Here is a 56,434-nt window from a genome sequence, read left to right as displayed (position 1 = left end):
GCCCAGAAGACGGCCACCAGGATCCCGGCCACCTCGCCACCGGACACTGCGCACCCGCTCCCGTATACGTGCCTGAACATCGAAAAAGTCGTGCGGTGAGCCTATCGCGCCGCGGGCGGGCCTCCGCACCGGATTACCGTGCGCGCGGGGGCCGAGTCGCCCGGGGCGATTGTACGGACCGAACACGCTTCAGTACGCTCCGTGTTCCATGCGTGACGATCGGCTCTGCGACGGCAACCTCCCCCTCGAACTGGACGCGTTCGTGGGCCGCTCGGCCGAACTCGCCGCACTCTGCCTGGCTCTGGACGGCTCACGGCTGGTGACCGTGACCGGCGCCGGTGGTATCGGCAAGTCCCGGCTGGCGGCGCGGGCGGCGCTGCGGGACGGGGCGTGGCGGGTGGAGCTGGCGTCGGTGCGCGATCCGGAGTTCGTCGACTTCGCGGTCGTGGAGGCGCTGGGGCTGACCGACCACACCACACGGCTGCCCCGCGAGATCCTGCTCGCGCACCTGACGGAGCCGGGGCGTGAACTCCTGCTGGTTCTGGACGGGTTCGAGCATCTGGTGGACGCCTGCGCCGAGCTGGTGAGCGATCTGCTGCACCGGGTGCCGGGGCTCAGGGTGCTCGCCGTGGGTCGTCGGCCGCTGTCGGTTGCGGGCGAGCGGGTGTTCGCGCTGGAGCCGCTCGCCGAGGCCGAGGCCGTGGAGCTCTTCGTGGACCGGGCGGCGCGGCAGGGGGTGTCCGTCGCCGCCGATCCCGACGTGACGGAACTGTGCCGGCGCCTCGACGGCATCCCGCTCGCCGTCGAGCTGGCCGCGGGGCGGCTGCGGGCCCTGTCCCCCGGTCAGTTGCTGGAGCGGCTCGACGACCGGTTCCGGCTGCTGACCGGCGGCGGCCGGGACACCTTGCCCCGCCATCGGACGCTGCGTACGGCGATCGGCTGGAGCCATGAGCTGTGCTCGCCCCAGGAGCGGCTGCTGTGGTCGCGTCTCTCGGTGTTCGCCGGGCCGTTCGACCTGGCGGCCGTGGAGTATGTGTGCAGCGGGAACGGGCTGGCCGAGCAGGACGTCCTCGACGTGCTGACGGAACTGCTCGCGCAGTCCGTCGTCGGGCGCGAGGAGAGTGCGACGGGCGTGCGCTACCGGATGCTGGACACGGTCCGGGCGTACGGCGCCGAGTGGCTGGAGGCGACCGGGGACGCGGACCGGCTGCGGCGCCGGCACCGGGACTGGTACCTGGGCCTGGCGACCTGGTGCGAGCTGGACTGGTTCTCCCCGCGGCAGACCGAGGTGGCCGCCCGTGTCGACGCGGAGCTGCCGAATCTGCGCTGCGCCCTGGAGCACTGTCTGGGCGACCCGGACGAGGCGCATCTGGGCCAGTACCTCGCGGGTTCGCTCTGGTTCTACTGGGTCGGCTGCGGGCGGCTCTCGGAGGGCCGGCACTGGCTGGAGCAGGCCGTGCGGCTGGAGTCCGACAACGAACTGTCCCGGCTCAAGGCCCTGTGGGTGCTCGGCTACGTCGCGATCCTCCAGGGCGACACGGTGCCGGCGCTGGCCGCGCTCCACGAGTGCCGGGAGGAGGCGGAGCGGTCCGCGAACCCGACGGCGGTGGCGTACGCCGAGCACCGCACCGGCTGTCTGGCCCTGGTCAGTGACGACATGCCCCGCGCGGAGACGCTGCTGCGCTCGGCGCTGGAGCGCTACCGGGAGATCGGCGAGCTCAACAGCAACGTCCTGATGGGCCAGGTCGAGCTGGCGATGACGCGGGCGTTCCAGGGCGATCTGCCGGAGGCGGTACGGCTGTGCCAGGACGTCCGCCGGGTCTGCGAGGACCACGGCGAGGGCTGGACCCGGTCGTACGCGCTGTACGTACTGGCGTACGCGGCCTGGAGCGAGGGCGATCCGGCGGCGGCCCGCACGCTGCTGACCGACTGCCTGGGCGCCGCGCACGCCTTCCACGATCTGCTCGGCTCGGTGCTGACGATCGAGTTGCTGGCCCTGGTCACGGCGGCCCAGGGCGACGCGGCGGAGGCCGCGGTCCTGCAGGGCGCCGCCGCCGCGATGTGGCCCTCGGTGGGTCTGCCGCTGTTCGGCTCCGCCTACTACAACGCCCCGCACGAGCTGTGCGAGGCGATGGCCCGTGAGGACCTGGGCGACGAGCGGTACGCGGAGTGCGTACGGACCGGGGGGCGGCTCGGCCGGGACGCGGCCGTGGCCCGGGCGCTGGGGCGGATCCCTCAGGTGCTGCCCGCGCCGCGCGGACCGGCACGGCATGCTCAGGGTGCCGTCGCCATGCAGGAACCCGCCGCCTCGCCCACCCGCAAGGGTGGGGAGACGGCGGGCTGAGGTGGTGCGTGTACTACGTCCGGCTGGTGATCAGCGGGCGTAGTACTCGACGACGAGCTGCTCGTCGCAGATCACCGGGATCTCCTTGCGGTTCGGCTCACGGTCCAGGCGGAAGGCCAGGGCGCGGAGGTTCACCTGGAGGTAGCGCGGGGTCTCGCCGTCGGGGGCGAAGCCGCCCTCACGGGAGATGGAGAAGAGGGTCTTCTCGCGGCTGCGCTCGCGGACCATCACGACGTCGTCGGGACGGACGCGGAACGACGGCTTGTCGACCTTGCCACCGTTGACCTCGATGTGGCCGTGGACGACCATCTGGCGGGCCTGGTAGATCGTGCGGGCGATGCCCGAACGCAGGACCAGCGCGTCGAGACGGCGCTCGAGCTCGATGATCAGGGCCTCACCGGTCTTGCCCTGCACCTTGGAGGCACGCTCGTAGGCGCGGACGAGCTGACGCTCGGACACGTCGTACTGCGCACGCAGACGCTGCTTCTCGAGCAGACGGACCTTGTAGTCCGAGTTCTGCTTGCGGCCACGGCCGTGCTCACCCGGGGGGTAGGGACGGGCCTCGAAGTACTTGACGGCCTTCGGGGTCAGCGCGATGCCGAGGGCACGCGACTTCTTGACCTTGGGGCGGGACTGATTCGCCACAATCTCTCATTTCTCAGTGTTCGGCTCGTCAGGGTTGAGGGAGGTCGCATCCGCAGCCGGGGAAACCCGCCGGGTCCGTTGCCGGGCCTGGTGGGCAGCCGCTCCCTGGTCTGGGCACATATGTGCAGCACACGAGTGGCCCACCTACCGTGAACGGAGGTGGGCTGCCCGCGACACCATTCGAACGGTGCGCGACGCTCCTGGAACCCACTGGGGGTTCCGGCTGACCGTCCCGTTCTGACTGCACGGGACACAGCGCTCCGAGGATTCTACAGGGCGCTCAGGACCGCTTGCGACCGAGGTGCTGTCTGGTCCACTCGACCGCGTCCGCGTACCGCGCCTCGGCGCCGTGCCTGGTCGGCGCGTAGTACTCGCGGTCCTTGAGGGCGTCCGGGGCGTACTGCTGCTCGGCGATGCCCTCGGGCAGGTCGTGCGGATACACGTACCCCTGCGCGTGGCCGAGCTTGGCGGCGCCCTTGTAGTGCCCGTCGCGCAGGTGGGGCGGCACGGATCCGGCCAGTCCCTTGCGTACGTCCTCCATGGCGGCGCCGATCGCCATGGTCGCGGCGTTGGACTTGGGGGCCAGCGCGAGGGCGATGGTGGCGTGGCTGAGGGTGAGGGCGGCCTCGGGGAAGCCGATCATGGCGACGGCCTGGGCGGCGGCGACGGCTATGGGCAGGGCGTTGGGGTCGGCCAGGCCGATGTCCTCGCTGGCGGAGATCATCAGGCGGCGGGCGATGAAGCGGGGGTCCTCGCCGGCCTCGATCATCCGGGCCAGGTAGTGCAGGGCGGCGTCGACGTCCGAGCCCCGGATGGACTTGATGAGGGCGCTGGCGACGTCGTAGTGCTGGTCGCCGTCGCGGTCGTACTTCACGGCCGCGCGGTCGACGGTCTCCTCCAGCGTGGTGAGGGAGATCTCCGCCTCGCCCTTGTCGAGCGCGGCCCCGGCGGCGGCCTCCAGGGCGGTCAGGGCCCGGCGGGCGTCGCCGCCGGCGATGCGCAGCAGGTGGTCCTCGGTGTCCTCGGGGAGGGTGACGGTGTCCTTGAGGCCTCGGTCGTCGCCGAGGGCCCTGCGCAGCAGCCCTCTGAGGTCGTCGTCCGTGAGGGGTTCGAGGGTCAGCAGGAGCGAGCGGGACAGCAGCGGGGAGATCACCGAGAAGTACGGGTTCTCCGTGGTCGCCGCGATCAGGGTCACCCAGCGGTTCTCGACGGCGGGGAGAAGGGAGTCCTGCTGGGCCTTGCTGAAGCGGTGGATCTCGTCGAGGAAGAGGACGGTCTCCTTGCCGTACCCACCCGTGGCACGGCGGGCTCCCTCGATGACCGCGCGGACCTCCTTGACGCCCGCGGTGATCGCCGACAGTTCGACGAAGCGTTTGTTGGTGGCCTTGGAGACCACGTACGCGAGGGTCGTCTTCCCGGTGCCGGGCGGGCCCCAGAGGATCACCGAGGACGGGCCCGCCGGGCCGCCCGTGCCCTCGCCGACGAGGCGGCGCAGGGGCGAGCCGGGCTTCAGCAGATGCTGCTGGCCCACCACCTCGTCGAGGGTGCGCGGGCGCATCCGTACCGCCAGGGGACTCCCGGCGGGGTCCTTCTCCTGGCGCTCTTCGGCGGCTGCGGTGAACAGGTCGGGCTCCACGTCGAGAACCCTAATTCACCGCACTGACAATCCCGCCCGGGCCTGTGCGGGCCCGGTCAGCTGGTCCAGAAGTCCCACCAGCGCGTCAGGATCAGCATGCCGATGATCCCGATGTGCAGGACCGGCAGCACCCAGGTGAACTCGCCGAAGAAGCTCTTCAGCCAGCGCGGGGCGGGCAGGAAGCCGTTGCGCACGTTGAACGAGGTCACGTACCAGAACATGATGATCGTCGCGACCCAGGCCAGGGAGCACCACAGGCACAGGGCGTTGATCCGGTACAGCGACTGGAACATCAGCCAGGCGCAGAAGGAGACTCCGAACAAGGTGCCGGCGTTGAAGGTCAGCCAGTACCAGCGCGGGAAGCGGGCCCGGCCGAGCAGGCTCATGCCGACGCAGATGACGATGCCGTAGGCGACGAGGCCGAGCATCGGGTTGGGGAACCCGAAGGCGTGGGCCTGATCGCTCTCCATGACGCTGCCGCAGGAGACGACGGGGTTCAGGCTGCAACCGGGGGTGAAGCTCTTGCCCTCGACCTTGGCCTCGAGGAGCTTGAACTTGTCGATCGTGATGACCCACGCGGCGAGCAGGCCGGCCGCGCCGGTGAGCACCAGCATGACGGCGAAGGCACGACTGCCGCCCACCGACCGTGGCTCAGCGGCCCTCTCCTCCGGCTCTGGCTCGGTGGAGACGTCTTTGACTGTGGTCTTGCTCATCACGCCGATTCCGTCTGCTTGAGAGTTGGACCTTCTTCGGGCAGGGGCCATTGTGCCGTACAGAGGGCCTTGTCCACCGTTCGGTGGACATAAGGAAGGACGCTCGGTCGTCCCTGAGCGTTCGGTTCCGGCCGAGGCTCGACGGCATGACAACACACGCGAACGAACTCGCGGTGGACGTACGGGGGCTGCGCAAGCAGTACGGCGACGTGACCGCGGTCGACGGTATCGATCTCGGCATCGGCAGGGGCGAGGTGTTCGGCCTGCTGGGGCCCAATGGCGCGGGCAAGAGCACGACGGTGGAGATCCTCCAGGGCAACCGGAGCCGGGACGGTGGCGAGGTCCGGGTGCTGGGCGCGGATCCGGCGAAGGGCACACGCGCGTGGCGTTCACGTGTCGGAATCGTCTGGCAGGACGAATCGGCGCCCGCCGAGTTGACGGTCGGCGAGACCGTACGGCACTTCGCCCGCTACTACCCGAAGCCGCGTGACCCTCAGGAGGTCATCGGTCTGGTGGGTCTCCAGGCGAAGGCGGGCAGCCGGATCAAGGCCCTGTCGGGCGGGCAGCGCCGCCGCCTCGATGTGGCGCTCGGTGTGATCGGCGGTCCCGAACTGCTGCTCCTGGACGAACCGACGACCGGCTTCGACCCGGCGGCCCGACGCCAGTTCTGGGATCTGATCCGCACCCTGTCCGACGAGGGCACGACCATCCTCCTCACCACGCACTACCTGGAGGAGGCGGAAGCCCTGGCCGACCGCCTCGCCGTGGTGACCGCGGGCCGGATCGTCGCCGAGGGCCGCCCGGCCGCCCTGCGGGACCGGTACGGCACCGAGGCCACCGTCGAGTGGACCGAGCCGGACGGCGCCCCGCGGACCGAGCGGACGGCCACCCCGACCCGCACGGTCGCCGAGCTCGCGCACCGCTTCGACGGCGAGATCCCGGGGCTGCGGGTGAGCCGCCCCACGCTGGAGGACGTCTACCTCCGGCTGACCGGACAGGAGGACGCACGATGACCACGACTGTCGTACGGACCCGCGCGGACGCGGAAACCGAGCGGCTGCCCGGCGCGTTCGGGATCGGCCTCCAGCGGGGCGCGCTGGAACTCAGGCAGTTCTTCCGGCAGCGCGACCAGGTGGTGTTCACCTTCGCCTTCCCTGTCGTCTTCCTGTTCCTGTTCGCGTCGATCTTCAGCGACGACGTGGAGGGCGCCGGCATCACGGCCTCCCAGCTCTACGTCCCCGCGATGATGGCCGCCGGCATCATGTCGACGAGCTTCCAGTCCCTCGGCATCTCGATCGCCATCGAGCGCGACGAGAAGGTGCTGCGCCGGCTCCGGGGCACCCCCATGCCACCGGCCTCGTACTTCCTCGGCAAGATCTGGCTGGTTCTGGTCACGGGGTTGATGGAGACGGCGATCCTGCTGCTCGTCGGCACGACGCTGTACGACGTCGAGCTGCCCTCGGACGCCACGCGCTGGTTCCACTTCACCTGGATCTTCGTCCTCGGGCTGACCGCGTGCGCCCTGCTCGGCATCGCGATCAGCTCGGTCCCGAAGTCCGGCAAGAGCGCGACCTCGGTGGTCGTGCTCCCCTTCCTGGTCCTCCAGTTCATCTCCGGCGTGTACATCGCGATCGACACCATCCCGGACTGGATGCTGGACATCGGTGCCCTGTTCCCGTTGAAGTGGATGTGCCAGGGTCTGCGCGGGGTGTTCCTGCCGGACTCGGCGCAGGTCCTCGAACAGGCCGGCGGCTGGGAGTTCGGCCGTATCGCCCTGGTCCTGGGGGCCTGGTGCATCGGAGGATTGGTGCTGTGCCTGCTGACCTTCCGGTGGAAGAACCGGCGCGACGGATGAGGATCCCCGCCGGGCTGGTGGGCGCCTACACCTGGGACCGCTCGTTCCGGCTCTGGGACACGTACTTCGCGATCGTCTGGCTGGCCACCTTGGTGTTCGTGCTCGGCACGGACGTCCCGGGGTGGCCGGTCCGGGTCACGGCGGCGGCGCTGCTCGTGCCGTTGATCCCGCTGTACGTCGTGGTCGGGCGCCCCGTCCTGCGGGGCGATCCGCCGGACGAGCGGCGGGCGTTGGGCTTCCTGGCGGCCATGATGGCGCTGTTCCTGCCGTCGGCGGTGCTGGTCGGCGAGACACGGCTGATGACGTTCGCGCTCGTGCCGCCGTGCTTCATGACGCTGCGTCTCCGGTGGGCTCTGGGGGCCGTGGCCGTCATCAATCTCGTGCCCGTGGTGGGCTGGGCCCTGTTGTGGTGGCCGAGCGACCAGGACGTCTTCTTCAACTCGGTGTTCGCGGTCGTCACCTTCGTCTTCTCGGCGGCCGTCGGCAGCTGGATCATCCGGATCATCGAGCAGAGCCAGGACCGGGCCGAGCTGATCGCGGAGCTGGACGCGAGCCGGCACGAGGTGTCGCGGCTGTCGGCGGCGCACGGGGCGCTGGCCGAGCGGGAGCGGATGGCCCGGGAGATCCACGACACGCTCGCCCAGGGCTTCACCAGCCTGCTGATGCTGGTCCAGGCGGTCGAGGCCGAGCTGGAGTGCGACGTGCCGCAGGCCCGCCGCCATCTGGCGCTCATGGACGAGACGGCCCGGCAGAATCTCGCCGAGGCACGCGCCCTGGTCGCCGGGGCGGCACCGGCGGACCTGGACGGGGCCTCGCTCCCCGACGCGCTGCGTCGGCTCGCCGCCCGCCACGCGGCGACGCTGGAGGTGACGGGCCCGGTGCGGCCGTCGCCCGCCGGGGCCGAGGTGGTGGCCCTGCGCTCCTGCCAGGAGGCCTTGTCGAACGCCCGTAAGCACGCCGGGAGTTCGGCGACCGTCGGAATCGCCCTGGCCTACGCCGAGGAGACCCTGACCGTGTCCGTACGGGACGACGGCCACGGTTTCGACCCCTCGTCCGTGACCGGCGGCTACGGGCTGGCGGGGCTGCGCGCCCGGGCCGCCGAGGCCGGCGGGACCGCCCGGGTGGACAGCACCCCGGACGCCGGCACGACGGTCACCGTCCGGTTGCCCGTACCGCCTGTGAGGAGCTCTTCGTGATCCGGATCATCCTGGCCGACGACCACCCCGTCGTACGGGAGGGGCTACGGGCCATGCTGAGCGCCGAGCCGGACCTTGAGGTGGTCGCCGACGCGTCCAGCGGTCCGCGGGCGGAGGCGCTGGCCGCGGAGCTCCGGCCCGACATCGTGCTGATGGACCTGCGGATGCCGGAGGGCGGGGGTGTGGACTCCATCGAGCGGATGGCCGCGGCCGGGCTGGGCTGCCGGGTCATCGTCCTGACCACGTACGAGACGGACCGCGACATCCTGCGGGCCGTGGAGGCGGGCGCGGCGGGCTATCTGCTCAAGGACCTGCCCCGCGGGGAGTTGGCGCAGGCGGTACGGGCGGCTGCGCGCGGCGAGACCGTACTGGCGCCGTCGGTGGCGGCCCGACTGGTGGACCAACTACGGACCAAGCCGGAACGTCCACGACTGTCCACGCGCGAGACGGCCGTGCTGCGGCTGGTGGCGGAGGGGTGCACGAACGCGGAGATCGGGCGACGGCTGTACATCGGGGAGTCGACGGTGAAAACCCATCTGCTGCGGGTTTTCGGCAAGTTGGGGGTGGACGACCGGACGGCGGCGGTGACGAGCGCGATGCGGCACGGCCTGCTGGACTGAGCCTCGCCCCCAGGGGGCTCCGCCCCCTGGACCCCCGCTCCTCAAACGCCGGAGGGGCTGACCAACCGGCCGAAGCGGGGGTCTGGGGGCGGCAGCCCTCAGGGACGGGACGGGTAGGGGCGGCGGGGGCGAGGAAGACTCAGCCGAGGCGGGATTCCAGTTCCGCCACGATCTCGTTCACGCCGATCGCCGTCTGCTCGCCGGACTGCATGTCCTTGAGCTGGACGACGCCCTCGGCGAGGTCGCGTTCGCCGGCGACGACGGTGTAGCGGGCGCCGCTGCGGTTGGCGTTCTTCATGGCGCCCTTGAGGCCCTTGGCACCGTAGGAGAAGTCGGCCGCGATGCCGACCTTGCGAAGCTCCGTCACCTTGGCGAAGAGGACCCGGCGGGCCTCCTCCCCCAGCGGTACCGCGAAGACGCTGGTCGTGGAGGGGAGTTCGAGTTCCACGCCCTCCGCCTCCAGCGCGAGGACCGTCCGGTCGACGCCCAGCGCCCAGCCCACCGACGGCAGCGCGGGGCCGCCGATCATCTCGGACAGTCCGTCGTAGCGACCGCCACCGCCCACCGCGGACTGGGAGCCCAGACCGTCGTGGACGAACTCGAAGGTCGTACGGGTGTAGTAGTCCAGGCCACGCACCAGCTTGGGGTCGTCCTCGAAGGCGACGCCCGCCGCGGTGATCAGTTCGCGGACCTCCTCGTGGTACGCCTTGCAGGCGTCGCAGAGGTAGTCCCGCAGCAGGGGTGCCCCCGTGAGCTGCTTCTGGACCGCCTCACGCTTGTCGTCGAGGACCCGCAGCGGGTTGATGTCCGCGCGGCGCAGCGTCTCCTCGTCGAGGTCGAGCCCGCGGAGGAAGTTCTGGAGCGCCTCCCGGTACACCGGACGGCACTCCTTGTCGCCCAGGCTGTTGAGGAGGATCCGGAAGTCGCGCAGCCTCAGCGAGCGGTACGCCTGGTCGGCCAGGATGAGCAGCTCGGCGTCGAGCGCCGGGTCCTCCGCACCGATCGCCTCGGCGCCCACCTGGGAGAAGTGGCGGTAACGGCCCTTCTGCGGGCGCTCGTAGCGGTAGTACGAGCCGGAGTACCAGAGCTTGACGGGGAGGTTGCCCGCCTTGTGGAGGTTGGCCTCCAGCGCCGCGCGCAGCACGGAAGCCGTGCCCTCGGGGCGCAGGGCGAGCCGGTCGCCGCCCTTGGTCTCGAAGGCGTACATCTCCTTCGTCACGATGTCGGTGGACTCACCGACACCGCGTGCGAAGAGCTCGACGCTCTCGAAGCCGGGCGTCTCGATGTAGCCGTAGCCGGAGTTGCGCAGCGGGGCCGCGATCGCCTCGCGGACCGCGAGGAACTTCGCGCTGTCCGGCGGGATGAGGTCGTACGTGCCCTTGGGGGCCTTGAAGGTGCTCACGGAAAGTCTCGTCACATTCCTCGTCGGGGAGCCTCGGAGGCTCCCTGGCCGGCGGCCACCTGCCGCAGATACGGGTTGGTGGCACGCTCACGGCCGATGGTCGTGTGCTCGTTGTGGCCGGGCAGCACCACGGTCGAGTCGTCGAGAGGCAGGACCACGCGGGCCAGGGACTCGAGCATGTCGTCCATGGAGCCACCGGGGAAGTCGGTGCGTCCGATGGAGCCGGCGAACAGCAGGTCGCCCGAGAAGAGGAGCGGCGGGATGTCCGCCGCCTCGGGCATGCCGAAGGTCACCGACCCCCTGGTATGGCCGGGCGCGTGCGCCACGGTGAGCTCCAGTCCCGCCAGTTCCAGCCTGACGCCGTCGGTGAGCTCCTTGACGTCGTCCGGCTCCCCCACGGTCAGCTCGCCCATGAGCGGCATCCCGATGGAGCGGCCGAGCGCCTTCTCCGGGTCGCTCATCATGAACCGGTCCTCGGGGTGGATCCACGCGGGTACGTCGTGCGCACCGCAGACCGGGACGACCGAGGCCACATGGTCGATGTGGCCATGGGTGAGGACGACGGCGACGGGCTTGAGCCGATGCTTCTTCAGTGCCTCTTCGACTCCCTGGGCGGCCTGATGGCCCGGGTCGATGATCACGCACTCCTCACCGGCGGCGGGGGCGACGAGATAACAGTTCGTCCCCCAGGCCCCGGCGGGGAACCCGGCAATGAGCACGATCGTCCTTCGTTGTGTCGATAAGGGCGGGCTTAAAAACGGCTGAGCCTGTGGTCAGAGCCTACCGGCGCTGCCGTTTCCTCAGCGAACCCATATACGGTACGGGGCAAACGCACGCGGTCGGCTCACTAGACGCAGGCGTCCCAGCAGGCGTACGAGACGCATGAGGAGAGAACCCGGTGGTCACCCAGGAACAGCGGAAGCGGCAGCTCGCCCGGGAGAAGTTCTTGCGGCAGCAGCAGCGGCGCACGGCCGCGCGGCGCAAGGCCCGCATGCGCAACTCCGTGATCGCGTCGGTGCTCGGCGTGATCCTGGTGGGCAGTCTGGCGCTCTATACGTCGGATGTCCTCAAGGGCGGCGACGACAAGTCCGACGCCGCCGCGACCACGCCGTCGGCGACGCCCAGCGCGATCGCCGACCCGTGCGAGAAGGCCGCGGAGGGCAAGGTCAAGACGGCGACCTGGAAGAAGGAGCCGTCGATGACGATCGACAAGTCGGCGAAGTACACGATGAAGCTGGCGACGACGTGCGGTGACATAGACATCGCGCTCAAGACGAAGGCGGCCCCGCACACCGTCAACTCGTTCAGCTTCCTCGCGGCCAAGGGCTACTTCGACCACACCAAGTGCCACCGGCTCACCACCAACGGCATCTACGTGCTCCAGTGCGGCGACCCGACGGGCAGCGGCAGCGGTGGTCCCGGCTACACGATCCCGGACGAGAACCTGAAGGACAAAAGCCTCAAGGACAACGTCTACCCGGCGGGCACCATCGCGATGGCGAACACCGGGCAGGCGCACACCGGCGGCAGCCAGTTCTTCCTCGTCTACCAGGACAGTCAGCTGCCGCCGAGCTACACGCCGTTCGGTACGGTTTCCGAATCCGGTATGACGGTCCTGAAGAAGATCGCCGCCGCGGGTGAGAGCACCGGAGCGGGTGACGGAGCTCCCAACGCAACGGTCGTGATCAACAAGGCGACTGTCACCAAATCCTGACCCCCAACAGCGAAATTTCGGTCGCGCGGGATGCGGACAGGCAACCCGCCGGTCGCCTATGTTGGCCGTGACGAAACTGTGGACGATGCCCGGGGGCGCTGAAGCCCTCTGCAGGCATCATGTGGAGGAGGCGCTGTGAGCAGCGACCCGTGGGGCCGCGTCGACGAGACGGGGACCGTGTACGTGCGTACGGCCGACGGCGAGCAGGTCGTCGGTTCCTGGCAGGCCGGCTCCCCTGAGGAGGCGCTGGCCTACTTCGAGCGCAAGTACGAGGGCCTGGTTGTCGAGATCGGCCTCCTCGAGAAGCGAGTGAAGACCACCGATCTGTCGGCGAAGGACGCACAGGTCGCCATCGACCACATCCGCGAGCAGGTGGACGCGCACCACGCGGTCGGCGACCTGGACGCCCTCAAGGTGCGTCTGGACAAGCTCGTGGAGACGGTCGAGAAGCGTCGCGAGGAGCGCAAGCAGCAGCGTGCCAAGCAGTCCGACGAGGCCCGTCACTCCAAGGAGGCGCTGGTCGTCGAGGCGGAGGAGCTGGCGCAGTCCGACCAGTGGCGGGCGGCCGGTGAGCGGCTGCGGGCCCTGGTGGACACCTGGAAGGGGCTGCCGCGGCTGGACCGCAAGTCCGACGACGAGCTGTGGCACCGCTTCTCGCACGCCCGGTCGGCGTTCTCCAAGCGCCGCAAGGCTCACTTCGCGTCTCTGGACGCACAGCGCGAGGACGCCCGTAAGACCAAGGAACGGCTGGTCTCCGAGGCCGAGGCGCTGTCCGCCTCCACCGACTGGGGTCCGACGGCCGCCCGCTACCGCGAGCTGATGGCGGAGTGGAAGGCCGCGGGCCGTGCCCAGCGCGAGCACGAGGACGACCTGTGGAACCGCTTCCGCGGCGCCCAGGACGTCTTCTTCGCCGCCCGCAGCTCGGTCTTCGCGGAGCGCGACGCCGAGCAGTCGGAGAACCTGAAGCTCAAGGAGGAGCTGGCCGAGGAGGCCGAGAAGATCCTCCCGGTCACCGACCTCAAGGCGGCGCGCGCCGCGTTCCGCCAGGTCAACGAGCGCTGGGAGGCCATCGGCCACGTCCCGCGGGACGCGCGTCCCAAGGTCGAGGGCCGGATGCACGCCGTCGAGCGGGCCATCCAGGAGGCCGAGGAGACCGAGTGGCGCCGGACGAACCCGGAGGCACGCGCGCGTGCCGCGGGTCTCACCGGCCAGCTCCAGGACGCCGTGGCCAAGCTCCAGGGCCAGATCGAGCAGGCCCGCACCCAGGGCAACAACGCCCGCGCCGACAAGCTCGAGCGCGAGCTGGCGGGCCGCCAGGCGCTGCTGGACCAGGCACTGAAGGGCCTTCAGGAGTTCGGCGGCTGAAAGCCCCGGACCTCGGATCAGCTTCTACGACGAGAAGGGCCCCGTACCTCGCGGTACGGGGCCCTTCTCGTCGTGTGCCCTACGACCGGGCGCGTGCCGACGTCACGCGGTAGACGTCGTAGACGCCCTCCACGCCGCGTACCGCCTTCAGGACGTGGCCGAGGTGCTTCGGGTCGCCCATCTCGAAGGTGAAGCGGGAGGTGGCGACGCGGTCGCGGGAGGTCTGGACGGCCGCGGAGAGGATGTTGACGTGCTGGTCGGACAGGACGCGGGTGACGTCGGAGAGGAGCCGGGAGCGGTCCAGGGCCTCGACCTGGATGGCGACCAGGAAGACCGAGGACTGGGTGGGCGCCCACTCGACCTCGAGGATGCGCTCGGGCTCGCGGGACAGTGACTCCACGTTCACACAGTCGCTGCGGTGAACCGATACGCCGCTACCGCGCGTGACGAAACCGATGATGGGGTCGCCGGGCACGGGGGTGCAGCAGCGGGCGAGTTTGACCCATACGTCGTCGACGCCCTTGACCACGACGCCGGGGTCGGCGCTGGAGCGGCGCTTGCGGCCGCGGCCGCGGGACGGCGGGACCGCCTCGTCGATCTCCTCGGTGGCCGCCTCCTCGCCGCCGAGCGCGGAGACCAGCTTCTGCACGACGTTCTGCGCGGAGACATGGCCCTCGCCGATCGCCGCGTACAGCGCGGAGATGTCGGGGTAGCGCATCTCGTGGGCGAGCGTCACCAGGGAGTCGCCGGTCAGGATGCGCTGGATCGGCAGGTTCTGCTTGCGCATCGCGCGGACGATGGCGTCCTTGCCCTGCTCGATCGCCTCGTCGCGGCGCTCCTTGGAGAACCAGGCCCGGATCTTGTTGCGGGCCCGCGGGGACTTGACGAAGCCCAGCCAGTCGCGGGAGGGACCCGCGCCGGCCGCCTTGGAGGTGAAGACCTCCACCAGGTCGCCGTTGTCCAGGGTGGATTCGAGCGGCACCAGACGGCCGTTGACTCTCGCCCCTATGGTCCGGTGGCCGACCTCGGTGTGGACCGCGTACGAGAAGTCCACGGGGGTGGCGCCGGCGGGCAGCGCTATCACGTCGCCCTTGGGCGTGAAGACGAAGACCTCGTTGCGCGAGAGGTCGAAGCGCAGGGACTCCAGGAACTCTCCGGGGTCCTCGGTCTCCTTCTGCCAGTCGAGGAGCTGGCGCAGCCACGCCATGTCGTTGAGGTGGTCGTCCTTGCCGGTGGTCCTCGGCTGGTCCGAACGCACCTTGGAGGTCCCGGCGACGGCCTCCTGCTTGTACTTCCAGTGCGCGGCGATGCCGTACTCGGCGCGGCGGTGCATGTCGAAGGTGCGGATCTGGAGCTCGACGGGCTTGCCGTTGGGCCCGATGACCGTCGTGTGCAGCGACTGGTACATGTTGAACTTGGGCATCGCGATGTAGTCCTTGAACCGCCCCGGAACCGGGTTCCAGCGGGCGTGGACGGTACCCAGGGCCGCGTAGCAGTCCCTGACCGTGTCCACCAGGACGCGGATGCCCACCAGGTCGTAGATCTCCGCGAAGTCACGGCCGCGGACGATCATCTTCTGGTAGACGCTGTAGTAGTGCTTCGGGCGGCCGGTGACGGTCGCCTTGATGCGGGCCGCGCGCAGGTCCTGCTGGACCTCGTCGGTCACTATGGCCAGGTACTCGTCACGCTTCGGTGCCCGCTCGGCCACCAGCCGGACGATCTCGTCGTACATCTTGGGGTAGAGGATCGCGAAGGCGAGGTCCTCCAGTTCCCACTTGATGGTGTTCATGCCCAGGCGGTGGGCGAGCGGCGCGTAGATCTCCAGGGTCTCGCGCGCCTTCTTCTCCTGCTTCTCGCGCTTGAGATAGCGCATGGTGCGCATGTTGTGCAGGCGGTCGGCGAGCTTGATGACCAGGACGCGCGGGTCCTTGGCCATCGCGACGACCATCTTGCGCACGGTCTCGGCCTGCGCGGCCTCACCGAACTTGACCTTGTCCAGCTTGGTGACGCCGTCGACGAGCAGGGCGACCGAGTCACCGAAGTCGCGGCGGAGCTGGTCCAGGCCGTACTCGGTGTCCTCGACGGTGTCGTGCAGCAGGCCCGCCATGAGGGTGGCGGGGTCCATGCCGAGCTCGGCGAGGATGGTGGTCACGGCGAGCGGGTGCGTGATGTACGGGTCGCCGCTCTTGCGCTTCTGGCCGCGGTGCCAGCGTTCGGCGACCTGGTAGGCCGTCTCGATCTTGCGCAGCGTCGCGGTCTCGATCTTCGGGTCGTTGCTGCGCACTATCCGCAGCAGCGGCTCCAGGACCGGGTTGTACGGGTTGGAGCGCTGGACGCCGAGACGGGCGAGACGGGCGCGGACGCGGTTGGAGGAGCCGCCGGAGCGGGCGGGCTGGCCGGCCGGCGGGCGGACCGCGGCGGGCGTGGCCGCGGGCGCGTGGCGCTCGGGCGGTGCCGGCTTGGGGCGCGGCTGCTCGGCCGACTTGTCGACGGGCGCGGACTGGGCGTGCTCGACCGAGCCCTGCGCGGCGTTCTTCGCGGGCGTGGCCGCGGTGCCTGAGCTGGGCTCGGGCTTGGCGGCGGTCAGTGGCTGGGCCTCGTCTGGCAAGAGGACTCCTCGTGCGCGAACCGGGTCCCCCGATCAGGCTCCGGAGACCCCATGGTAGCGATCCTGCGGCTCGGGATCGCCTTCAGGCGGGTGTGAGGACCGTCTACCGGTGAAACGTGAGGGGTTGCCGCCGGCATTCCGGAGTCTGTGCGAGGGGGCCGCTGTGGCTGGTCGCGCCCACGCGGCGGAGCCGCATGCCGGATACAGCCCCGTGCCCCTTCAGGGGCGCGAAACGGCCGCCCCGGGTATACCGGGACGGCCGTTCTCGTGAGATCTGTGTCGGTCTCAGACCACCAGGAGCGCTTCCAGCGGAGCGCCCGCCAGCGCCGGTTCCAGACGGGCGCGGCCTGCCAGGAAGCCGAGCTCCATCAGGACCGCCAGGCCCGCGACCTCGGCGCCCGCGCGGCGGATGAGCTGGATCGAGGCCTCGGCGGTGCCGCCCGTGGCCAGGACGTCGTCGATGATCAGGATGCGGTCGTCCGACGACAGGTCCTCCGCGTGCACCTCGATCTCCGCGGAGCCGTACTCCAGGTCGTACGCCTGGCCGAGGGTCGCTCCGGGGAGCTTGCCCGCCTTGCGTACGGGGATGAAGCCGAGGCCCGCGCGGACGGCCACCGGGGCGCCGAGGATGAAGCCGCGGGCCTCCAGACCGACGACCTTGGTGGCGCCGGTGCGCCCGGCGATCTCCGCGAGCGCGTCGGTCAGGGCGGTGAAGGCCGCCGGGTCCGCCAGGAGCGGGGTGATGTCCTTGAACATCACCCCCGGCTCCGGGTAGTCGGCCACATCACGGATGCGGGAGGACAGCAGCTCCTTGATGCCGGTCATCGCCGCTTCCCCGAGGGGCGGCCGCGACCCCGGTTGCGCGAGGCGGGCTGGGTGCGCGGGCCGACGACCGCGTGGGCGTCCTCCGGCTCGTCACCGTGCGGGTCCTCGCCGCGGGCCTGCGCCTGGCCCTCCTCCGTGGTGGCCTGGGCGCGCTTGGCCAGGACCCGCTTCCTGAGGGACTTCATCTCCGGCTCGAGTTCCTTGAGGTCGGCGACGAGCGGTGTGGCGATGAAGATCGAGGAGTACGCACCGGCGGCGAGGCCGACGAACAGCGACAGTGAGATGTCGTTGAGCGTGCCCGCGCCGAGGAAGCCGCCACCGATGAACAGCAGGCCCGCCACCGGCAGCAGCGCGACGACCGTGGTGTTGATGGAGCGGACCAGGGTGCCGTTGATCGAGCGGTTGGCGACGTCGCTGTAGGTCCAGCGGGTCTGCTTGGTGATGTCCTTCGTCTGCTCCTTGAGGGAGTCGAAGACGACCACCGTGTCGTAGAGCGAGTAACCGAGGATGGTCAGCAGACCGATCACCGTGCCCGGTGTGACCTCGAAGCCGACGAGGGCGTAGATGCCGACGGTGATGGTGATGTCGTGGATCAGGGCGATGAGCGCCGCGATGGCCATACGCCACTCGAAGGCGATCGCCAGATAGATCACCACCAGGACCATGAAGATCGCCAGACCCTGCCAGGCCTTGTTGGCGATCTGGTCGCCCCAGCTGGGCCCGACGAGGTCGGCGGCGATCTTCTCCGGGTCGACCTTGAAGTCCGCCGCGAGCTTGTTCTTGATCTCGTCGGACTGCGTGGTGTCCATGCCGGCGATCTGGATGCGCAGCGTGCCGTTGCCGAGCTTCTGCACGACGGCGTCGTGGCCGGAGGCCTCTTCCGCGTAGTCCTGGGCCTGGGAGACCGAGACGCTGGTCTTCTCGGTCGTGAAGACGGCGCCGCCCTGGAAGTCGATGCCCATGTTCAGGCCGCGCACCGCCAGGCCGACGATGGCCGTGATGGTGATCAGGATCGAGATGCCGTACCAGAGCTTGCGGTGGCCGACGAAGTCGTAACTGATCTCGCCACGGTGCAGTCGGGCGCCGAGGTTGCCGAGTTTCGACATGCTCACGCCTCCTTCGTCTCAACGGGGGCGGGACGGCGGGTGCGCCGCAGTGGCGGCTGGGCACCCAGGCTCTTCGGGTCGAGGCCGGACCACTTGTTGCCACTCGAGAAGAACGGGCGGCGGGCCAGGAGCGTCATCAGCGGCTTGGTGAAGAAGAAGACCACGACGACGTCGAGGACGGTGGTCAGACCCAGCGTGAACGCGAAGCCCTGGACCTTGCCGACGGTGACGATGAACAGCACCGCGGCGGCGAGGAACGACACGAAGTCGGAGACCAGGATGGTGCGCCGGGCACGCGGCCAGGCCCGCTCGACGGCGGGGCGCAGGGAGCGGCCCTCACGGATCTCGTCGCGGATGCGTTCGAAGTACACGATGAACGAGTCCGCGGTGATACCGATGGCGACGATGGCACCGCACACGGCCGGCAGGTTCAGCGCGAAGCCGATGGCCGGGCCGAGCAGCGCCATGAGCACATAGGTCAGGATGCCGGAGACCAGCAGCGAGGCGATCGCGACGAGCGACAGACCCCGGTAGTAGAACACCAGGTACAGGATGACCAGCGCGAGGCCGATCGCACCGGCGAGCAGACCGGCGTGCAGCTGGTCGGTGCCGAGCGCGGCGGTCACCGTGGTCACGCTCTGCTCCTGGAAGGAGAGCGGGAGCGCGCCGTACGACAGCATGTTGGCGAGGCTCTGGGCCTCCTCCTGCGTGAAGCTGCCGGAGATCTGGGCCTGGCCGCCGGTGATGGACTGGCTGACGGTCGGGCTGGAGACGACCTGGCCGTCGAGGACGATGCCGAACTCGTTCTGCGGCAGGGTGTTCTGGGCGAGCTGGCCGGTGATGTCGGCGAACTTCTTGGCGCCGCTCTTGTTGAAGTCCATCGTGACCTGCCAACCGGCGGCGGTCTGCGTGTCGTAGATGGCCTGGGCCTTGTCGACCTCGGTGCCGGCGACGGCGGCCGGGCCGAGCAGGTACTTGTACCAGACGCCGTTGATCTCGCCGCAGCCCACGGTGGAGTCCTCGGGCTTGACGCCGTCGCCGGCCTTGTTGCGCTGTGCCTGCTTGGAGCAGTCGAGAGCGGTGTACGCGGCCTGGAGCTTGGCGTCGGCGGAGGTGCCGGTGCTCGCGGAGGCGGAGGGGCTCGCGGAGGCCGAGGCGGAGGCGGAGGCGGATCCCGACGGGGTCGGGTCGGCCTTCAGCGCGTCGGAGGCGGCGCGACCCTGCGTGGTGGCGGAGGCCGACGGGGAGCTCGACGAGGTCGCCTTCTCACCCGTGGTGGCCGACTCGCTGGTGGAGGGGCTCGGCGAGGCGCTGGAGGAACCGCTGGAGGACGCGCTCGGCGAGGCCGTCGCGGCGGCGGCGCCGGTGGCCTCCTGGGCCAGCACCGGACGGAAGTACAGCTTCGCGGTGGTGCCGACCTGGTCCCGGGCTTCCTTGGAGTTGGTGCCCTTGGGGATGTTCACGATGATGTTGCGGTCGCCCTGGGTCTGCACCTCCGCCTCGGAGACGCCCAGGCCATTGACACGGCGGTTCATGATCTCGACCGCGGTGTCCATGTTGGCCTTGTTGATCGCGGACCCTTGGTCGGCCTTCGCCTCCAGCGTGATGCTGGTACCGCCGGCGAGGTCGATACCGAGACGCGGCTTGGTGTGACCGGAGGCGAACATGCCTCCGGTGAGCGCCACGATGGCGATCAGGATCAGGGCCAGCGAGCGCCCTGGCTTGCTCTGGGCACTCGCGCTCCGGCCCCTCTTGGGTGCTGCCACCTTCTCGTATCTCCCTCTCGGGCCGCCTCACGCCGGGTCATCGGGCGGGCGACCATGACATGGTGTCGGGATCCCGTGCGAGCTGCGTACGTCCGAGGGCGCGCAGGCCTGGCCCACGCGCCCCGGGGTACGGCTACTTCGCGTCGGAGTCGCCGTCGGTCTTCTTCGGCTCGTCGTCCGTCTTCGCCTCGGCGGCCTCGGCGGCCGGCTCGGTCTCGTCGGCGGGCTCGTCCTTCTTGCCGAGGTCAACGGACTTGTCGTCGTCGGAGGCGGCGGCAGCTTCGTCGTCGACGGACTCGTCGGTCTCGGTGAGGGAGGAGGCGTCGTCGGGAACGACGTCGGTCTTCAGGTCGTGCTCGACACCGTGGACGATGCGGTTGTACTCGTCGTCCGTCAGGACGGCACCGATCGCGTTCTTCGCGAAGAGGAGTTCCACGCCCGGGCCCGCGTCGACGAGGATCGTGTCGTCGTTGACCTCCTTGACCGTGGCGTACATGCCCCCGATGGTGCGGATGCCGCTGCCGGGCTCCAGCTGGTTCCGCATGTCGGCGGCCGCTTGCTGCTTCTTCTTCGCCGACCGGGTCATCAGGAACATGGCCCCGATGAGCACGACGAACGGGAGGAGGGTCACGAGACTCACGGGTCGGTACTTCCTTCACGTGACCGCGATGGTGAGCGGCCTGATGGTTGGGGGTATGCGCGCCGCCGACAAAGGCGGCATCGGCGGAGTCTAAGCGAGTCCGCGTGCAGGGAACAACGCTCAGCATGGCACCCGGGTTCCTGGCCCGGCCAATCCCGCGCCGTCACAAAGGCATCACGTCCCGAACAGGTCTCCTTGTCCGTTTCCTGTGGCCGCGGAGCGGGGCGGGGTGAGGCCGAGGTGCACCCATGCGGCGGGAGTGGCGACGCGACCACGGGGGGTGCGGGCCAGCAGACCCTCGCGTACGAGGAAGGGCTCGGCGACCTCCTCGACGGTCTCGCGCTCCTCCCCCACGGCGACCGCGAGGGTGGACAGGCCGACCGGGCCGCCGCCGAACAGCTTGAGCAGGGCCTCCAGGACTCCGCGGTCCAGGCGGTCGAGGCCGCGGGCGTCGACCTCGTAGACCTTCAGCGCTGCCGCCGCGATGTCACGCGTGATGAACCCGTCCGCCTTGACCTGGGCGTAGTCCCGCACCCGGCGCAGCAGCCGGTTGGCGATACGGGGTGTGCCGCGGGAGCGGCCGGCGATCTCGGCGGCGCCGGCGGTGTCGATCTCGACGTCGAGGAGGTTCGCGGAGCGGTGGATGACGCGCTCCAGCTCGGCGGGCTCGTAGAACTCCATGTGCGCGGTGAAGCCGAAGCGGTCGCGCAGCGGGGGTGGCAGCAGTCCCGCGCGCGTGGTGGCGCCGACCAGGGTGAACGGCGGCAGTTCGAGGGGGATGGCGGTGGCGCCCGGGCCCTTGCCGACGATCACGTCGACGCGGAAGTCCTCCATCGCCATGTACAGCATCTCCTCGGCGGGCCGGGACATGCGGTGGATCTCGTCGAGGAAGAGGACCTCGCCCTCCTGGAGCGAGGAGAGGATCGCGGCCAGGTCGCCGGCGTGCTGGATGGCGGGGCCCGAGGTGATGCGGATGGGGGCGCCCATCTCGGCCGCGATGATCATCGAGAGGGTGGTCTTGCCCAGGCCGGGGGCGCCGGAGAGCAGCACGTGGTCGGCGGTGGCGCCGCGCGCGCGTGCGGCGCGCAGGACGAGGTCGAGCTGTTCGCGGACCTTCTCCTGGCCGATGAACTCGTCCAGGTCCTTGGGCCGCAGGGCGGCCTCCACGGCCTGGTCCTCACGGTCGGCGACAGAGCCCACCAGCCGCTCGGGGGCGGTCGCGTCGGTGGTGTCGTCCCAGTTCACTGACGTTCTCCTAGCGGGCGCGGTTCAGGGTCTGAAGGGCGGCCTTCAGCAGCTGGCCCACCTGCGGGGTGCCCTCGGCGGCCTCTGCCTGCGGGGCGACGGCCGCGACCGCCTCGTCCGCCTCACGGGTGGCGTAGCCGAGCCCGATCAGGGCGGCGTGCAGCTGGTCGCGCCAGCCCTGGCTGACCGGGGCGCCGACCACGGGCGCGCCGATCGGCGTGCCGAGCCGGTCCTTGAGTTCGATGAGCAGCTTCTGGGCGCCCTTCTTGCCGATACCGGGGACGGCGATCAGCGCCTTTTCGTCGCCGGTCGAGACGGCTTGGCGCAGCGCGTCGGGGGTGTGCACGGCGAGCATCGACTGGGCCAGGCGGGGGCCGACGCCGCTCGCGGTCTGGAGGAGTTCGAAGACCTGGCGTTCGTCGTCGTCCACGAAGCCGTACAGGGTCAGCGAGTCCTCCCGTACGACGAGGGAGGTGGCGAGCTTGGCCGGCTTGCCCAGGCGGAGGGTGGACAGGGTGTTCGGCGTGCACTGCACGGCCATGCCGACACCGCCGACCTCGACGACTGCGGCGTCGGGGGCGAGTGCGGCGATCGTGCCGCTCACGAAGGCGATCATGCCGTACGGCCTTTCGTTGCGTTGGCTGCGTGCAGGGCGACCGCCTGCTGGAGCCGGTTCTGTGCGGGGGCGCGCCAGATGTGGCAGATGGCGAGCGCGAGGGCGTCGGCTGCGTCGGCGGGCTTGGGCGGTGCGTCGAGCCGGAGCAGGCGGGTGACCATCGCGCCGACCTGGGCCTTGTCGGCGCGGCCGCTGCCGGTGACGGCGGCCTTGACCTCGCTGGGGGTGTGCAGGGCGACGGGGATGCCGCGGCGGGCGGCGCAGAGCATGGCGACGGCGCTGGCCTGGGCGGTGCCCATCACGGTCCGTACGTTGTGCTGGCTGAACACCCGCTCCACGGCGACGAATTCGGGCCGGTGCTCGTCGAGCCACTGCTCGATGCCCTGCTCGATGGCGACGAGCCGCTGCCCCAACTCGGCGTCGGCGGGCGTCCGTACGACGCCGACGCCGATCATGGTGAGCGGTCGTCCGGCGACCCCCTCGACCACACCCACACCGCACCTCGTGAGTCCGGGGTCCACCCCGAGTACCCGCACCGCGCCCCCTCCCGCTCGATCGCCTGTTTGTGCAGGCTATCTGCTGCCACCGACAACGGCGGCGGGCCGGTGGGGTGTGTCCCACCGGCCCGCCGGATCCGCTCGGTTCGCGGCAGCGCTACGCGTCGACCTTCTCCATGACCTCGTCGCTGACGTCGAAGTTGGCGAAGACGTTCTGCACGTCGTCGCTGTCCTCGAGGGCGTCGATCAGCTTGAAGATCTTCCGGGCGCCTTCCTCGTCGAGCTCGACCTGCATGGTCGGGACGAAGTTGGCGTCGGCGGAGTCGTAGTCGATCCCGGCTTCCTGGAGTGCGGTGCGGACCGCGACCAGGTCGGTGGCCTCGGAGAGGATCTCGAAGGACTCACCGAGGTCGTTGACTTCCTCGGCACCCGCGTCCAGGACGGCTCCCAGGACGTCGTCCTCGGTCAGCTCGCCCTTGGCGACGATCACGACGCCCTTGCGGTTGAAGAGGTACGAGACGGAGCCCGGGTCGGCCATCGAACCGCCGTTGCGGGTCATGGCGACACGCACGTCCGAGGCGGCACGGTTGCGGTTGTCGGTGAGGCACTCGATGAGCACCGCGACACCGTTCGGGCCGTAGCCCTCGTACATGATCGTCTCGTAGTCGGCGCCACCCGCCTCGAGACCGGCGCCGCGCTTGACCGCGGAGTCGATGTTCTTGTTGGGGACCGAGCTCTTCTTGGCCTTCTGGATGGCGTCGAACAGCGTCGGGTTGCCGGACACGTCGGCGCCGCCGGTGCGGGCGGCGACCTCGATGTTCTTGATCATCTTCGCGAAGAGCTTGCCGCGCTTGGCGTCGATCACGGCCTTCTTGTGCTTCGTCGTAGCCCATTTAGAGTGGCCGGACATCTGCCTGTCTCCTTCGCGTAACCCATCCAAACAACGAACGCAGAGATCCTACAAGGACTCCGCCGTCCGGTTCGCGCGCACCATGTCGACGAACAGGGAGTGCACGCGGTGGTCGCCGGTCAGCTCCGGATGGAACGACGTGGCGAGCGCGTTGCCCTGGCGGACCGCGACGATGTGGCCGTCGTGCTCGGCGAGCACCTCGGTCTCGGCGCCGACGGACTCGACCCAGGGGGCGCGGATGAAGACGCCCTCTACAGCATCGCCCTCGACGCCCGCGACGTCGACCGTCGCTTCGAAGGACTCGTTCTGCCGGCCGAAGGCGTTGCGGCGCACGATCATGTCGATGCCGCCGATCGTCTCCTGGCCCGAGCGCGGGTCGAGGATCTTGTCGGCCAGCATGATCATGCCCGCGCAGGTGCCGTAGACAGGCATTCCGGCACGCACGCGCGCGCGGAGCGGCTCCATCACGCCGAACAGGACGGCCAGTTTGGAGATCGTCGTGGACTCCCCGCCGGGGATGACCAGGCCGTGGATCTCGGCGAGTTCCTCGGGGCGCCTGACCGGCCTGGCCACGGCGTCCGCCGCGGCCAGGGCGATGAGGTGCTCCCGTACGTCGCCCTGGAGAGCCAGGACGCCGATGACAGGGGCTTCGTTCGACATGGGGTGGTTACCAGCCGCGGTTGGCGTAGCGCTCGGCCTCGGGGAGGGTGTCGCAGTTGATGCCGACCATGGCCTCGCCGAGGTTGCGGGACGCGTCCGCGATGATCTTCGGGTCGTCGTAGAAGGTGGTGGCCTTCACGATGGCGGCGGCGCGCTTGGCCGGGTCGCCGGACTTGAAGATGCCGGAGCCGACGAAGACGCCCTCGGCGCCGAGCTGGCGCATCAGGGCGGCGTCGGCCGGGGTGGCGACGCCACCGGCGGAGAACAGGACCACCGGGAGCTTGCCCAGCTCGGAGACTTCCTTGACGAGCTCGTAGGGGGCGCGCAGCTCCTTGGCGGCGGCGTACAGCTCGTTGTTGTCGTAGCCGCGCAGACGGGCGATCTCGTTCTTGATCTGGCGCAGGTGACGCACGGCCTCGACGACGTTGCCGGTGCCGGCCTCGCCCTTGGAGCGGATCATGGCCGCGCCCTCGGCGATCCGGCGCAGGGCCTCGCCCAGGTTGGTGGCGCCGCAGACGAAGGGGGTCGTGAACGCCCACTTGTCGGAGTGGTTGACCTCGTCGGCCGGGGTGAGGACCTCGGACTCGTCGATGTAGTCGACGCCGAGCGACTGAAGGACCTGCGCCTCGACGAAGTGGCCGATGCGGGACTTGGCCATCACGGGGATGGAGACCGCCTCGATGATCTCCTCGATCATGTTGGGGTCCGACATCCGGGCCACGCCGCCGTCCTTGCGGATGTCGGCGGGGACCCGCTCCAGGGCCATGACGGCCACGGCGCCGGCGTCCTCGGCGATCTTCGCCTGCTCGGCGTTGACCACGTCCATGATCACGCCGCCCTTGAGCTGCTCGGCCATGCCGCGCTTCACACGGGCGGTGCCGGTCTCGGGAGCCTGGTTCTCGGTGATGGACACGGGTTGACCTCGCTGATGTGAAAAGAGGATTTCTGCAGCACCGAGGAAACGTGAAGAGAGCAGTCCACAGCAAGGGCCAATGAGGAGGCGGTGGATCGTTTTGCGAGCGGGCGCGGCTATGCGGCCCGGTCCACCAGGGCCACGGGAGGCTCGTCGTCCATCTCGAACGCCATCGGGAACGGGGCGTGCCCCGCCAGCCGGAACCAGCGGACCTTGCGGTGGCGCCGCAGGGCACGGGCGGCCCGTACGGCGTCGTTGTGGAAGCGCCGGGCCATCGGCACCCGGCGCACCGCCTCGGTCAGTTCCCGGATCGCTTCCACTCCCCCGGGCGCCTCCCGCACCGTCTCCACCTGCGGTGTCTCCGCGAAGACGGCCCGCAGGGCCTGGCTCAGCTCGCTCTCGGCGACCTCCCGTTGCTCCTCCTCGGCCTGCCGCGCGGCGTGCGCCGCCTCGTAGAGCACGATCGAGGCGGCCGGGTCGAGGACACCGGAGGTCGCCAGTTCCTGGGTCACCGAGGCGCGCCGCAGCAGCTGCGCGTCCAGCGCGGCCCGGGCGGCGTCGATCCGGGTGTGCAGCCGGTCCAGTCGTCCTGCGGTCCAGCTCAAGTAGAGGCCGATCGCGATCAGGGCGACGAGGATCCAGATGAGGGTTGGGGTCACGGGCGCAAAGGTTACCGACGTACGGCGCCGGCCCTACGCGCCCCTCAGTCCCGCGCCAGCCCGAGCCGCGACAACAGGCCCGTGGTGCGGTCGTCCTCGGCCGCCGCCACCGCCGCCGCGCCCGCCGTCACCGTCTCGTACACGGACAGGATGTCCGCGCCCACCGTCGACCAGTCGAACCGCCGTACGTGGGCGCTCCCGCGCTCCCGCAGTTCGGCCCGCCGCTCCGGATCGGCCAGCAGCCGCAGCGCCGCGTCGGCCAGCGCGTCGGCGTCCTCGTTGGCGAAGAGTTCGCCCGCCGCGCCCTGGTCGAGCACCTGGGCGAAGGCGTCCAGGTCCGAGGCGAGCACCGGGGCCCCCGCCGACATCGCCTCGACCAGGATGATCCCGAAGCTCTCGCCGCCGGTGTTGGGGGCGACGTAGACGTCGACGCTGCGCAGGAAGCGCGCCTTGTCCTCGTCGCTGACCATGCCGAGGAACTCCACGCGCGAGCGCAGCTCCGCCGGCAGGCTCTCCACGGCCTCCTCCGCGTCACCGCGCCCGGCGACCAGGAGCCGGGTCTGCGGGCGCTCGGCGAGGATCTTCGGCAGGGCCTTCATCAGCACCGGCAGGCCCTTGCGGGGCTCGTCGATGCGTCCGACGAAGCCGAGGGTGTCGCCCTGCCACTCGGGGTTGGGCTCGGCCTTGGCGAAGAAGTCGACGTCGACGCCGTTCGGGATGACGACCGCGTCCCCGCCGAGGTGCTCCACCAGTGTGCGGCGGGCGTACTCGCTCACCGCGATGCGCGCGCTGATCTTCTCCAGGGCGGCCTGGAGGATCGAGTACGCGGCGATCATGGCCTTGGAGCGCGGGTTGGAGGTGTGGAAGGTCGCCACGAGCGGGCCCTGCGCCGCCCAGCAGGCCAGCAGGCCCAGGGAGGGCGAGGACGGCTCGTGGATGTGCACGACGTCGAACTCGCCGTCGTGCAGCCAGCGGCGCACACGCGCGGCGCTGAGGAAGCCGAAGTTCAGCCGGGCCACCGAGCCGTTGTACGGCACCGGCACCGCGCGGCCCGCCGAGACGACGTAGGGCGGCAGCGGGGTGTCGTCGTCGGCCGGGGCCAGCACGGACACGTCGTGGCCGAGCCGGATGAAGTACGCGGCGAGATCGCGGATGTGGAACTGGACGCCGCCCGGCACGTCCCAGGAGTACGGGCAGACGATGCCGATCTTCACGAGGGCCCCTTACCGGGGTCGAGATCCTTGAGCCACAACCGCTGCAGCATGTGCCAGTCCTCCGGATGGTCGGCGATCCCCGAGGCGAAGGCATCGGCCAGCGCCTGTGCCATGACAGACGTCTTCTCGGCGCGGGTACCTGTCTCGGGTACCTCGACCGGGGGGTGCACCCTGCCCCGCATGACGGGCGAGTCGTCGTACCAGAGCGTCACCGGCAGCAGCAGCGCGCCGGTCTGCTGGGCGAGGAGCGCCGGGCCCGCGGGGATCCGGGTCGTCTCGCCGAAGAACCGGACCTCGACGCCGGAAGAGGACAGGTCGCGCTCGGCGACCAGGCAGACCAGGCCGCCGTCGCGCAGCCGCCGGGCCAGGGTGCCGAAGGCGGTGCCGCCGCTGTGCGGCAGGACCTCCATGCCGAGTCCCTCGCGATAGGCGACGAAACGGTCGTACAGCGTCTCCGGCTTGAGCCGTTCCGCGACCGTGGTGAACGGTGTCTCCAGCTTGGTGGTGACCCAGGCACCGGCGAGGTCCCAGTTGGCCATGTGCGGCAGCGCCAGGATGACGCCCCGGTCGGAGGCGATCCCGTCGGTCAGGTGGTGCACGTCCTTGGGGTCGAACCCCGCCTTGACGCGGTCGGTGCTCCAGGCGGGCAGCCGGAAGGACTCCATCCAGTAGCGCAGGTACGAGCGCATGCCCGCGCGGGACAGCTCGGCGAGGCGCTCGGGGGTCGCGTCGGGCACCACGCGCGCGTAGTTGCTCTCCAGCCGCCGCACGCCCTTGCCGCGCTGTTTCCAGGCGAGATCGGCGACGGTCCGGCCGAGGCGTACGGCGACCGGCTCGGGGAGCTTCTTCACCACTCCCCAGCCGAGGCCGTACAGCGCGTCGGTGAGCCGGTCCTGGGCACTCACTTCGCCGCCTCGCTCCCCTGGGTCTCCTGCGGGGCGGTCGCGTCCGCCTCGGCCGCCTCGCGGCGGACCGTGACGACGCGCTGGATCAGCGTGACCAGGCTGCCGACGGCGACGATCCACAGAGCGACCGGCAGCAGGTACTGGATGCCCGGTACACCGAACTTGTGCAAACCGGCGAGACCGGCCGCGACCAGGGAGATCACCAGGCGCTCGGCCCGCTCGACGAGACCGTTGACGGCGACCGGCAGCCCGATCGACTCGCCCCGGGCCTTGGTGTACGACACCACCTGACCGCTCGCCAGGCAGAAGATCGAGACCGCGCACAGCACGAGATCGTCGCCGCCACCGGCGTACCAGAGGATGAAGCCGCCGAAGATCGCGCCGTCGGCGACCCGGTCAAGGGTGGAGTCCAGGAAGGCGCCCCAGCGGCTGGAACGGCCGAGCTGGCGGGCCATGTTGCCGTCGACCAGGTCCGAGAACACGAACAGCGTGATCACGATCGTGCCCCAGAAGAACTCGCCCATGGGGAAGAAGACCAGCGCCCCCGCGACCACCCCCGCGGTACCCAGCAGCGTCACCGTGTCGGGGCTGACACCCCTTCTGATGAGAAATGAGGCGAACGGCGTGAGGACACGCGTGAAGAATGCACGCGCGTACTTGTTCAGCATGGCCTTCCCGAGGGTCGGTGTGGCCGCGCGGCCCCTGCTGGCCACCGGCTGGCCCATCGTAGCCACGCGCGCGCATGTGCGAACGCCGGGCACTCGCGCCCCGTGTCACGGCCGCATGGCATACGGGTAACGGCACGATCGCGTCCGCCGTATGGACGCACCGTGACCGGAGTGGAAAGCTCGAAGAACCGCGGGCGTCGCCGGAGCCGCCATCGCCGCGGATCCGCATGTCCGCGCCCACAGTGACCTCACCGTGCACGGGAGGCAAGGCCATGGGCGACAAGGCGAACGCACACCCCGGAGCCGCCGGCAGGGCAACAGCGGCCGACCACCCCGCGTCCGTACGGAATGTGGTGCTGGTCGGCCACTCCGGATCGGGCAAGACGACGTTGGTGGAAGCTCTCGCGCTGACAGCGGGGGCGGTGAACAGGGCGGGCCGCGTGGAGGACGGCGGCACCGTCTCCGACTACGACGAGATCGAGCACCGGCAGAACCGTTCGGTACAGCTCTCCCTGGTGCCCGTCGAATGGGACGGCATCAAGGTCAATCTTCTCGACACCCCTGGATACGCCGACTTCGTCGGGGAACTGAGGGCCGGTCTGCGAGCGGCGGACGCGGCCCTTTTCGTCGTCTCGGCCTCCGACGGGGTGGACGGCTCGACCCGCATGGTGTGGGAGGAGTGCGCGGCCGTCGGCATGCCGCGCGCGCTCGTGATCACGCATCTGGAGGCCGCCCGGGCGGACTTCGAGGAGATGACGCGGACCTGCGCGGAGGCGTTCGGCGGGGACGACCCCGACGCCGTGCTCCCCCTGTATCTGCCGTTGCACGGCCCCCAGGGTCCGGACGGGCACGCGCCCGTGACCGGTCTGACCGGCCTGCTGTCGCAGAAGCTGTTCGACTACTCCTCGGGCGAGCGCAAGGAGTCCGAGCCGGGCGAGGAGCAGCTGCCGGAGATCGAGGAGGCCCGCAACCGGCTGATCGAGGGGATCATCGCCGAGAGCGAGGACGAGACCCTCATGGACCGCTACCTCGGCGGTGAAGAGGTCGACGTCAAGACCCTGATCGAGGACCTGGAGCGGGCCGTGGCGCGCGGGGTCTTCTTCCCCGTCCTGGCCGCCGCCCCCGCGGCCGAGGGCGGCAAGCAGGGGCTCGGCACGGTCGAGGTGCTGGAGCTCGTCACGCGGGGCTTCCCGACGCCGTTCGAGCACCCCACTCCGGGTGTCACCACCATCGACGGCAAGCCGCGCGAGGTGAAGGCCTGCGACACCGACGGCCCGCTGGTCGCGGAGGTCGTCAAGACGTCCTCCGACCCCTACGTCGGCCGTGTCTCCCTCGTCCGGATCTTCTCCGGCACCCTGCGCCCCGACGAGACGGTGCACGTCTCCGGACACGGTCTGGCCGACCGCGGGCACGAGGACCACGACGTCGACGAACGCGTCGGCGCGCTGTCCACCCCGTTCGGCAAGCAGCAGCGCCCGGTGACCCACGCCATCGCCGGCGACCTCGTGTGCGTGGCCAAGCTGAGCCGTGCGGAGACCGGCGACACCCTGTCGGCCAAGGACGACCCGCTCCTGATGGAGCCCTGGGAGATGCCCGACCCGCTGCTGCCGCTCGCCATCGAGGCGCACAGCAAGGCCGACGAGGACAAGCTCTCGCAGGGCCTGAGCCGACTGGTGGCCGAGGATCCGACCATGCGGCTCGAACAGAACCAGGACACCCACCAGGTGGTCCTGTGGTGCCTGGGCGAGGCACATGCCGACGTGGCGCTGGAGCGGCTGCGCAGCCGGTACGGCGTCCAGGTCGACGTCGTCCCGCACAAGGTCTCCCTCCGGGAGACGTTCGCCGACAGGTCGGCGGGCCGTGGCCGGCATGTGAAGCAGTCCGGCGGGCACGGGCAGTTCGCGATCTGCGCGATCGAGGTGGAGCCCCTGCCGGGCGGCTCGGGCATCGAGTTCGTGGACAAGGTCGTCGGCGGCGCGGTGCCCCGGCAGTTCATCCCCTCCGTCGAGAAGGGCGTGCGCGCCCAGGCCGCCAAGGGGGTCGCGGCCGGCTACGCGCTCATCGACGTGCGGATCACACTGCTCGACGGCAAGGCGCACTCGGTGGATTCCTCCGACGCCGCGTTCCAGACGGCGGGCGCGCTGGCGCTGCGGGAGGCGGCGGCGGACGCGAGGATCCATCTCCTCGAACCGGTGGCCGAGGTCAGCATCCTGGTCGGCGACGACTACGTGGGAGCCGTGATGAGCGACCTGTCCGGCCGGCGCGGCCGGGTGCTCGGCACCGAGCAGACCAGCGGGAACCGCACCGTCGTCAAGGCCGAGGTGCCGGAGATCGAGATCGGCCGGTACGCCGTCGACCTGCGCTCCCTGTCACACGGCACGGCACGCTTCAACCGCTCCTACGCACGGCACGAACCCATGCCGCCGCAGATCGCCGAAAGGATCCGTGAAGAGGCGCGCGACTCCTAGGAGTTGGCGCGGGGCACACTACAAGTGGCTTTCCTGGAACGCTCCCCTCCGAGTCGGCGACGCGAACGAGGCGGAGGGGCGCGCCCAGCACCCCGTAGGCGAACGAGTCTGAAAAGGGTGCCTTCGGCCGTCCGCCGACGAATGTCGGCGGCGGCGGATACGCTGAGGGCCGTGATCAAGTCGGGCCCGGATACCGGGACGGCCTGATCAACAGGTGTGCGGGGCAAGGAAGTCGGGAAGGCCGCAGGAGCGAGCATGGCGGCGATCGGGGGCGGGAATGACCATTGAGAGTGTCTTCGGACCACAGGTGCCCCGCACCGGCGACGAGAGCCAGACGGCTACCTTCGCCCTCGCCTCGGCCGCGTACCGGGACAATCTGGTCGAGGACATCAAGAAGGCCAACAGCGAGTGGCACGAGACGACGGTCTCGGAGGGCCGGTCGTGGACCGGCGGCCTGTTCAAACCCAACCTCGGTGAGGCGTTCTCGCGAGCCGTGATCGACCGCATGATCGGTCCGGGCCGCAAGCCGCTCATCCAGTCCTTCGGGACCGCGCCCCAGGTGGTCGTCGACCACTGCCTGGCCGCGTACCGTCTGCGCCGGGCACGGGACCGACGCCTGTCGACCGTCATGGTGCTGTGCGGTCTGCTGTTCCTGCCCGGCCTCCTGGTGTGGCTCCTGGTCTTCGGGATCCGCACCACCATCGACAAGAACCCGAACAAGCGGGCCTCCGCCGTGGCCACGGCGCTTCTCGTCGGCGTCGGCGCGCTCGCCGTCGTCTTCCTGGTCAAGATGCCGTTCACGGGCTTCTGGGGCTGGTACGCACGCGCGTGCGTGGTCGCACCCGTCCTCGGCTGGTTCTGGGCCAAGCAGATCTGCGACAGCGTCGCGAAGGACCTGCGAGCCCGCTGGGACGGGCTGATCGCCGGCAGCAGCGTCGGCGCCGAGGTCCCCGAGGCGGTGCCGAGCAGCCCCGGCGAGACCCAGGCCGAGCAGAAGCGCCAGTCCTTGGCCAGGATGGCCACCGAGCAGCAGTCGAACGCCGTCTTCTACGCCGGCCCCAAGGGCATCCTGGGCATGGGCACCCGCTGGGGCAGCTGGCAGCTCGCCGAAGACCTGACCCCCGCCGACCCGACCCGGGAGATCCACCCGTTCCGCAGCTGGGACGTCATCCGCAACATCGAGGCCAGGCTGCGCATGCTGGAGCGGAACACCATCAACACGGGCGGCTTCCCGAAGGCGTCCATACGCCACTGGATCGTCACGCCGATCGGTGAGAACGCCAAGGGGGTGGCGCGCACCGAACAGTCCGGGGACATCGAGGCGTTCCAGCACCGGCAGCACTCGATACAGGACATCTGCAACAAGCAGCAGTTCGGCAGTGGCGACCGGCACTACCTCGGCGTGCAGTGGACGCTGTGGGACGGCCAGCTGATCCTCACGATGATGATCACCGTCACCGTGCTGCACGAGACGTTGCGCATCGAGGTGACCGGCCATGCGCTCGGCCCGGTGAACTCGCTGTTCACGGGCAAGTCCGAGGCCCCGACGAAGGACGTCCAGAAGTCGCTCAAGCCGTGGGAGACCCGCAAGGTGAAACTCCCGCTGGTCCCCACGAACGAGGTCGTGCGACTGACCGTGCGCGCCCCGCTGACCTGGTATCCGCCCCTGCTGAACTGGCTCGGCGGGACGATCTCGCTCCCCGAGCCGTTCGGTCTGCGGCACGTCTGGGCCGACAAGCCGTGGCGCCACCGCTTCATGGCCGACGACGCGATGCGGGCCGCGACGCCCGTGCTGCGCGTGGTGCACGCGGCGGCGATCAAGGTCCTGGAGGACAACGGCGTGGACACGGAGAAGTTCGGCAACCGGTCGTCGTTCCTCAGCGGCGCGGTGCAGGACCCGTCACCGAGGAAGGCCGACCTGTACGACGCGTAGCCCCCTACGCGGCGGGCCAGGCCTCCGCCAGCATCTTGCGGGTGTCGGCGAGCAGCTGCGGCAGCACCCGCGTGTGCCCGACGACCGGCATGAAGTTCGTGTCGCCGCCCCAGCGCGGGACGATGTGCTGGTGGAGGTGGGCGGCGATACCGGCGCCGGCCACCGTGCCCTGGTTCATGCCGATGTTGAAGCCGTGGGCGCCGGACGCGGTGCGCAGCGCGGTCATCGCCTGCTTGGTGAGCGCGGCGAGCTCGATGGTCTCCGGCTCGGTCAGGTCGGTGTAGTCGGCGACATGACGGTAGGGCACGACCATCAGGTGGCCGCCGTTGTACGGATACAGATTCAGCACCGCGTACACCTGCTCACCGCGCCGGACGATCAGCCCGTCCTCGTCGGATTTGGCCGGGATGGAGCAGAAGGGACACCCGTCGTCGGCACCCGGGCCGGTCGGCTTGTTCTCGCCCTGGATGTAGGCCATCCGGTGGGGCGTCCACAGACGCTGGAACGCGTCCTGGGTGCCCACTCCCCACTGCTGCTCCGGCTCACTCGTCATGCAGGGAAGCATATGGCTTCGCCCGTTCGCGGCGTGTCGGCGGGGTTGCGGCGAAACCTCCTGGGGCCAAGCTGGGCCGGTGGACGATGACAGCCCCAAGGCCCGCTGGGAGCGGCGCACCGAGTTCCCCCTCGCATTGGCGTCCCTGGCGTTCCTCGCCGCGTACGCGATCAGCGTCCTGGCCCATGATCTGCCGGGCGTCTGGCGGGACCTGTGCCTGGCGGTGACGCTGGCCGCCTGGGCGCTGTTCGCGGTCGACTACGCGGTGCGCTGGCGGCTCGACGGACAGCGGCTGCGTTTCGTACGGACGCACTGGCTGGACACCCTGGTGCTGGTGCTCCCTCTCCTGCGGCCACTGCGGGTGGTCAAGGTGTACGAGGCCGTGCAGCGCCGGCACGGGCGGCCCCGGCTAGCCCTGCACGCGCGCGTGATCGTGTACGCCGGTCTGTCGACGCTCCTGCTCGGCTTCACGGGTGCCCTCGCCGTCTACCAGCAGGAGCAGGGGGCCGCCGATGCGACGATGCGCACCTTCGGGGACGCCGTGTGGTGGACCTGCGCCACTCTCGCGACCGTCGGCTACGGCGACGTCTCCCCCGTCACGCCCATGGGACGTCTGATCGCGGTCGGGATCATGGCGATCGGACTGGCACTGCTGGGCGCGGTCACCGGCACGTTCGCCTCCTGGCTGCTCCAGGTGTTCGCGCGGGAGGACGACGAGGGGCCCCCGGGAGGCTGAACCTCCCGGGGGCCCCTCAGGTGCCGTCGGATCAGATCTGCGCCCGCTCCTCGACGACCTTCGCGATCTTCGCGATGGCCTCGTCGAACGGGATGCCGTTCTCCTGCGAGCCGTCGCGGTAGCGGAAGGAGACCGAGCCGCCCGCCATGTCCTCGTCGCCCGCGATGACCATGAAGGGCACCTTCTGCTTCTGGGCGTTGCGGATCTTCTTCTGCATCCGGTCGGAGGAGGAGTCCACGTCGACCCGTAGCCCCTGCTTCCTGGCCGCGGCCGCGAACTTCTCCAGGTACTCGACGTGCGCGTCACCGATCGGGATGCCGACCGCCTGGACCGGGGCCAGCCACGCCGGGAAGGCGCCCGCGTAGTGCTCCAGGAGCACGGCGAAGAACCGCTCGATGGAGCCGAACAGCGCGCGGTGGATCATGACCGGGCGCTGCTTGGAGCCGTCGGGGCCGGTGTACTCCAGGTCGAAGCGCTCGGGCAGGTTGAAGTCGAGCTGGATGGTCGACATCTGCCAGGTGCGGCCGATGGCGTCCTTGGTCTGCACGGAGATCTTCGGGCCGTAGAACGCGGCGCCGCCCGGGTCGGGGACCAGGGGCAGGCCCTGCTTCTCGGCCACCTGACGCAGCGTCTCCGTGGCCTCCTCCCAGACCTCGTCCGTGCCGACGAACTTCTCCGGGTCCTTGGTGGACAGCTCCAGGTAGAAGTCGGTCAGGCCGTAGTCCCGCAGCAGACCGAGGACGAAGGTGAGCGTCTTGTCGAGCTCCTCCGACATCTGCTCACGGGTGCAGTAGATGTGCGCGTCGTCCTGCGTGAAGCCACGCGCACGCGTGAGGCCGTGCACGACGCCCGACTTCTCGTACCGGTACACGGTCCCGAACTCGAAGAGGCGCAGCGGCAGTTCACGGTAGGAGCGGCCGCGCGCGTCGAAGATCAGGTTGTGCATCGGGCAGTTCATGGGCTTGAGGTAGTAGTCCACGCCCTCGTCGAGCTGCATGGGCGGGTACATGCCGTCGGCGTACCAGTCCAGGTGCCCGGACGTCTCGAAGAGCTTCCCCTTCGTCGCGTGCGGGGTGTAGACGAACTCGTAGCCCTCCTCCTCGTGGCGGCGGCGCGAGTAGTCCTCCATGACCCGGCGGATGATGCCGCCCTTGGGGTGGAAGACGGCGAGGCCGGAGCCGATCTGCTCCGGGATGGAGAACAGGTCGAGTTCGTTGCCCAGCTTGCGGTGGTCGCGCTTCTCGGCCTCGGCGAGGAAGTCGAGGTGGGCCTTCAGCTCCTCCTTGGAGGGCCAGGCGGTGCCGTAGATGCGCTGGAGCATCGGGTTCTTCTCGCTGCCGCGCCAGTAGGCGGCCGCGTTGCGCATCAGCTTGAACGCCGGGATGTTCCGGGTGGTGGGCAGGTGGGGACCGCGGCAGAGGTCCTTCCAGCACAGGTCGCCGGTCTTGGCGTCGAGGTTGTCGTAGATCGTCAGCTCGCCGGCGCCGACCTCGACGTCCGCGCCGTCGTCGGAGGAGGCCGAGCCCTTGAGGCCGATCAGCTCCAGCTTGTACGGCTCGGCGGCCAGCTCCTCGCGGGCGGCCTCGTCGGTCACCACACGGCGGGCGAAGCGCTGCCCGCGCTTCTGGATCTCCTGCATCTTCTTCTCGACGGCCTTGAGATCCTCGGGCGTGAACGGCTTCTCGACGTCGAAGTCGTAGTAGAAGCCGTCCTTGACCGGCGGGCCGATGCCCAGCTTGGCCTCGGGGAAGAGCTCCTGCACGGCCTGCGCCATGACGTGCGCGGTGGAGTGGCGCAGGATGTCGAGACCGTCCTTGGAGGAGATCTCGACGCCCTCGACCTCGTCGCCCTCGGCGACGGCGTACGCGAGGTCCTTCAGCTCACCGGCCACGCGCGCGGCGATGATCGAGCGCTCGCCGGCGAAGAGCTCGGCGGCCGTGGTGCCCGTCGTCACCGTGCGCTCTTCCCGCTCGGAATCGCGTTGGATGATCACACGGACGTCTGACACCGGTCTCTCCTGACTGAAGGTGGATGCGGGCGCCGTACCGTGAGCGCGCGCAAGAGGCGATCGTACCGACCCGGGACCCACCTCCGCGAAATCAGTCCCCTCCGCAGGCCTCCTCGAAGAAGTCCAGGTTCTCCTGCAAGGACTTCATCAACCGGTCCCGCTCCGCCTCGTCCACCTGCACCGGCGCGACGCCGGAGGCCCCGGTCAGGCGCCGGAACCCGCCACGGCTCTCCAGCCGCCCGTGCACCCGCACCGGCAGCCCGACGAGGTGCGCCTGCCCGGCGATCCGGTACGACTCCTCGTCCAGGGTGAGCCGGACGTACGGCACCTCGACACCGGCGATCACCCGCAGCCGTACGCTGCCCTCCCCGCGCGGCCCCGACCTGCGCATCCGCACGACCGCCCCGGTGATCCGCACCGGCACGGACGGCTCCTCGCGCAGATAGCGGGCCCCGGCCTCGCGCAGCGCGGGCAGATCGCCGGGCGAGAACTCGACGGGCTCGACCCCGGCGGCACAGCCCGCGGGCACTCCGGCGGCCGGCGCCCACTCGACGGCGATGCGCGCGCCCTCGGTCCCGCGCACGAGGGCGATCAGCGCCTCGGTGAGCTCACGGCTCACCCCCGCCTCGACGGCTCCGTCGAAGGCGTCCATGCCACCGGTGGCCCGCTGGTAGTCGATGGCCTCGCGGGCGGCGTACAGGGCCTGGTGGAGGCGTACGGCGAGGGGGCGCCCACTGCCGACGGGCACGAAGGCGGCTAGGCCGCCGCCGGTCGCCGTGCCGACGAGCACGCTCTCCATGAGAGTGGCGGCGGCGCGGCGGTGGCGGGCGCCGTGGTACCCGGCACGCGCGCGGGTGGCGAGCGCTCCGGCGAGCAGCATCTGGCGGGCGGCGGCGCGCAGTTGTTCCTCCACCGTCCAGGGCGCGGTGCCACCCGGTCCGGTCGGTGCGTCCCGCCACCAGCGGATCTCGTCGCTGGGCACGGCGAGGCCGACGAGGACCTCGCGGGCGGAGGGTGTGCCGCTGCGGGCGAGGGCGACGAGCGCCTCGCCGAGCAGGTCGTCGCTGTCGGGGAAGGCGCGGCTCTCGGGCACCAGCAGGCTCGTCCCGCCGGTGCCCTGCCCCGGCGGGGTCCAGCGGCCGTAGCGTCCGGGGGCACCGCCGCGGCGCTGCCAGCCGTGCCGGCGCAGCAGGGCGCCGAGGACCGCGGGGTCGACCTCGTCGGGTTCGGGGGCGCGGTCCCAGGCGGCCTCGACCGGGTGCGGTCGCACGGGCCGCAGCGCCTCCTCGAGGGGCCGGTGGGTCATGGCCTGCCTCCCGTCCCGACCCGCGTCATGATCTCGCACAGCGCCCGGTCGTCGAAGATGCGTGAGGTCGGTATCCGCACGGTGGTGCGGGTCCGGCCGGTGATCGGGTGGCCGGCCAGGTTGACCCAGTAGCAGCAGTGCCTGAGGTCGAGCCGGTCGTGGCTGGCGCGCAGCCAGTCGTCCTGGGATCTCGGCACGAGCATGACGACGAGGATCTTGTGCACCGAGACGGGGGTGCGCGCGAGTTTGCGCAGATGGTCGTTGTCGAGCGTGAAGGAGAAGAACCGTCCCGGGGGGTTCGGCGGCACCTGGTACGTGCACTTGAGCTGCACCTTGATGGTGACCTCGTCGTCGACGGTGTGCCCGGGCGAGCCGTGGCTGACGTGCCAGTCGATGCCGTTGTCCGGAAAGGGCTGCGACAACGAGCAGCCGGCCGCCGCCGCGACGGCGTGCAGATAGCCCACCTGCAGGGTCTCCATGCAGGCGGTGGTGGCGAGTGTGCCGCGAAGGGGGCCCGTGCGCTCGGGCAGCAGCCCGCCCCGCTCGGGCTGCGCTATCGCCATGACCAACAGCCTTCCACGTTCGGTGAATCCGCACCGCGGGTCCCTGAACTGCAAAGACCCGTATTCCTGTTGTGTCCTTCCGGCGTACGGCGCAAACAGCCCGGGTATCACCAAACAGGCAGAAGACGGTGCGTCAGCTGCCGTGGGTGAACGAGGGGTTGTGTAGGTATGACGTGCTGGTACGAGGGGCCCCTGGCCGCCTTCGACACGGAGACCACGGGCGTCGACGTCGAGACCGACCGGATCGTGTCGGCCGCCATAGTCGTCCAGGACGCCCCGGGCACCCGGCCGCGGGTGACCCGATGGCTGGTGAACCCGGGTGTGCCGGTGCCCGAGGGCGCGACGGCGGTGCACGGGCTGACGGACGACCATCTCCAGCGCAACGGCCGCTGGCCGGCGCCGGTGATGTACGAGATAGCGGAACACCTGACCGAACAGGCCGCCGCGGGCCGTCCGCTGGTGGTCATGAACGCCCCGTTCGATCTGACCATCCTGGACCGGGAGTTGCGCCGCCATCGGGCCTCGTCGCTGGACCGCTGGTTCGAGTCGTCGCCACTGCTGGTGCTGGACCCGAGAGTCCTGGACAAACATCTGGACCGCTACCGCAAGGGCCGCCGCACACTGACGGACCTGTGCGCGCACTACGAGGTCACGCTCGACGGCGCGCACGACGCGGGTGCGGACGCGCTGGCCGCGCTGGATGTCGTACGGGCCGTGGGGCGCCGTTTCGCGGCCCGCCTGGAGCGGTTGAGCGCGAACGAGCTGCACGCGCTCCAGGCCGGTTGGCACGCGGCGCAGGCGCGGGGGCTCCAGGCGTGGTTCGCGCGCAGCGGCACCCCGGAGGCGGTGGACCCGGCGTGGCCGCTCCGTCCGGAGCTGCCCGCGGCGGCCGCCTGAGGAGGGGCCCGGACAAAAAGGAAGCCGGTCCGCGTGACGCGGACCGGCTTTCTCCCGGTGGGCGATACTGGGTTCGAACCAGTGACCTCTTCGGTGTGAACGAAGCGCTCTCCCACTGAGCTAATCGCCCGGGAACGCACCGAACAATACAGGGCTCCGCGCCGTTCCTTCAAACCGCTTCCAAGTACGCGGCCAGACCCCGCCGTCCGGCCCGCATCATCAGCCGGTGGTTGGCGCGGAACACCGGCCGCCCGGGCACCGCGAGCCGCCTCAGGAGCGGCTTGTGCACGTCGACCACCTGCTCGTAGCGGGCGAGGCTGCGCGCGCCGTCCCCGTCGATGGTCCAGCGCGCCCAGCCCTCCAGGTCCCCGGTCATGGCGATCTCCAGCACCCCGGCCGCCCGGTCGCGCCGCACCTCCCGCGCGGTGAAGACCAGGTCGTAGGGCAGGGTGGCCCGGATGGTGATGACGCCGGTGGTGTCGTCGAGGCGGTTCACCTCGCGGACCTGGGGCCACCAGCGGGGGTAGTCCTCGGCCTGTTCCAGGGCGTCGTAGACGGTGGCGGGCGGCGCGCTCAGGGCCCACTGCGTGCGGAAGCGGTAATGGGTCCAGTCCATGCACAGAGTGTGCCCGCACGGATCTGAGTACGTTCTGAGTACGCGCACTCATGTCCTACGACGTGACGCGGACCACACTCCATGGCATGACGCACATCCCGCCCCCGGCCGAAGAGCTGCGGCTCCTCGATGCCGAGCTGTGGCAACTCGACCGCCGCCGGGCCCAGTTGCTGACCCGACGGGCATGGCTGGTCGCCGCGCTCCAGCCGCGGCCGGCGACGCAGCCGACGACGAGTCCGACGAAGCAGGCCCCCGGGGCATCGCCCCGCCCGGAGACCAGCGCTCCCGGCGTGCAGAACCTTCTCCTGCTGCTCGGCGGGGTCCTGCTCACGATCGCCGCGATGGTGTTCACGCTGGTCAGCTGGGGGCACATGGGGATCGCCGGCCGGGGTCTGGTGCTCGGCGCGCTCACGCTGGCCACGCTCGCCGCTCCGCTGCCCCTGGTGAAGCGCGGGCTGCGCTCGACGGCCGAGTCGGTGGCGGGTCTGGGTCTGGCGCTGACGGTGCTCGACGCGTACGCGCTGTACGCGGTCGCCGTCCCGGGTGCGGACGGCGCTGGATACACGGCGGTCGCGGCGGCGCTGCTGGCGGGGCTCTGGGCGGGGTACGGACTGCTGCCGCGGGCGGCCGAGCTGCGGCTGCCTCTGCCCGCGGCGCTGGCCGCGGCCCAACTCCCGCTGTTCTTCTGGGCGGTCTCGACCTCCGCGGGCGCCCAGGGCATCACGTCCGCGCTGCTGGTGACGGCGGCGTTCGACACGGTTGTCGCGCTCCGGGTGACCCTCGGGTCCGTACGTGTCGTCGCCGCGGTCGGCGCGTACGGCCTGGGTTCCGCGGGCGCGCTGACGGCCGGCTGGCTGTCCTGGACGGCTACCGGTCCGAGCGCCGCCGCCCGTGCGGCGGCGCTCGTCCTCCTCGCGGCGGCGATCGCGCTGGGCGCGGCCTGGCGCGGCGGCCTGGGCAAGGGCCATGCCGTCGGTCTCGCCGTGACCTCGGGCCTCCTCGCGGTCGCCGCCGCGGGCGGTGCGGTCCGCCCCGCGGTGCCGGACGTGTGGACGGTTCCGGTGCATCTCGCCTGCGGGATCGCGCTGTTGGCGGCCGTGCGGATCGGCCGGCTGCCCCAGGCGGTACGCGACGGGCTCGTCCGGTCCTCCGCCGTCGTACAGGGGCTCGCGGTGCTGTGGGCGCTGCCGCTCGTGGCGATCACGCTGCTGGGGCCGGTCGCCTGGACCTCGCGGGCGTGGTCCGGGGCGCCGGCGACCGTCCGGGACGCGGTGACGGTGGACGCGCCCTGGCCGCCGGACATGTCGGCGGCTCCGCTCGTCCTGGTGGCCGTCGCGGCGGTGCTCGCCCTGGCGGCCAGGAACACCGACCGGCACGCCCAGGCCCTGACCGGCGCGCTGGCGCTCACCTGGGCGGCCGCCCTGACGCTTCCGGCGGTTCTCGAACTCCCGTACACGACGGGCCTGTTGACGCTGGGAGCCCTGACCGCGGTCGCGCTCGCCTCTCCGTACGGGCAGCCGACGGCGACGTTCCTCGCCCTCGCCACCTCCGCCAACCTCGCCTTCACCGCGCTGGCCTCCCAGACGGCGACGCTCACCACGCTCTGTGCGCTCACCGCGTTCTTCGCGGCGGTCTCCTGGCGGCTGACGTCCGTCACGGCCCCGGCCGCCCTCGCGTACGCCACCGCGCTGGCCTGCGCGACGGGCGCGGCCGCGGACTGGCCGCCGCAGCACACCGCGCTGCTGGTCCTGGTGGTCCCCGTGGTCGCGGCCCTGGTCGCGCCGCGCGTGGCCGAACGCATTCCCCTGGAGGTGACGGGAGCGGCCGCCGGACTGCTCGCCATCGGCCTCGCGACGCCCGACCTGCCTGTGCTCGCCCTGGTCCTGGCCCTGTGCGGAGTGATCGCGGCGGGCACGGCGATCCGCCCGGACCGCCGCCCCGTCGGCTACGCGGCCGCCGTCCTGTTCGTCCTGGCGACCTGGGTACGCCTGGCGGCCTGGGACGTGACGATCCCGGAGGCCTACACGGTCCCGGTGACCGTCCCGGCGCTCCTCATCGGCTTCCTGCGCAGGCGCCGCGACCCGCAGACCTCGTCGTGGACGGCGTACGGCCCCGGCCTCGCCGCCACCCTCCTGCCGAGCCTCGCGGCGGCATGGAGCGACCCGCACTGGACCCGCCCCCTGCTCCTGGGTCTGGCGGCACTGTCCCTCACCCTGCTGGGCGGCGGTCACAACCTCCAGGCCCCGCTGGTGCTCGGCGGCTCGGTCCTGACCTTGGACGCGCTGCACGAACTCGCCCCCTACATCGTCCAGGTGACGGACGCCCTCCCCCGCTGGGTGCCCCCGGCCCTGGCCGGCCTCCTGCTGCTCGCGCTGGGAGCGACGTACGAACAGCGCATCAGGGATGTCCGAAGGATGCGGAACATCCTGGGAAGGATGAGCTGACCCACCCAGGGGCGCGGGGAACCGCGCGACCAGCCACAACGGTCGCGCGGTTCCCCACGGCATCAGCCCCTACGAAGGCATCTTGTCCCCGAGCAACGCCAGGTTCTCGATCGCCGCGAGCCCGTACAACGCGGTGTCGTTCGTGGACACCCACACCGCCTCACTGCCCGGCACCAACGCCACCGGCCCGCTCAGCTCCTCCGTCTTCCAGGGCGCCGACTCCTTGTACCCGTCGGAGTTGTAGAACTTCTCCCAGGCCCGCTTGGCCAGCTTCTCGTCCCCGGTCCGCACGGCCGTGTACGCGTCGAGCCGCGAGTGCCCCTGGAACAGCAGCAGCGTGCCGAAGTTGGACCCGTACCGCGCCGCCTGCTCGGCCTTGGTGGCGTTGAAGTAGCGGCAGTAGTCGTAGTACGCCTCGTTGAACTTCGGGATGTCGACGAGGTCGATGAGCTCGGCGCACAGCTCGTTGAGGCCGAAGACGGCGGAGAGGTGCGAGACCCCGACCACCGGCGCCGAGGCGATGGCGAACTTCCCGGTGTCGAGGTCGTACAGGCCGGACCCCTGGACGAAGCCGTTCGGCTGGGCGCCGATCGTCTCCATCGTCGACAGCACCCGCGCCTTGGCCTTCTCCCACTTCGGCCCCTTGCGCTCCCACTCCGTCAGCCAGGCCGACACGAGCCCGCTCCAGTCCGTGCCGAAGCCGATCGACAGCGCGTGCCGGTCGGGGGTGTACGGCTCAGTGCGGATCTTGCGGATGGGGTCGAGGACGAGGAAGGTCTCGTCGGAGTCGACGTTGGCGTGCATGAGGTCGCCGACGCGCTCGTCCGCGGTGAGGAAGTAGTAGTAGCGGCGGTACGTCGTGTTGGCGATGCGCTGCTGCTTGGCGCTGTCGGCGTAGTGCTGCACACCGTGCCGGGTGCCGAGCCCCGCCCACTTGCCGAGGTGGTAGACGTCGACCTCGCCGGTGTGCCGGGTCATCGCCTCGGCGAAGCGGAAGATGTCCGCGCGGCCCGAGCGGAGGTACGCGAACCAGAGCCAGAGGTCGGGCGACAGCTCGGAGTTGTCCCAGGCGTAGCCACCGATGTCGTACCGCCACTGGTGTCTGACGGTGTCATAGGTGTGCATGATGTCGCCGTAGTCCCAGAAGCCGTACCAACGGCGCTGCTCCACCTGGTCCTTGTAGTAGGTGAAGAGGAAGTCGAGGTGGTCCTCGATCTTCGCCTTGGCGGGTGTGGAGCGGTCGGGCTCGGAGTACAGGCCGGGGCCGAAGACCTGCGCCTTGATGAGCTGCTTGGGCGGCGCGGCGAGCTGGGGCAGCACCCGTACGGCCTCGACCTGTTCGGCGAGTTTCGCCGGGGTCGGGGTCGACTCGTTGGCCCAGAACAGCAGTTCCGACGTGCGGGCGATGCCGTACGGCGTGCCGAACTCGGGTTCGTAGTCCTCGTAGGTGATGTTGAGGCCTTCGAGCTGCTCGGCGAAGGTGTCCTGGCCCATGCCGTCGTGGTAGAAGCGCAGGTCCATGGGCTGTGCCTCGGGCGACCAGAGCCAGAGGGTGACCTCGGCCTCGTCGGTCTGGGCGTCGCGGATGTCGAGCTGGGCCGGGAACTTCTCCCAGAAGTCCCTGAGGCCGAAGGAGAGTCCGCCGCTCGCGCCACCGACGTAGCCGAAGCCGGAGGCCCGCCTGCCGCCGCCGGCGCCGATCCAGCCGTGGCCCTTCTTGGTGCGCTTGCGCAGGGTGAAGCCGTCGGCGGAGAGCTGGGAGAGGGTGTAGTCGCCCCACTCGGGGATGTACTGGAGGCGGGTGGTGACCCGCTGGTCCCAGGTGGCCGGGTCGGGCAGCTTCTCGCCGGCGTACTGGGCGGCCTGCACGGCGGCGCCGGGGTCGCGGCGCAGCCCCGTGATGCCCTTCACCGCCTCCCTCAGCAGACCGGTGCCGTCGCCGCCGATGCGGATGTGGCGGTCGTAGGACTGGTCGCGCATCGGCACGGTGAAGCGGACCCCGATGCCGCGGATGAAGTCGCCGCTGGCCTTGCCCGGCTCCTGGGTGCCGTCGAAGGTGATGGTGTGCACCATGCGGAAGGAGTCGGCGGCCGCGTAGAAGTACAGACGGATCGAGAAGGGCAGCCAACTCCGGTTGCCCTTGCGGTGCTTGCCGTCGATGCGGACGACCGCGCGGACGGGGCCGTCCTGCTCGACGGTGACCTCGGAGATGGCGCCGTCGAAGCGCTCGGTCCTGACCGCGCCCTGGTCCTCGTCCTCGATCTCGGGCTGGCGGATCAGCACGAGCTTGCCGTTCCTGGCGATCTCGGTCGAGCCGCGGGTGACCGACTTGATCAGCGTGGCACCGGACTTGCCGATCCTCGCGGTGATGACACCGGTGGAGACGGTGATGGTGCCGCCGCTCTTGTCGACGGTGACCTTCTTGTCCGGTACAGCGGCCTCGCCGGCGGCGAGGGTGAGCTTGCCGTCGCCCGAACTCACGGCGTGGGCGGTCCACTTGAGGGATCCGTCCGGCCAGTAGGCGATCGGCCAGGACTGCACGGGTACGGACTTGCCGTCCGCGTCCGTCAGCGCGAAGGTCTGGTCCTCCTGGTGGACGCCCTTCGGCCAGGGGACGCCGAGCGTGGAGCCGGGTGCGGCGCCGAGGCCGCCGTCCTCCAGCCAGTCCAGGGTCACGGGAGAGTCGTCGGCCTCCGCGGCTCTCGGCGCGGCCTGCGCGTCCCTGGCGCCCAGGGCCCAGCTGAACTGTGCGGCGGCGCCGGCGACGGCGGCCGCCTTGAGGAGGGACCTGCGGGGGATGGGAGACATGGGGGTCCTGCCTTTCCTTCCGTGCGGGAAGCTTTTTCCGTGCAATGGTCAGGGGCATGACAGAGAGAGGTACGGCGCCCGGGGCGCCGACCTGGTGCGGGGGCACCGCCCTTCAGCGGCGCCGGTAGCGTTCCTCGACGGCGACGGCCGCCGCCGCGACGGCCCCGAGGACGGGGACCGCCAGCGGTGCGACGAACATGGCGGACAGGGCCACGACGCCCAGCCCGCAGACGATCAGGAAGGACCCGGCGGGATCGAGCACGGTCCGCCGCCCGGCGTCCGCGAGCAGCAGCCGCCAGGCGTCACCGGGCGTCCAACTGGCCGCGGCCCGCAGCAGGGCCACGGCGAGCCCGATCAGTGCGAAGATGCCGACGGCCCCGACGAACGGCCCGCCGGGCAGGCCGGCCCGTGCGGCCAGGACGTCCACCCAGACCGCGGCGGCCACCACCCATCCGGCGAGCCCGACGACCCACCCGCCGCGCAGGGCCGTACGGAAGTCCTCGACGAACTCCCGCAGGCCGCCGCCCTCGTGACCGGTACGGCGGCGAAGGTGGCGGGTGCCTGCGGCGAAGGCCGCGGGGTAGGTGACGACGCCGAGCGAGGCCACGGCGATCCACACCCCCGTGAGCAGACACTCGGCGAACACGGCGAACCGTTCCCCGCCGAGAAAGGACAGCCTGCGGGCCTTCACACGCGCTTGGGCCATGGGATTCGCCTCACTTCAATCCGGAGGTCGCCATACCGTCGATGAGGTACCGCTGGAAGGCCATGAAGAAGGCGATCACCGGCACGAGCGCCACCAGCGACATCGCGATCATGCTTCCGTAGTTGGAGATGCCCTCCTGGTCGCGGAACATCATCAGGCCGAGCGAGACGGTGTACTTGTCGGGGGTGTTGAGGTAGATCAACGGCCCCATGAAGTCGTTCCAGGCGTTGATGAAGGTGAAGATCGCACTGGTGATGATCGCGGGCCGGCTCAGCGGCAGCACGATCGACCAGTAGGTGCGCAGATGTCCGCAGCCGTCGAGCTTGGCAGCCTCGTCCAGCTCCTTGGGGAGCCCGCGCATGAACTGCACCATCAGGAACACGAAGAAGGCTTCCGTGGCCAGGAACTTCCCCGCGACGAGCGGCACCAGGGTGTCGGTGAGTTCGAGGTTGCGGAACAGCACGTACTGCGGGATGAGCAGCACGTGGTACGGCAGCAGCAGGGTGCCGATCATGAGCGTGAACATCAGGTTCCGCCCGGCGAACCGGATCTTGGCGAAGGCGTACGCCGTCAGCGAGCTGGACAGCACCACACCGACCACGGCCAGGCCCGCGTACATCAGCGAGTTGGTGAAGAAGCTGGTGATGGAGATGCCGGAGATGCCGTCGGCGAGCCCGGAGAAGTTCGCCCAGACCGGCTTGGTGGGCAGCAGGTCGAGGCTGGCGATGATGTCCTTGCTCGGCTTGAAGGAGGCGCCGAGCACCCAGATCACCGGGTAGAGGACGACCGCGAGGACGAGGAGCGCGCCGACGTGCCAGACGATCGATCCGGCCCGCTTCCGCTCGTTCACGGTGTGCGCGACAGGGGTGGTGGCGGTCACTTGGCGGCCTCCTCGTAGTGCACCCACTTCTTCTGCGACCAGAACAGGACCGCCGTGACCAGCGCCACCGCGATCACCAGCGTCCAGGCCATCGCGGAGGCGAAGCCCATCTGGGCCTCCTTGAAGCCCTTCTGGTAGAGGTAACAGGTGTAGACGAGGGTGGCGTCGGCGGGCCCGCACCTGGTGTCGGAGACGACGTAGGCGGAGCCGAACACCTGGAACGCGTGGATGGACTCCAGCAGCACGTTGAAGAACAGCACCGGGGAGATCATCGGCAGCGTGATGTTCCAGAACCTGCGCAGCGGTCCGGCACCGTCGACCTCGGCGGCCTCGTACAGCTCCTGCGGGACCTGCTTGAGCCCGGCCAGGAAGATGACCATCGGCGCACCGAACTGCCAGATGCTCAGGGCCACCAGGGCGTAGATGACGTAGTCGGGGTTGCCGATCCAGCCGCCCACGTCGAGCCCGAAGACCTTCTGTGTACGGTCCACGACCGCGTCGTCCGAGAACAGCGCCCGCCACACGAAGCCGACGGAGACGCTGGCGCCGATGAGCGAGGGCATGTAGAACGCGGCCCGGTACAGGCCCTGCCCCTTCCGCTTCTGCGCGAGCAGCAGCGCGACACCGAGCGCGAGCAGCAGCTTGAGCGGGGTGGCCACGACGACGTACTTGAGTGTGACCTCGACCGACTTCTGCCAGCGCGGGTCCTGGAACATCGTCGTGAAGTTGTCCAGGCCCACCCACTTGGGCGGCGTGAACAGGTTGTAGCTGGTGAACGCGTAGTACAGCGACGCGATCATCGGCCCCGCCGTGAGGACCAGGAACCCCGCGATCCACGGCGACATGAAGAGGTAGCCGGCGATGTTCTCGCGGCGCCGCCCGCGCCGCCCGGCAAAAGGAGCGGCGGACCGCTTCTTCGCCGGACGCGCGGGCGCTTCCTTGACGAGCGTCATGGTGGTACGTCCCCTCAGCCCGCGAACGCGGCCTTGGCCTCGCTGAACAGCGCCTTGGCGGCGTCGGCCGGCTTGGTCTTGCCCTGGGCGACCTCGCCGCCGAGGCGCAGGAACGCCGCTTCGATGACGTCGGTCCCGGACGGGTGCGGGGTGATCTTCCCGAGCACGCCGGCCTTGGCGACCTCTTCCTCGTAGGCCGCGACGCCCTTGTTGTTGGCGTCGGTGGGCTTGAAGGCGTCGTACTGCTCGGTGGTGGCGAGGATGCCCCGGTCGTAGCCCATGATCTTGCCGACCTCGGGGTCGTGGACCATGAAGGAGATGAACTGGGCGACCTCCTTGGGGTGCTTGGTCCCGGAGAAGGCGCTCATCATCAGCGAGCCGAGGTACTGGCCGGTCTGCTTGCCGTCCGTGGTGGGGATCGGCGCGAGGCCGTAGTCCGACTCGCCCTCACCCTCGTAGCGGATGGAGAAGTTGTCCCAGGTGAACTCGGACGCGGCAAGGCCCGCCGACAGACCGGACTTGGGCATGACCTGTTCGATCTTCTTGGGGTCGGCGACGAGCCCGGACTTCACACGCTTGTAGCCGTCGGCCCACCACTGCGTCAGATCGTCCTCGGTGAAGCCGAGATCGGAGTCGGTGAAGAACGCCTTGCCGTTCTGACGCAGATACAGGTCGTACAGGTACATGATGCTGAAATAGCCGGTGTCTCCGGCGATCTTCAGCTTGTCCTGGATGGTCTGCAGCGCGTCGAAGTACTCGTCCCAGGTCCAGCCGAACTTCGCCTCGACGCCCGCCTTCTCGAAGGCCTTGAGGTCGATGACGAGCGCCATGGTGTTGGCGCCGACGGGGACACCGAGCTGCTTGCCGTCGACCTGACCGTTCGCCAGAACGCCGTTGCGGAAGTTGTCCAGGTCCAGATTCCCGGCGTCCGCCTGCGCCTTGAGATCCAGCAGAACACCGCGCTTGTCGTACTTGCGGAGGAAACCGACCGCATTCTGGAATACGTCCGGCGGATTCCCGCCGGAGGCCTGCGTCTGGAACTTCTCCCAGAACGCTGCGTAGTCGGTGAATTCGGGCTTGATCTTGATCTTCGGGTACTTCTTCTCGAAGAGCGCGATCGACTTCTTGATGGCGATGGTGCGCGGCTCGCCACCCCACCACGCGTAACGGAGTGTCACCGTCCCGTCTCCGGAACCGCTTTCGCCACCGCACGCGGTGGTTGCCCCCAGCCCGATCGTGGCAGCCGAGGCCCCGGCCACCTTCAGGATCGTTCGCCTCTCAACATTCCTGCTGGTTCCCATGGTCGGGCCCCTCCCCGCAGCGTCGTTGCCGCCTGCATGAATCGTTTCAAGTAAGCGCTTGCTGGCACAAGTTACGAGGGGCCTCGGAATGCGTCAATGATTCGGACAGGAATTTCTTGTGAGGCCGCTGGGCGAGTTGACGGCACGTCGGACGCGAGCCGGCCGACGAACGAGGTGAAGTCGCAGGTGAGACGCGGGCATTCGACGGGCCGAACGCGAACTGGCCTGTCGCACCCGGACGTTGCCCGGCCGAAAGTCGTCGGCGGCACTGAGGCCCGGAACGACGTCGGCCCGTCTGCGCTGAGGCAGACGGGCCGACGGTCCGGGTGGGCGATACTGGGTTCGAACCAGTGACCTCTTCGGTGTGAACGAAGCGCTCTCCCACTGAGCTAATCGCCCGGACGCAGGAAGAACATTACCCCATGTCAGGGGGTGCTTCCGCACCCCCCGCAGGCCGCCGATCACTGGTCCTTGATGTTCCACGGCATCTCGAAGCCGAACTTGTAGAGGTAGACCGCGCCGATCGCGATCACGATCACCAGGCCGATCGACGTCAGGATGATGTTGCGCCGGCGCACCTTGGGATCGAGCGCCTTCTGGGCCGCCTCGGTCACCTTGCGCTTGGTCCAGCGCAGCACCAGCTGGGCCCAGACGAACTCGGTCGCCCAGATCGCCATGCCACCGAAGATCACGACCCAGCCGGGCCCCGGCAGCGGAAGCATGATGATGCCCAGGACCACGACGGCGAGGCCGATGACGAAGATCCCGACCTGCCAGCTCAGGTGCAGCACACGGCGCGCCTTGATGAATTCCGGCGCCTTGGAGCCCAGCCCCTGCTCGCTCTGCGCCCCGCTCGTCTTCGACTCGTCCGATGCCACGGCCACCTCGGCCTGCTCGTCACTCCCCGTATTCATACGGCCAAACTTTACCCGAGGGAAACCGGTCACCGAAATGGTCGTACCTCGCGAACAGTGTCTCGGCCGGAAGAGTTACGTAAAGGCACGCAAAACACTCAGAGGGGTTTACAACGGCACCGTAGGTGGCATGTCGATTTCGCCGACGTGCGAATCCCCGAGCGCACACTGAGCGAAAGGCCCTGGCGCTTATGAACACCACGGTCAGCTGCGAGCTGCACCTGCGCCTCGTTGTGTCGAGCGAGTCCTCCCTGCCTGTCCCCGCAGGCCTGCGGTACGACACGGCCGACCCCTACGCCGTGCACGCCACCTTCCACACCGGAGCCGAGGAGACCGTCGAGTGGGTGTTCGCCCGCGACCTCCTCGCGGAGGGCCTCCATCGGCCCACCGGCACCGGCGACGTCCGTGTCTGGCCGTCGCGCAGCCACGGTCAGGGCGTCGTGTGCATCGCCCTGAGCTCCCCGGAAGGCGAAGCACTGCTCGAGGCCCCGGCCCGGGCCCTGGAGTCGTTCCTGAAGCGAACAGACGCCGCCGTGCCCCCCGGCACGGAGCACCGGCACTTCGATCTCGATCAGGAGCTCTCGCACATCCTGGCGGAAAGCTAGGGCGCGAGATCTCACCAAGCCGCCCGGCGCCGTCGACTCGGGGTGACGGCTCGGGCCAGGACAACCGCATATGGGTACGCACACCGGCGCCGTCACCGCGGATTCTCGCGGGGCGGCGCCGGTGCGTGCGCCCGTTACCACCGGTTCGTGAGGTCCGGGGCCGGTACGGGCGCTCGTGGAGCCACTACCATCGGCCAGCATCGGCGGGCGCCCGCCCGACCCCCCAGGCCAGGGAGCGAAACGTGCTGATCACCCATGACACCCGGTGTGCCCTCGATGCCGTGGTGGATCTGGTGAACACCGCACCGGAGGACACCACGACTCCGGACGCGCTGCCGGACGTCGCGGCTCTCGAGGATTTCGTACAGAAGCACGAGATCAGTGATGTCGGGGTGCTCTCGGAGTTCGACCTGTCCGCGGTGCGCAAGATCCGCGGCCGGTTCGCCTCGATCTTCTCGGCCTCCGACCCCCGGGCCGCGGCCGGACTGATCAACGACCTGGTGGCCGCGGCGGGCACCACTCCACGGCTCACCGACCACGACGGCTACGACTGGCATGTGCACTACTTCGCGCCGGGTGCCTCCGTCGCCGACCACCTGGCGGCGGACTGCGGCATGGCGCTGGCCTTCTTCGTGGTCTCCGGAGAGCAGGAGCGGCTGCGGCGCTGTGAGGCCCCCGACTGCCGGCACGCCTTCGTCGACCTCTCCCGCAACCGGTCGCGGCGCTACTGCGACAGCCGTACCTGCGGGAACCGGCTGCATGTGGCGGCCTACCGGGCGCGCCGCAAGGAGGCGGCGGGCTGAGTTCCCGCCCGCGACGGTGGTGTCGACGCGGTACCCGGCGGGTGACGCCGGGCACCGCGGGTACGGCTCAGAGCAGCAGCAGATCGTGCAGCGCAGCCATGAGCAGCAGACACCCGATCACCGCAAGGAAGATCATCAGCGGTGGCTGGGAAAGGGCGAAAAGGCATCCGCGCGGCTCGTCCTGCGGCGGCGCGGTGTCGCTCTGTGTCGTGTCCAGCATCTCGCGGGCGATGATGGCGCAGTTGGGACCGGTCGAGTGACCAACACGCCAGGAAAGAACGGCAGTTCGCCGGATTCCGTGACGAACGACTCACGGCGTGGACGGCTCCGGGGTGGCTGGCGGGACAGCTACGGGTCGACTGTGTCGTTTCAGTCCGCCTGCACCTGTCATATGCCGTGCTTCTTCAGGATGGCCTCGATGTCACTGAATTCGTCCCCGGCACCGGCACGGGGTGCGGCGGCGGGACGGGCCGCCGGCCGGGCGGCCTGGCCCAGCGAGGGCGCGGAGGCCGCCGGGGCGATGGCCTCGCTCCGGGCGGCCCGGGCCGCCTTGCGCTCCTTGCGGGTGCCACCGCGCCGGCGCTCCACCGCGCGCGTGCTCATGAAGAGCAGCCAGGAGACACCGAGCACTCCGAAGCCGGCCCAGGCCGTCGGGCTGAACGCGGTGTCGGCCACCCAGTCGACGACGCCGGTCATCACCAGGCCGAGGGGCACGAGGGAGTACGCGGCGAGACGGGCGGCGGCGAGGAAGCGCTTGCGGTACGCCGTGACCGCAGCGATGCCCAGGCCTGCCGCGGCGGCGGCGGAACAGACGGTCTCGGCAATCATCCGGTCCTCCAGGCAGGGCTCGGCAGGGCAGTTCGTCCCTTCCATCCTGCACCGTCCCCACCCCGTGGGGCCATGGTCCGGCCCGACATCAGGGACATCTCCGGGTCGGATCCTTCGCAGGTGCCGGTCGAGGCGCGTGTCCCCCGATGCGTTCCGGGGCCGATTGGGTCGTCCGGGGTGCGGCTGGGAGACTGGGACCATGAGCGACTCCTCCCCCGTGCCTCCCGTCGTCCCCGTGCTCGAAGTCTGGTGCGATCTCCAGTGCCCGGACTGCCGGACCGCCCTGGAGGACCTCCGGGCGCTGCGTGCCCGCTACGGCGACCGGCTGGAGCTGCGGCTGCGGCACTTCCCGCTGGAGAAGAACAAGCACGCCTTCGCCGCCGCGCAGGCCGCCGAGGAGGCCGCGGAGCAGGGGAAGGGCTGGGACTACGTCGAGGCCGTGCTGGGGCGGGTCGAGGAGCTGGGCCGGCAGGGAGAACCCTTCCTGGTCGAGGTGGCCGGCGAACTGGGGCTGGACGCCGAGGAGTTCGACACCGCGCTGATCGACGGCCGGCACATCCTGATCGTGGACGCCGACCAGGCCGAGGGCAAGGCGATCGGCGTGACCGGCACCCCGACCTACGTCATCGACGGCGAGCGCCTCGACGGCGGCAAGAGCCAGGAAGGGCTGCGCGAGCGCGTCGAGGAGATCGCGGACCGGCTGCTGGCCGCGCAGGGCGCCTGAGCCGTCGTACGTCTACAGCAGCGGCTTGTAGAAGGAGTACTCCGTCGTCTCGTAGCCGAGTGACTCGTACAGCCGCTCGGCCGGGGTGTTGCCCGCGAAGACGTTCAGACCCAGGGTCCGCTGTCCGACGGCGTGCGCCTGGGTCTCCGCCAGCAGCATGAGGGTGCGGCCGTGGCCGCGGCCCCGGTGGGCCTCGTCGGCCTCGACGTCGTAGACGAAGGGCTTGCCGTCGCGCAGGGCGAACCAGAGGACGCCCACCCGTGTGCCCTCGTGCTCCAGGATGCTGAACCGCGTGTTCTCGGTGGCGATGCCCTGCGGCAGGAGCATGTCGTGGTCGCGCCGCGACTTGGCGCGTGCCTCGGGCTCCGGCACGCCCCGTGCGATCCAGGTGCGTGTGTAGTCCTCCGACTCGTGCACCAGCCAGGCGTCGAAATCGGCCTCCGTCATGGGGCGGGCCAGGCTGCCGGCGGGCAGTTCCGGCGGGGTGTCGCCGAGTCGCTTCACCATGCCGCGGTTGCGCAGGACGTAGCCCAGGGCGCTGACCAGCCGCAGGGCCGCCTCCGCGTCCGCCGGTACGGCGGCCTCGATCTGGCGGCAGCCCCAGCCGCGCGCGACCTCCTCGGCGGCGAGCGCGGCCACCGTGGCCCGGCCGCGCCGCCGGTCGGGTTCCTCGATCCGCAGGTCGTGGACGCGGGCCACCGAGTCGCCGAGGGCGGGTGACGTGCCGAGGTGTATCGCGCCGACGGGGCGACTGTTCACGCACACCTGGAAGTGGCGTGAACGCGTGCCGTCGGCGTGGTGCTGGAGCGGCTCGGTCGGCCGCAGGGTCGTGGTCATCACGGGTGTTCTACCCGTCGTGGACCTCTGCGTCAGCCCAATTTCTCCGGGGCTTTCACGGATCGAGGTCGTCCCCGGCCCGCTCGTCGAAGACGCGCATGGCCTTGGCCGTGACCGGCCCGGGGGTGCCCGGCAGATCCCGGTCGTCGACGCGGTGGACGGCCTGTACGTCCCGCAGGGTGGAGGTGAGGAAGACCTCGTCGGCCCGCTCCAGGACGTCCAGCGGCAGGTCGGTCTCCTTGGCGCCGGTCCATTCGACCGCCAACGCGCGCGTGACGCCCGCGAGGCAGCCGGAGGCGACCGGCGGGGTGTGGATCTCGCCGTCCAGGACGACGAAGACGTTCGACCCGGTGCCCTCGCAGAGCTGCCCGACCGTGTTGGCGAACAGCGCCTCGGACGCGCCGTGCTCGCGGGCCCGGGCGAGTGCCACGACGTTCTCGGCGTACGAGGTGGTCTTGAGTCCGGCGAGAGCGCCGCGTTCGTTGCGGGTCCAGGGGACCGTGATCACGGACGTGGAGTCGGGGCGGCGGGTGGTCCCGCCGAGGGCGACGACCAGGGTCGGGCCGTGCTCACCCCGGTCGGAGCCGAGGGGGCCGTGGCCGCCGGTGTAGGTGATACGGAGCCGGCCGAGCGGCATCGGGTTGGCCCCGAGGACGGCCGCGCAGCCGCGGCGCACCTCGTCGAGGTCGGGGTCGGGCAGGCCGAGGCCGCGCGCGGAACGCGTCAGCCGGTCGAGATGCCGGGTGAGCGCGAACGGCTCGCCGTCGACCGCCTTCACCGTCTCGAAGATGCCGTCGCCCACGGTCAGTCCGTGGTCGAAGACGGAGACACGGGCGGTCTCGATGTCCTGGAGCCCGCCGTCGAGCCAGATCTTCACTGGTCCCTACCTCGCAGATTCGTGCTGGATGCGTCGTGCCGGTCGGGTGTCCAGGGGCTGTCCCCCGGGTCGGCACAGCACGTCAGGTCCCTCTCGTTCACCTCGTACGCTCCCGACGCTACCGCGAGCAGTCGGGCCGCCTTCAGCTCGGTCTCCCGCCACTCCCCCTCGGGGTCCGAACCCCAGGTGATGCCTGCGCCGGTGCCGAACCGCAGCACGCCCTGCGCGCGGTCGATCCAGAAGGTGCGGATGCCGACGGCCAGTTCGCCGGTGCCCCGGTCGGCGTCGACCCAGCCGATGCCTCCGCAGTAGGGGCCGCGGGGTGCCGTCTCCAGGGCGTCGATGATCCGCAGGGCGCTGGACTTGGGGGCGCCGGTGACGGAGCCGGGCGGGAAGGCGGCGTCGAGCAGTTCGGGCCAGCCGGCGCCCTCGCGCAGTTCGCCGCGGACCGTGGAGACGAGGTGGACGAGGCCCGGGTGCTTCTCGACGGCGCACAGGTCGGGGACGCTGACGCTGCCGGTGGCGCAGACCCGTCCGATGTCGTTGCGGACCAGGTCCACGATCATCACGTTCTCGGCGTAGTCCTTCTCCAGGAGGTCCGCCTCGGTGCGCCCGGTGCCCTTGATCGGGCCGGACTCGACGACCCGGCCGTCGCGGCGCAGGAACAGCTCGGGCGAGGCGGTGGCTATCTCCAGGCCGTGCTCCGGCAGCCGGATCGTTCCCGCGTACGGTGCCGGGTTGCCGCGGGCCAGCAGGGCGGTCAGCGCGTCCACGTCGGCGTCGGGCGCGACGGGTGCGGTCAGCACCCGGCAGAGGTTGGCCTGGTAGACCTCGCCGGCCGCGATGTGCTCGCGGATCCGGCGGACGCCCGCGGTGTATCCGGCGCGGTCCAGGGAGGACGTCCAGCCGTCGGCCGCCGGGCCGTGCCATGCCCCCGGCACCGGGGCGGGCACCCGCTCCCGTCGTACGTCCTGGAAGCGGGCGCAGGTCAGACGGCCCTCGAAGTCGGCGCAGACCGCCCAGAAGCCGCTGGACTCCAGGGCTGCGGGGTCGCTGGTGACATCGAGGAGTCCGGTGGCGAGGCGGCCGCCGAAGCGGGCGAGAGGGGCGAGGTCGAACACGCGTCGAGTCTATGGCGGGTGTCCCGCGGGTGACCTGGTCACGTCCCTCAGGAGCCGGTGACCAGGTACGCGAGCGGGCGCAGCGCAGCACGCTGCACAAACGCGTTTTTGTGCTGGCCCCGGAATCCGCTAGAGTTCAACACGTCGCCGGGCCGCGGAAGCGGAACGGAAAGACAGGCGAACGTAGCTCAGTTGGTAGAGCGCAACCTTGCCAAGGTTGAGGTCGCGAGTTCGAACCTCGTCGTTCGCTCGAAAGAGCAAGGGGATCTTCCCGACCCCCTACACTCCTGGTGGAGTGGCCGAGAGGCGAGGCAACGGCCTGCAAAGCCGTCTACACGGGTTCAAATCCCGTCTCCACCTCCAAGGACGATTAGCTCAGCGGGAGAGCGCTTCCCTGACACGGAAGAGGTCACTGGTTCAATCCCAGTATCGTCCACTGGATCTCCGGATCCCCCGCGCGATTAGCTCAGCGGGAGAGCGCTTCCCTGACACGGAAGAGGTCACTGGTTCAATCCCAGTATCGCGCACGCAGCCCCTCTCACGGGGTGGCTGACCTGGACGATTAGCTCAGCGGGAGAGCGCTTCCCTGACACGGAAGAGGTCACTGGTTCAATCCCAGTATCGTCCACACACCGAAGCCCCCGGCCCTGCGGCCGGGGGCTTCTTCGTGTTCGGTCGGCGGCAGCCGTCAGCCGTCAGCTGGAGAACAGCATGTGGCCGAAGCTCTTGTGCCGCTTGTGGCCGTAGTGGCCGCCGTGATGACCGCCGTGCTGCGGGGCGCCCCAGGCGGGGGCCGGGGCAGCAGGGTAGGCCTGGGGCGCCCCGCAGCAC

52 protein-coding genes and 7 tRNA genes (1 of these 59 cut by a window edge) are annotated in these 56,434 nt (G+C 70.3%); 20 read left to right on the top strand and 39 right to left on the bottom strand.

The window, feature by feature from the left end:
* Window positions 1-80: the 5' portion of a DUF948 domain-containing protein gene (locus HLK59_RS12695; RefSeq protein ID WP_171141477.1), read on the bottom strand. Its footprint begins 388 nt before the window's first position; the window shows 80 of its 468 coding nt (coding positions 1-80); its start codon is at window positions 78-80; its stop codon lies off the left edge, out of view.
* Between the two features lie 128 nt (window positions 81-208).
* Here HLK59_RS12695 and HLK59_RS12690 point away from each other — a divergent pair, with 128 nt between their 5' ends.
* A complete protein-coding gene (locus tag HLK59_RS12690; protein WP_171141476.1) occupies window positions 209-2,344 on the top strand; it encodes a regulator in 2,136 nt (711 codons plus the stop codon).
* A gap of 30 nt (window positions 2,345-2,374) precedes the next feature.
* On the opposite strand, the gene rpsD is transcribed toward HLK59_RS12690, so the two are convergent.
* From rpsD to HLK59_RS12675, 3 genes are all read right to left on the bottom strand, one after another.
* Window positions 2,375-2,989 carry a 30S ribosomal protein S4 gene (rpsD, locus tag HLK59_RS12685; protein ID WP_171141475.1) on the bottom strand — a complete coding sequence of 205 codons (615 nt, stop codon included), beginning with the start codon at window positions 2,987-2,989 and terminating at the stop codon, window positions 2,375-2,377.
* 280 nt (window positions 2,990-3,269) lie between these two features.
* A complete protein-coding gene (locus tag HLK59_RS12680; RefSeq protein WP_171141474.1) occupies window positions 3,270-4,625 on the bottom strand; it encodes a replication-associated recombination protein A in 1,356 nt (451 codons plus the stop codon).
* Window positions 4,626-4,681: 56 nt separating this feature from the next.
* Window positions 4,682-5,338, bottom strand: coding sequence for a vitamin K epoxide reductase family protein (locus HLK59_RS12675; protein ID WP_171141473.1), 657 nt, complete (start codon window positions 5,336-5,338; stop codon window positions 4,682-4,684).
* A gap of 146 nt (window positions 5,339-5,484) precedes the next feature.
* Between HLK59_RS12675 and HLK59_RS12670 the strand changes: the two genes are divergently transcribed.
* Genes HLK59_RS12670 through HLK59_RS12655 form a run of 4 tightly spaced genes read left to right on the top strand, consistent with a single transcriptional unit; the run spans window position 5,485 to window position 9,009 of the window.
* On the top strand, window positions 5,485-6,351 hold the full coding sequence (locus tag HLK59_RS12670; RefSeq protein WP_171141472.1) for an ABC transporter ATP-binding protein: 867 nt from the start codon (window positions 5,485-5,487) through the stop codon (window positions 6,349-6,351).
* On the top strand, window positions 6,348-7,193 hold the full coding sequence (locus tag HLK59_RS12665) for an ABC transporter permease (RefSeq protein WP_171141471.1): 846 nt from the start codon (window positions 6,348-6,350) through the stop codon (window positions 7,191-7,193). Before HLK59_RS12670 ends, HLK59_RS12665 begins: the two co-directional genes overlap by 4 nt.
* On the top strand, window positions 7,190-8,389 hold the full coding sequence (locus HLK59_RS12660; RefSeq protein ID WP_171141470.1) for a sensor histidine kinase: 1,200 nt from the start codon (window positions 7,190-7,192) through the stop codon (window positions 8,387-8,389). Before HLK59_RS12665 ends, HLK59_RS12660 begins: the two co-directional genes overlap by 4 nt.
* A complete protein-coding gene (locus tag HLK59_RS12655) occupies window positions 8,386-9,009 on the top strand; it encodes a response regulator transcription factor (protein ID WP_171141469.1) in 624 nt (207 codons plus the stop codon). The genes HLK59_RS12660 and HLK59_RS12655 overlap by 4 nt, the downstream gene beginning before the upstream one ends.
* Before the next feature lie 139 nt (window positions 9,010-9,148).
* On the opposite strand, the gene hisS is transcribed toward HLK59_RS12655, so the two are convergent.
* Together hisS and HLK59_RS12645 are read right to left on the bottom strand one after the other, a co-directional pair.
* Window positions 9,149-10,411, bottom strand: coding sequence for a histidine--tRNA ligase (gene hisS, locus HLK59_RS12650; protein WP_171141468.1), 1,263 nt, complete (start codon window positions 10,409-10,411; stop codon window positions 9,149-9,151).
* Between the two features lie 11 nt (window positions 10,412-10,422).
* The gene (locus HLK59_RS12645) at window positions 10,423-11,130 is read right to left on the bottom strand and encodes an MBL fold metallo-hydrolase (protein ID WP_171141467.1); all 708 of its coding nucleotides are present in this window, start codon (window positions 11,128-11,130) and stop codon (window positions 10,423-10,425) included.
* Between the two features lie 179 nt (window positions 11,131-11,309).
* On the opposite strand from HLK59_RS12645, the gene HLK59_RS12640 reads away from it, so the two are divergent.
* Both HLK59_RS12640 and HLK59_RS12635 read left to right on the top strand, forming a co-directional pair.
* The gene (locus tag HLK59_RS12640; protein ID WP_171141466.1) at window positions 11,310-12,125 is read left to right on the top strand and encodes a peptidylprolyl isomerase; all 816 of its coding nucleotides are present in this window, start codon (window positions 11,310-11,312) and stop codon (window positions 12,123-12,125) included.
* Window positions 12,126-12,260: 135 nt separating this feature from the next.
* Complete coding sequence (locus HLK59_RS12635; RefSeq protein WP_171141465.1) at window positions 12,261-13,490, top strand: DUF349 domain-containing protein; 1,230 nt, start codon at window positions 12,261-12,263, stop codon at window positions 13,488-13,490.
* 79 nt (window positions 13,491-13,569) lie between these two features.
* On the opposite strand, the gene HLK59_RS12630 is transcribed toward HLK59_RS12635, so the two are convergent.
* The 15 genes from HLK59_RS12630 to pgsA form a co-directional block, all read right to left on the bottom strand.
* Window positions 13,570-16,098 carry a RelA/SpoT family protein gene (locus tag HLK59_RS12630; protein ID WP_171141464.1) on the bottom strand — a complete coding sequence of 843 codons (2,529 nt, stop codon included), beginning with the start codon at window positions 16,096-16,098 and terminating at the stop codon, window positions 13,570-13,572.
* A gap of 285 nt (window positions 16,099-16,383) precedes the next feature.
* The gene (locus HLK59_RS12625) at window positions 16,384-16,923 is read right to left on the bottom strand and encodes an adenine phosphoribosyltransferase (RefSeq protein ID WP_171141463.1); all 540 of its coding nucleotides are present in this window, start codon (window positions 16,921-16,923) and stop codon (window positions 16,384-16,386) included.
* Window positions 16,920-18,029, bottom strand: coding sequence for a protein translocase subunit SecF (secF, locus tag HLK59_RS12620; RefSeq protein WP_171141462.1), 1,110 nt, complete (start codon window positions 18,027-18,029; stop codon window positions 16,920-16,922). Before secF ends, HLK59_RS12625 begins: the two co-directional genes overlap by 4 nt.
* Window positions 18,030-18,031: 2 nt before the next feature.
* Window positions 18,032-19,795, bottom strand: coding sequence for a protein translocase subunit SecD (secD, locus tag HLK59_RS12615; protein WP_171141461.1), 1,764 nt, complete (start codon window positions 19,793-19,795; stop codon window positions 18,032-18,034).
* A gap of 133 nt (window positions 19,796-19,928) precedes the next feature.
* Window positions 19,929-20,435, bottom strand: a complete 507-nt coding sequence (yajC, locus tag HLK59_RS12610; protein ID WP_171141460.1) for a preprotein translocase subunit YajC — start codon at window positions 20,433-20,435, stop codon at window positions 19,929-19,931.
* A gap of 174 nt (window positions 20,436-20,609) precedes the next feature.
* Window positions 20,610-21,680, bottom strand: a complete 1,071-nt coding sequence (ruvB, locus tag HLK59_RS12605; protein WP_171141459.1) for a Holliday junction branch migration DNA helicase RuvB — start codon at window positions 21,678-21,680, stop codon at window positions 20,610-20,612.
* Window positions 21,681-21,690: 10 nt separating this feature from the next.
* Window positions 21,691-22,296, bottom strand: a complete 606-nt coding sequence (ruvA, locus tag HLK59_RS12600) for a Holliday junction branch migration protein RuvA (RefSeq protein ID WP_171141458.1) — start codon at window positions 22,294-22,296, stop codon at window positions 21,691-21,693.
* Window positions 22,293-22,832, bottom strand: coding sequence for a crossover junction endodeoxyribonuclease RuvC (gene ruvC / locus HLK59_RS12595; RefSeq protein ID WP_171141457.1), 540 nt, complete (start codon window positions 22,830-22,832; stop codon window positions 22,293-22,295). Before ruvC ends, ruvA begins: the two co-directional genes overlap by 4 nt.
* A gap of 118 nt (window positions 22,833-22,950) precedes the next feature.
* On the bottom strand, window positions 22,951-23,703 hold the full coding sequence (locus HLK59_RS12590) for a YebC/PmpR family DNA-binding transcriptional regulator (protein WP_171141456.1): 753 nt from the start codon (window positions 23,701-23,703) through the stop codon (window positions 22,951-22,953).
* A gap of 48 nt (window positions 23,704-23,751) precedes the next feature.
* Window positions 23,752-24,363, bottom strand: coding sequence for a pyridoxal 5'-phosphate synthase glutaminase subunit PdxT (pdxT, locus tag HLK59_RS12585; protein WP_171141455.1), 612 nt, complete (start codon window positions 24,361-24,363; stop codon window positions 23,752-23,754).
* A 7-nt stretch (window positions 24,364-24,370) separates the two neighbouring features.
* Complete coding sequence (gene pdxS / locus HLK59_RS12580) at window positions 24,371-25,276, bottom strand: pyridoxal 5'-phosphate synthase lyase subunit PdxS (protein WP_171141454.1); 906 nt, start codon at window positions 25,274-25,276, stop codon at window positions 24,371-24,373.
* A gap of 116 nt (window positions 25,277-25,392) precedes the next feature.
* A complete protein-coding gene (locus HLK59_RS12575; RefSeq protein ID WP_171141453.1) occupies window positions 25,393-25,935 on the bottom strand; it encodes a hypothetical protein in 543 nt (180 codons plus the stop codon).
* Between the two features lie 44 nt (window positions 25,936-25,979).
* Window positions 25,980-27,149, bottom strand: a complete 1,170-nt coding sequence (locus HLK59_RS12570) for a glycosyltransferase family 4 protein (RefSeq protein WP_171141452.1) — start codon at window positions 27,147-27,149, stop codon at window positions 25,980-25,982.
* Window positions 27,146-28,054, bottom strand: coding sequence for a phosphatidylinositol mannoside acyltransferase (locus HLK59_RS12565; RefSeq protein ID WP_171141451.1), 909 nt, complete (start codon window positions 28,052-28,054; stop codon window positions 27,146-27,148). The genes HLK59_RS12570 and HLK59_RS12565 overlap by 4 nt, the downstream gene beginning before the upstream one ends.
* The gene (gene pgsA, locus HLK59_RS12560) at window positions 28,051-28,779 is read right to left on the bottom strand and encodes a phosphatidylinositol phosphate synthase (protein WP_171141487.1); all 729 of its coding nucleotides are present in this window, start codon (window positions 28,777-28,779) and stop codon (window positions 28,051-28,053) included. Before pgsA ends, HLK59_RS12565 begins: the two co-directional genes overlap by 4 nt.
* Before the next feature lie 215 nt (window positions 28,780-28,994).
* Between pgsA and HLK59_RS12555 the strand changes: the two genes are divergently transcribed.
* Both HLK59_RS12555 and HLK59_RS12550 read left to right on the top strand, forming a co-directional pair.
* Window positions 28,995-31,190 carry an elongation factor G-like protein EF-G2 gene (locus HLK59_RS12555; protein WP_171141450.1) on the top strand — a complete coding sequence of 732 codons (2,196 nt, stop codon included), beginning with the start codon at window positions 28,995-28,997 and terminating at the stop codon, window positions 31,188-31,190.
* Window positions 31,191-31,467: 277 nt separating this feature from the next.
* Window positions 31,468-33,123, top strand: coding sequence for a hypothetical protein (locus tag HLK59_RS12550; protein WP_171141449.1), 1,656 nt, complete (start codon window positions 31,468-31,470; stop codon window positions 33,121-33,123).
* 4 nt (window positions 33,124-33,127) lie between these two features.
* On the opposite strand, the gene HLK59_RS12545 is transcribed toward HLK59_RS12550, so the two are convergent.
* The gene (locus HLK59_RS12545) at window positions 33,128-33,688 is read right to left on the bottom strand and encodes an HIT domain-containing protein (protein ID WP_171141448.1); all 561 of its coding nucleotides are present in this window, start codon (window positions 33,686-33,688) and stop codon (window positions 33,128-33,130) included.
* 67 nt (window positions 33,689-33,755) lie between these two features.
* Between HLK59_RS12545 and HLK59_RS12540 the strand changes: the two genes are divergently transcribed.
* A complete protein-coding gene (locus tag HLK59_RS12540) occupies window positions 33,756-34,412 on the top strand; it encodes a potassium channel family protein (RefSeq protein WP_171141447.1) in 657 nt (218 codons plus the stop codon).
* Window positions 34,413-34,443: 31 nt separating this feature from the next.
* Here the strand turns inward: HLK59_RS12540 and thrS are convergent, their stop codons facing one another.
* From thrS to HLK59_RS12525, 3 genes are all read right to left on the bottom strand, one after another.
* Window positions 34,444-36,420, bottom strand: a complete 1,977-nt coding sequence (gene thrS / locus HLK59_RS12535; RefSeq protein ID WP_171141446.1) for a threonine--tRNA ligase — start codon at window positions 36,418-36,420, stop codon at window positions 34,444-34,446.
* 91 nt (window positions 36,421-36,511) lie between these two features.
* Window positions 36,512-37,726 (bottom strand): hypothetical protein, encoded by a 1,215-nt coding sequence (locus HLK59_RS12530; protein ID WP_171141445.1) that lies wholly within the window; start codon window positions 37,724-37,726, stop codon window positions 36,512-36,514.
* Window positions 37,723-38,289 carry a DUF4365 domain-containing protein gene (locus tag HLK59_RS12525; protein ID WP_046260122.1) on the bottom strand — a complete coding sequence of 189 codons (567 nt, stop codon included), beginning with the start codon at window positions 38,287-38,289 and terminating at the stop codon, window positions 37,723-37,725. The genes HLK59_RS12530 and HLK59_RS12525 overlap by 4 nt, the downstream gene beginning before the upstream one ends.
* A 168-nt stretch (window positions 38,290-38,457) precedes the next feature.
* Between HLK59_RS12525 and HLK59_RS12520 the strand changes: the two genes are divergently transcribed.
* Complete coding sequence (locus HLK59_RS12520; protein WP_171141444.1) at window positions 38,458-39,186, top strand: 3'-5' exonuclease; 729 nt, start codon at window positions 38,458-38,460, stop codon at window positions 39,184-39,186.
* 58 nt (window positions 39,187-39,244) lie between these two features.
* On the opposite strand, the gene HLK59_RS12515 is transcribed toward HLK59_RS12520, so the two are convergent.
* Window positions 39,245-39,316: transfer RNA gene (locus HLK59_RS12515), tRNA-Val, on the bottom strand.
* A 39-nt stretch (window positions 39,317-39,355) separates the two neighbouring features.
* Window positions 39,356-39,802, bottom strand: a complete 447-nt coding sequence (locus HLK59_RS12510; protein WP_171141443.1) for an SRPBCC family protein — start codon at window positions 39,800-39,802, stop codon at window positions 39,356-39,358.
* Window positions 39,803-39,852: 50 nt separating this feature from the next.
* Between HLK59_RS12510 and HLK59_RS12505 the strand changes: the two genes are divergently transcribed.
* A complete protein-coding gene (locus HLK59_RS12505; protein ID WP_171141442.1) occupies window positions 39,853-42,246 on the top strand; it encodes a hypothetical protein in 2,394 nt (797 codons plus the stop codon).
* 69 nt (window positions 42,247-42,315) lie between these two features.
* Here HLK59_RS12505 and HLK59_RS12500 read toward each other — a convergent pair whose 3' ends face one another.
* The 7 genes from HLK59_RS12500 to HLK59_RS12470 all read right to left on the bottom strand — a co-directional run bounded on the left by HLK59_RS12500 (window position 42,316) and on the right by HLK59_RS12470 (window position 49,808).
* Window positions 42,316-45,054 (bottom strand): Tat pathway signal sequence domain protein, encoded by a 2,739-nt coding sequence (locus HLK59_RS12500; RefSeq protein WP_171141441.1) that lies wholly within the window; start codon window positions 45,052-45,054, stop codon window positions 42,316-42,318.
* 112 nt (window positions 45,055-45,166) lie between these two features.
* Window positions 45,167-45,760 (bottom strand): hypothetical protein, encoded by a 594-nt coding sequence (locus HLK59_RS12495; protein WP_171141440.1) that lies wholly within the window; start codon window positions 45,758-45,760, stop codon window positions 45,167-45,169.
* Between the two features lie 10 nt (window positions 45,761-45,770).
* Entirely contained in the window at window positions 45,771-46,640 is an 870-nt protein-coding gene (locus HLK59_RS12490; RefSeq protein ID WP_171141439.1) for a carbohydrate ABC transporter permease, read from the bottom strand.
* Complete coding sequence (locus HLK59_RS12485; protein WP_171141438.1) at window positions 46,637-47,593, bottom strand: sugar ABC transporter permease; 957 nt, start codon at window positions 47,591-47,593, stop codon at window positions 46,637-46,639. The genes HLK59_RS12490 and HLK59_RS12485 overlap by 4 nt, the downstream gene beginning before the upstream one ends.
* 14 nt (window positions 47,594-47,607) lie before the next feature.
* Entirely contained in the window at window positions 47,608-48,894 is a 1,287-nt protein-coding gene (locus tag HLK59_RS12480) for an extracellular solute-binding protein (protein WP_171141437.1), read from the bottom strand.
* 327 nt (window positions 48,895-49,221) lie between these two features.
* Window positions 49,222-49,293, bottom strand: a tRNA-Val gene (locus HLK59_RS12475).
* Window positions 49,294-49,355: 62 nt separating this feature from the next.
* The gene (locus HLK59_RS12470; RefSeq protein WP_171141436.1) at window positions 49,356-49,808 is read right to left on the bottom strand and encodes a TIGR02611 family protein; all 453 of its coding nucleotides are present in this window, start codon (window positions 49,806-49,808) and stop codon (window positions 49,356-49,358) included.
* A gap of 191 nt (window positions 49,809-49,999) precedes the next feature.
* On the opposite strand from HLK59_RS12470, the gene HLK59_RS12465 reads away from it, so the two are divergent.
* Window positions 50,000-50,413 carry an SsgA family sporulation/cell division regulator gene (locus HLK59_RS12465; RefSeq protein ID WP_004002642.1) on the top strand — a complete coding sequence of 138 codons (414 nt, stop codon included), beginning with the start codon at window positions 50,000-50,002 and terminating at the stop codon, window positions 50,411-50,413.
* A 242-nt stretch (window positions 50,414-50,655) separates the two neighbouring features.
* A complete protein-coding gene (locus HLK59_RS12460) occupies window positions 50,656-51,216 on the top strand; it encodes a CGNR zinc finger domain-containing protein (protein WP_171141435.1) in 561 nt (186 codons plus the stop codon).
* 67 nt (window positions 51,217-51,283) lie between these two features.
* Here HLK59_RS12460 and HLK59_RS12455 read toward each other — a convergent pair whose 3' ends face one another.
* Both HLK59_RS12455 and HLK59_RS12450 read right to left on the bottom strand, forming a co-directional pair.
* Complete coding sequence (locus tag HLK59_RS12455) at window positions 51,284-51,436, bottom strand: hypothetical protein (protein WP_170068264.1); 153 nt, start codon at window positions 51,434-51,436, stop codon at window positions 51,284-51,286.
* Between the two features lie 167 nt (window positions 51,437-51,603).
* Entirely contained in the window at window positions 51,604-52,044 is a 441-nt protein-coding gene (locus HLK59_RS12450; RefSeq protein WP_171141434.1) for a hypothetical protein, read from the bottom strand.
* Between the two features lie 199 nt (window positions 52,045-52,243).
* Here HLK59_RS12450 and HLK59_RS12445 point away from each other — a divergent pair, with 199 nt between their 5' ends.
* On the top strand, window positions 52,244-52,768 hold the full coding sequence (locus HLK59_RS12445; protein ID WP_171141433.1) for a DsbA family protein: 525 nt from the start codon (window positions 52,244-52,246) through the stop codon (window positions 52,766-52,768).
* A 12-nt stretch (window positions 52,769-52,780) separates the two neighbouring features.
* On the opposite strand, the gene HLK59_RS12440 is transcribed toward HLK59_RS12445, so the two are convergent.
* From HLK59_RS12440 to HLK59_RS12430, 3 genes are read right to left on the bottom strand one after another with little or no spacing between them, the layout of a single operon-like run.
* Window positions 52,781-53,605, bottom strand: coding sequence for a GNAT family N-acetyltransferase (locus HLK59_RS12440; RefSeq protein ID WP_171141432.1), 825 nt, complete (start codon window positions 53,603-53,605; stop codon window positions 52,781-52,783).
* A gap of 55 nt (window positions 53,606-53,660) precedes the next feature.
* Window positions 53,661-54,482, bottom strand: a complete 822-nt coding sequence (locus HLK59_RS12435) for an aminodeoxychorismate lyase (protein ID WP_171141431.1) — start codon at window positions 54,480-54,482, stop codon at window positions 53,661-53,663.
* Entirely contained in the window at window positions 54,479-55,603 is a 1,125-nt protein-coding gene (locus HLK59_RS12430) for a chorismate-binding protein (protein ID WP_171141430.1), read from the bottom strand. The genes HLK59_RS12435 and HLK59_RS12430 overlap by 4 nt, the downstream gene beginning before the upstream one ends.
* Before the next feature lie 177 nt (window positions 55,604-55,780).
* On the opposite strand from HLK59_RS12430, the gene HLK59_RS12425 reads away from it, so the two are divergent.
* The 5 genes from HLK59_RS12425 (at window position 55,781) to HLK59_RS12405 (ending at window position 56,231) form a co-directional block, all read left to right on the top strand.
* A tRNA-Gly gene (locus HLK59_RS12425) sits at window positions 55,781-55,853 on the top strand.
* 39 nt (window positions 55,854-55,892) lie between these two features.
* Window positions 55,893-55,966, top strand: a tRNA-Cys gene (locus HLK59_RS12420).
* A gap of 1 nt (window position 55,967) precedes the next feature.
* Window positions 55,968-56,039 (top strand) — tRNA-Val (locus HLK59_RS12415).
* A gap of 19 nt (window positions 56,040-56,058) precedes the next feature.
* A tRNA-Val gene (locus HLK59_RS12410) sits at window positions 56,059-56,130 on the top strand.
* A 29-nt stretch (window positions 56,131-56,159) separates the two neighbouring features.
* Window positions 56,160-56,231 (top strand) — tRNA-Val (locus tag HLK59_RS12405).
* The last annotated feature ends 203 nt before the right edge of the window (window positions 56,232-56,434 follow it).

The sequence above is a fragment of the Streptomyces sp. S3(2020) genome, from assembly GCF_013044505.1.
Taxonomy (GTDB): Bacteria; Actinomycetota; Actinomycetes; order Streptomycetales; family Streptomycetaceae; genus Streptomyces.
This window is presented reverse-complemented; position numbering and strand designations above follow the sequence as displayed.

Coding starts and splice junctions, on each gene's coding strand:
- HLK59_RS12690 (WP_171141476.1), top strand. CDS start 209: ATGCGTGACGATCGGCTCTGCGACGGCAACCTCCCCCTCGAACTGGAC.
- HLK59_RS12675 (WP_171141473.1), bottom strand. CDS start 5,338: ATGAGCAAGACCACAGTCAAAGACGTCTCCACCGAGCCAGAGCCGGAG.
- HLK59_RS12670 (WP_171141472.1), top strand. CDS start 5,485: ATGACAACACACGCGAACGAACTCGCGGTGGACGTACGGGGGCTGCGC.
- HLK59_RS12665 (WP_171141471.1), top strand. CDS start 6,348: ATGACCACGACTGTCGTACGGACCCGCGCGGACGCGGAAACCGAGCGG.
- HLK59_RS12660 (WP_171141470.1), top strand. CDS start 7,190: ATGAGGATCCCCGCCGGGCTGGTGGGCGCCTACACCTGGGACCGCTCG.
- HLK59_RS12625 (WP_171141463.1), bottom strand. CDS start 16,923: ATGACCGGCATCAAGGAGCTGCTGTCCTCCCGCATCCGTGATGTGGCC.
- secF (WP_171141462.1), bottom strand. CDS start 18,029: ATGTCGAAACTCGGCAACCTCGGCGCCCGACTGCACCGTGGCGAGATC.
- ruvA (WP_171141458.1), bottom strand. CDS start 22,296: ATGATCGCCTTCGTGAGCGGCACGATCGCCGCACTCGCCCCCGACGCC.
- HLK59_RS12590 (WP_171141456.1), bottom strand. CDS start 23,703: ATGTCCGGCCACTCTAAATGGGCTACGACGAAGCACAAGAAGGCCGTG.
- pdxT (WP_171141455.1), bottom strand. CDS start 24,363: ATGTCGAACGAAGCCCCTGTCATCGGCGTCCTGGCTCTCCAGGGCGAC.
- pgsA (WP_171141487.1), bottom strand. CDS start 28,779: ATGGGCCAGCCGGTGGCCAGCAGGGGCCGCGCGGCCACACCGACCCTC.
- HLK59_RS12555 (WP_171141450.1), top strand. CDS start 28,995: ATGGGCGACAAGGCGAACGCACACCCCGGAGCCGCCGGCAGGGCAACA.
- HLK59_RS12550 (WP_171141449.1), top strand. CDS start 31,468: ATGACCATTGAGAGTGTCTTCGGACCACAGGTGCCCCGCACCGGCGAC.
- HLK59_RS12545 (WP_171141448.1), bottom strand. CDS start 33,688: ATGCTTCCCTGCATGACGAGTGAGCCGGAGCAGCAGTGGGGAGTGGGC.
- HLK59_RS12530 (WP_171141445.1), bottom strand. CDS start 37,726: ATGACCCACCGGCCCCTCGAGGAGGCGCTGCGGCCCGTGCGACCGCAC.
- HLK59_RS12525 (WP_046260122.1), bottom strand. CDS start 38,289: ATGGCGATAGCGCAGCCCGAGCGGGGCGGGCTGCTGCCCGAGCGCACG.
- HLK59_RS12520 (WP_171141444.1), top strand. CDS start 38,458: ATGACGTGCTGGTACGAGGGGCCCCTGGCCGCCTTCGACACGGAGACC.
- HLK59_RS12510 (WP_171141443.1), bottom strand. CDS start 39,802: ATGGACTGGACCCATTACCGCTTCCGCACGCAGTGGGCCCTGAGCGCG.
- HLK59_RS12505 (WP_171141442.1), top strand. CDS start 39,853: ATGTCCTACGACGTGACGCGGACCACACTCCATGGCATGACGCACATC.
- HLK59_RS12500 (WP_171141441.1), bottom strand. CDS start 45,054: ATGTCTCCCATCCCCCGCAGGTCCCTCCTCAAGGCGGCCGCCGTCGCC.
- HLK59_RS12495 (WP_171141440.1), bottom strand. CDS start 45,760: ATGGCCCAAGCGCGTGTGAAGGCCCGCAGGCTGTCCTTTCTCGGCGGG.
- HLK59_RS12485 (WP_171141438.1), bottom strand. CDS start 47,593: ATGACGCTCGTCAAGGAAGCGCCCGCGCGTCCGGCGAAGAAGCGGTCC.
- HLK59_RS12480 (WP_171141437.1), bottom strand. CDS start 48,894: ATGGGAACCAGCAGGAATGTTGAGAGGCGAACGATCCTGAAGGTGGCC.
- HLK59_RS12470 (WP_171141436.1), bottom strand. CDS start 49,808: ATGAATACGGGGAGTGACGAGCAGGCCGAGGTGGCCGTGGCATCGGAC.
- HLK59_RS12465 (WP_004002642.1), top strand. CDS start 50,000: ATGAACACCACGGTCAGCTGCGAGCTGCACCTGCGCCTCGTTGTGTCG.
- HLK59_RS12455 (WP_170068264.1), bottom strand. CDS start 51,436: ATGCTGGACACGACACAGAGCGACACCGCGCCGCCGCAGGACGAGCCG.
- HLK59_RS12450 (WP_171141434.1), bottom strand. CDS start 52,044: ATGATTGCCGAGACCGTCTGTTCCGCCGCCGCCGCGGCAGGCCTGGGC.
- HLK59_RS12445 (WP_171141433.1), top strand. CDS start 52,244: ATGAGCGACTCCTCCCCCGTGCCTCCCGTCGTCCCCGTGCTCGAAGTC.
- HLK59_RS12440 (WP_171141432.1), bottom strand. CDS start 53,605: ATGACCACGACCCTGCGGCCGACCGAGCCGCTCCAGCACCACGCCGAC.